Source organism: Vibrio sp. 1731 (genome assembly GCF_033339955.1).
Classification (GTDB): Bacteria; Pseudomonadota; Gammaproteobacteria; order Enterobacterales; family Vibrionaceae; genus Vibrio; species Vibrio alginolyticus.
In genome coordinates, this window is sequence record NZ_JAWOVO010000001.1 from 288,357 (window position 1) to 346,027 (window position 57,671).

At 44.7% G+C, this 57,671-nt stretch carries 56 protein-coding genes and 2 tRNA genes (2 of these 58 cut by a window edge); 29 read left to right on the forward strand and 29 right to left on the reverse strand.

Translation table 11 applies throughout. The features are described from left to right. The 3 genes in view from R7035_RS01165 to R7035_RS01175 are tightly spaced (at most 9 nt apart) and all read left to right on the forward strand, a layout consistent with a single transcriptional unit that may run on beyond the window. Positions 1-2,655: the 3' portion of a response regulator gene (locus R7035_RS01165; RefSeq protein WP_017633988.1), read on the forward strand. It extends 522 nt beyond the left edge of the window; only the last 2,655 of its 3,177 coding nucleotides appear in the window; the start codon falls outside the window, past its left edge; its stop codon occupies positions 2,653-2,655. 9 nt (positions 2,656-2,664) lie between these two features. Beyond that, positions 2,665-3,141: a hypothetical protein gene (locus R7035_RS01170; RefSeq protein WP_017633987.1), complete on the forward strand. Its 477-nt coding sequence runs from the start codon at positions 2,665-2,667 to the stop codon at positions 3,139-3,141. 1 nt (position 3,142) lies between these two features. Then, on the forward strand, positions 3,143-4,234 hold the full coding sequence (locus tag R7035_RS01175) for a sulfate ABC transporter permease (protein WP_318145932.1): 1,092 nt from the start codon (positions 3,143-3,145) through the stop codon (positions 4,232-4,234). Positions 4,235-4,380: 146 nt separating this feature from the next. Here R7035_RS01175 and R7035_RS01180 read toward each other — a convergent pair whose 3' ends face one another. The 4 genes from R7035_RS01180 to R7035_RS01195 form a co-directional block, all read right to left on the reverse strand. Next, positions 4,381-4,692, reverse strand: a complete 312-nt coding sequence (locus R7035_RS01180) for a hypothetical protein (protein WP_005377799.1) — start codon at positions 4,690-4,692, stop codon at positions 4,381-4,383. A 202-nt stretch (positions 4,693-4,894) separates the two neighbouring features. Further along, positions 4,895-5,329, reverse strand: coding sequence for a DUF962 domain-containing protein (locus R7035_RS01185; protein ID WP_005377800.1), 435 nt, complete (start codon positions 5,327-5,329; stop codon positions 4,895-4,897). Positions 5,330-5,448: 119 nt separating this feature from the next. Beyond that, complete coding sequence (locus R7035_RS01190) at positions 5,449-5,802, reverse strand: MmcQ/YjbR family DNA-binding protein (protein WP_017633985.1); 354 nt, start codon at positions 5,800-5,802, stop codon at positions 5,449-5,451. 23 nt (positions 5,803-5,825) lie between these two features. Beyond that, the gene (locus R7035_RS01195; RefSeq protein WP_017633984.1) at positions 5,826-6,308 is read right to left on the reverse strand and encodes a MarR family winged helix-turn-helix transcriptional regulator; all 483 of its coding nucleotides are present in this window, start codon (positions 6,306-6,308) and stop codon (positions 5,826-5,828) included. Positions 6,309-6,418: 110 nt separating this feature from the next. On the opposite strand from R7035_RS01195, the gene R7035_RS01200 reads away from it, so the two are divergent. Then, entirely contained in the window at positions 6,419-7,306 is an 888-nt protein-coding gene (locus R7035_RS01200; protein ID WP_017633983.1) for a DMT family transporter, read from the forward strand. A 132-nt stretch (positions 7,307-7,438) separates the two neighbouring features. Here R7035_RS01200 and R7035_RS01205 read toward each other — a convergent pair whose 3' ends face one another. The 9 genes from R7035_RS01205 to R7035_RS01245 all read right to left on the reverse strand — a co-directional run bounded on the left by R7035_RS01205 (position 7,439) and on the right by R7035_RS01245 (position 18,185). Then, the gene (locus R7035_RS01205; RefSeq protein WP_318145933.1) at positions 7,439-8,761 is read right to left on the reverse strand and encodes an EAL domain-containing protein; all 1,323 of its coding nucleotides are present in this window, start codon (positions 8,759-8,761) and stop codon (positions 7,439-7,441) included. Positions 8,762-9,280: 519 nt separating this feature from the next. Further along, positions 9,281-10,552, reverse strand: a complete 1,272-nt coding sequence (gabT, locus tag R7035_RS01210; RefSeq protein ID WP_213911020.1) for a 4-aminobutyrate--2-oxoglutarate transaminase — start codon at positions 10,550-10,552, stop codon at positions 9,281-9,283. 14 nt (positions 10,553-10,566) lie between these two features. Continuing rightward, positions 10,567-11,994, reverse strand: coding sequence for an NAD-dependent succinate-semialdehyde dehydrogenase (locus R7035_RS01215; protein ID WP_180773126.1), 1,428 nt, complete (start codon positions 11,992-11,994; stop codon positions 10,567-10,569). Positions 11,995-12,048: 54 nt separating this feature from the next. Then, a complete protein-coding gene (aguA, locus tag R7035_RS01220; RefSeq protein WP_017633979.1) occupies positions 12,049-13,131 on the reverse strand; it encodes an agmatine deiminase in 1,083 nt (360 codons plus the stop codon). Between the two features lie 12 nt (positions 13,132-13,143). After that, the gene (gene aguB / locus R7035_RS01225; protein WP_017820918.1) at positions 13,144-14,010 is read right to left on the reverse strand and encodes an N-carbamoylputrescine amidase; all 867 of its coding nucleotides are present in this window, start codon (positions 14,008-14,010) and stop codon (positions 13,144-13,146) included. A gap of 17 nt (positions 14,011-14,027) precedes the next feature. Next, positions 14,028-15,305, reverse strand: a complete 1,278-nt coding sequence (locus R7035_RS01230; protein WP_017633977.1) for an NAD(P)/FAD-dependent oxidoreductase — start codon at positions 15,303-15,305, stop codon at positions 14,028-14,030. Between the two features lie 37 nt (positions 15,306-15,342). Then, positions 15,343-16,827, reverse strand: a complete 1,485-nt coding sequence (locus R7035_RS01235; RefSeq protein WP_064368212.1) for an aldehyde dehydrogenase — start codon at positions 16,825-16,827, stop codon at positions 15,343-15,345. Between the two features lie 35 nt (positions 16,828-16,862). Further along, a complete protein-coding gene (gene puuR / locus R7035_RS01240; RefSeq protein WP_005377813.1) occupies positions 16,863-17,420 on the reverse strand; it encodes an HTH-type transcriptional regulator PuuR in 558 nt (185 codons plus the stop codon). An 18-nt stretch (positions 17,421-17,438) separates the two neighbouring features. Beyond that, positions 17,439-18,185, reverse strand: a complete 747-nt coding sequence (locus R7035_RS01245) for a gamma-glutamyl-gamma-aminobutyrate hydrolase family protein (protein ID WP_005377814.1) — start codon at positions 18,183-18,185, stop codon at positions 17,439-17,441. A 340-nt stretch (positions 18,186-18,525) separates the two neighbouring features. Here R7035_RS01245 and R7035_RS01250 point away from each other — a divergent pair, with 340 nt between their 5' ends. From R7035_RS01250 to R7035_RS01320, 15 genes are all read left to right on the forward strand, one after another. Further along, positions 18,526-19,869 carry a glutamine synthetase family protein gene (locus R7035_RS01250; protein ID WP_017820915.1) on the forward strand — a complete coding sequence of 448 codons (1,344 nt, stop codon included), beginning with the start codon at positions 18,526-18,528 and terminating at the stop codon, positions 19,867-19,869. Between the two features lie 18 nt (positions 19,870-19,887). Then, positions 19,888-21,363 (forward strand): Na+/H+ antiporter NhaC family protein, encoded by a 1,476-nt coding sequence (locus R7035_RS01255; protein WP_005377816.1) that lies wholly within the window; start codon positions 19,888-19,890, stop codon positions 21,361-21,363. A 249-nt stretch (positions 21,364-21,612) separates the two neighbouring features. Then, on the forward strand, positions 21,613-22,296 hold the full coding sequence (locus R7035_RS01260) for a DUF4336 domain-containing protein (RefSeq protein ID WP_054574095.1): 684 nt from the start codon (positions 21,613-21,615) through the stop codon (positions 22,294-22,296). A 416-nt stretch (positions 22,297-22,712) separates the two neighbouring features. Beyond that, a complete protein-coding gene (locus R7035_RS01265; RefSeq protein ID WP_005385757.1) occupies positions 22,713-23,180 on the forward strand; it encodes an Sbal_3080 family lipoprotein in 468 nt (155 codons plus the stop codon). Between the two features lie 64 nt (positions 23,181-23,244). Then, positions 23,245-23,577, forward strand: a complete 333-nt coding sequence (locus R7035_RS01270; protein ID WP_005377819.1) for a YnfA family protein — start codon at positions 23,245-23,247, stop codon at positions 23,575-23,577. A 141-nt stretch (positions 23,578-23,718) separates the two neighbouring features. After that, positions 23,719-24,123 carry a DUF1801 domain-containing protein gene (locus R7035_RS01275; RefSeq protein ID WP_005377820.1) on the forward strand — a complete coding sequence of 135 codons (405 nt, stop codon included), beginning with the start codon at positions 23,719-23,721 and terminating at the stop codon, positions 24,121-24,123. Between the two features lie 153 nt (positions 24,124-24,276). Continuing rightward, positions 24,277-24,657 (forward strand): hypothetical protein, encoded by a 381-nt coding sequence (locus R7035_RS01280; protein WP_170897121.1) that lies wholly within the window; start codon positions 24,277-24,279, stop codon positions 24,655-24,657. Positions 24,658-24,807: 150 nt separating this feature from the next. Then, on the forward strand, positions 24,808-25,308 hold the full coding sequence (locus R7035_RS01285) for a GNAT family N-acetyltransferase (RefSeq protein ID WP_170897122.1): 501 nt from the start codon (positions 24,808-24,810) through the stop codon (positions 25,306-25,308). A 98-nt stretch (positions 25,309-25,406) separates the two neighbouring features. Continuing rightward, positions 25,407-25,658 (forward strand): TIGR03643 family protein, encoded by a 252-nt coding sequence (locus R7035_RS01290; protein ID WP_005377824.1) that lies wholly within the window; start codon positions 25,407-25,409, stop codon positions 25,656-25,658. 404 nt (positions 25,659-26,062) lie between these two features. After that, positions 26,063-26,452 carry a lysozyme inhibitor LprI family protein gene (locus tag R7035_RS01295; RefSeq protein ID WP_017820912.1) on the forward strand — a complete coding sequence of 130 codons (390 nt, stop codon included), beginning with the start codon at positions 26,063-26,065 and terminating at the stop codon, positions 26,450-26,452. A gap of 128 nt (positions 26,453-26,580) precedes the next feature. After that, complete coding sequence (locus R7035_RS01300) at positions 26,581-27,030, forward strand: nuclear transport factor 2 family protein (protein ID WP_132936613.1); 450 nt, start codon at positions 26,581-26,583, stop codon at positions 27,028-27,030. A gap of 192 nt (positions 27,031-27,222) precedes the next feature. Continuing rightward, a complete protein-coding gene (locus R7035_RS01305) occupies positions 27,223-27,795 on the forward strand; it encodes a hypothetical protein (RefSeq protein WP_225466652.1) in 573 nt (190 codons plus the stop codon). 205 nt (positions 27,796-28,000) lie between these two features. Then, on the forward strand, positions 28,001-28,399 hold the full coding sequence (locus R7035_RS01310; protein ID WP_031780991.1) for a VOC family protein: 399 nt from the start codon (positions 28,001-28,003) through the stop codon (positions 28,397-28,399). A 165-nt stretch (positions 28,400-28,564) separates the two neighbouring features. Then, positions 28,565-29,203, forward strand: a complete 639-nt coding sequence (locus R7035_RS01315; RefSeq protein ID WP_054574092.1) for a DJ-1/PfpI family protein — start codon at positions 28,565-28,567, stop codon at positions 29,201-29,203. A 129-nt stretch (positions 29,204-29,332) separates the two neighbouring features. Beyond that, positions 29,333-29,563, forward strand: coding sequence for a hypothetical protein (locus tag R7035_RS01320; protein ID WP_017820907.1), 231 nt, complete (start codon positions 29,333-29,335; stop codon positions 29,561-29,563). A gap of 259 nt (positions 29,564-29,822) precedes the next feature. Here the strand turns inward: R7035_RS01320 and R7035_RS01325 are convergent. From R7035_RS01325 to hppD, 8 genes are all read right to left on the reverse strand, one after another. Beyond that, positions 29,823-29,899 (reverse strand) — tRNA-Val (locus tag R7035_RS01325). Positions 29,900-29,931: 32 nt separating this feature from the next. Next, a tRNA-Val gene (locus tag R7035_RS01330) sits at positions 29,932-30,008 on the reverse strand. 179 nt (positions 30,009-30,187) lie between these two features. Then, complete coding sequence (locus R7035_RS01335) at positions 30,188-30,526, reverse strand: hypothetical protein (protein WP_005377830.1); 339 nt, start codon at positions 30,524-30,526, stop codon at positions 30,188-30,190. Between the two features lie 119 nt (positions 30,527-30,645). After that, entirely contained in the window at positions 30,646-31,305 is a 660-nt protein-coding gene (locus tag R7035_RS01340) for a DUF2726 domain-containing protein (protein ID WP_047100684.1), read from the reverse strand. 195 nt (positions 31,306-31,500) lie between these two features. Further along, a complete protein-coding gene (gene maiA / locus R7035_RS01345; protein WP_213866575.1) occupies positions 31,501-32,169 on the reverse strand; it encodes a maleylacetoacetate isomerase in 669 nt (222 codons plus the stop codon). 21 nt (positions 32,170-32,190) lie between these two features. After that, positions 32,191-33,228: a fumarylacetoacetate hydrolase family protein gene (locus tag R7035_RS01350; protein ID WP_213866576.1), complete on the reverse strand. Its 1,038-nt coding sequence runs from the start codon at positions 33,226-33,228 to the stop codon at positions 32,191-32,193. Between the two features lie 9 nt (positions 33,229-33,237). Continuing rightward, positions 33,238-34,368 (reverse strand): homogentisate 1,2-dioxygenase, encoded by a 1,131-nt coding sequence (locus R7035_RS01355; RefSeq protein ID WP_042521907.1) that lies wholly within the window; start codon positions 34,366-34,368, stop codon positions 33,238-33,240. Then, entirely contained in the window at positions 34,361-35,434 is a 1,074-nt protein-coding gene (hppD, locus tag R7035_RS01360; protein WP_130546050.1) for a 4-hydroxyphenylpyruvate dioxygenase, read from the reverse strand. Before hppD ends, R7035_RS01355 begins: the two co-directional genes overlap by 8 nt. Before the next feature lie 539 nt (positions 35,435-35,973). On the opposite strand from hppD, the gene R7035_RS01365 reads away from it, so the two are divergent. The 7 genes from R7035_RS01365 (at position 35,974) to R7035_RS01395 (ending at position 44,754) form a co-directional block, all read left to right on the forward strand. After that, entirely contained in the window at positions 35,974-37,080 is a 1,107-nt protein-coding gene (locus R7035_RS01365; RefSeq protein WP_213969537.1) for a M20/M25/M40 family metallo-hydrolase, read from the forward strand. Positions 37,081-37,344: 264 nt separating this feature from the next. After that, the gene (locus R7035_RS01370) at positions 37,345-38,955 is read left to right on the forward strand and encodes a peptide ABC transporter substrate-binding protein (protein ID WP_318145934.1); all 1,611 of its coding nucleotides are present in this window, start codon (positions 37,345-37,347) and stop codon (positions 38,953-38,955) included. A 144-nt stretch (positions 38,956-39,099) separates the two neighbouring features. Then, positions 39,100-40,020, forward strand: a complete 921-nt coding sequence (gene oppB, locus R7035_RS01375) for an oligopeptide ABC transporter permease OppB (RefSeq protein ID WP_005377838.1) — start codon at positions 39,100-39,102, stop codon at positions 40,018-40,020. A 9-nt stretch (positions 40,021-40,029) separates the two neighbouring features. Further along, positions 40,030-40,962: an ABC transporter permease subunit gene (locus R7035_RS01380; protein WP_318145935.1), complete on the forward strand. Its 933-nt coding sequence runs from the start codon at positions 40,030-40,032 to the stop codon at positions 40,960-40,962. A gap of 10 nt (positions 40,963-40,972) precedes the next feature. After that, the gene (locus tag R7035_RS01385) at positions 40,973-41,956 is read left to right on the forward strand and encodes an ABC transporter ATP-binding protein (RefSeq protein WP_017820901.1); all 984 of its coding nucleotides are present in this window, start codon (positions 40,973-40,975) and stop codon (positions 41,954-41,956) included. A 9-nt stretch (positions 41,957-41,965) separates the two neighbouring features. Next, a complete protein-coding gene (locus R7035_RS01390; protein ID WP_017633963.1) occupies positions 41,966-42,958 on the forward strand; it encodes an ABC transporter ATP-binding protein in 993 nt (330 codons plus the stop codon). Next, the gene (locus tag R7035_RS01395; protein ID WP_053350405.1) at positions 42,958-44,754 is read left to right on the forward strand and encodes an aminopeptidase P family protein; all 1,797 of its coding nucleotides are present in this window, start codon (positions 42,958-42,960) and stop codon (positions 44,752-44,754) included. The genes R7035_RS01390 and R7035_RS01395 overlap by 1 nt, the downstream gene beginning before the upstream one ends. Before the next feature lie 160 nt (positions 44,755-44,914). On the opposite strand, the gene R7035_RS01400 is transcribed toward R7035_RS01395, so the two are convergent. Next, positions 44,915-47,359 carry a collagenase gene (locus tag R7035_RS01400; protein ID WP_318145936.1) on the reverse strand — a complete coding sequence of 815 codons (2,445 nt, stop codon included), beginning with the start codon at positions 47,357-47,359 and terminating at the stop codon, positions 44,915-44,917. A 302-nt stretch (positions 47,360-47,661) separates the two neighbouring features. Here R7035_RS01400 and R7035_RS01405 point away from each other — a divergent pair, with 302 nt between their 5' ends. Next, positions 47,662-48,096 carry a hypothetical protein gene (locus R7035_RS01405; RefSeq protein ID WP_042521922.1) on the forward strand — a complete coding sequence of 145 codons (435 nt, stop codon included), beginning with the start codon at positions 47,662-47,664 and terminating at the stop codon, positions 48,094-48,096. Between the two features lie 120 nt (positions 48,097-48,216). On the opposite strand, the gene R7035_RS01410 is transcribed toward R7035_RS01405, so the two are convergent. The 7 genes from R7035_RS01410 to R7035_RS01440 form a co-directional block, all read right to left on the reverse strand. Then, on the reverse strand, positions 48,217-49,065 hold the full coding sequence (locus R7035_RS01410) for an ABC transporter permease (protein ID WP_006741629.1): 849 nt from the start codon (positions 49,063-49,065) through the stop codon (positions 48,217-48,219). Positions 49,066-49,067: 2 nt separating this feature from the next. Beyond that, the gene (locus R7035_RS01415; protein WP_054577900.1) at positions 49,068-50,348 is read right to left on the reverse strand and encodes an ABC transporter permease; all 1,281 of its coding nucleotides are present in this window, start codon (positions 50,346-50,348) and stop codon (positions 49,068-49,070) included. Next, positions 50,345-51,466 carry an ABC transporter ATP-binding protein gene (locus R7035_RS01420; RefSeq protein WP_054574076.1) on the reverse strand — a complete coding sequence of 374 codons (1,122 nt, stop codon included), beginning with the start codon at positions 51,464-51,466 and terminating at the stop codon, positions 50,345-50,347. Before R7035_RS01420 ends, R7035_RS01415 begins: the two co-directional genes overlap by 4 nt. 73 nt (positions 51,467-51,539) lie before the next feature. Beyond that, positions 51,540-52,454 carry a dihydrodipicolinate synthase family protein gene (locus R7035_RS01425; protein WP_033905160.1) on the reverse strand — a complete coding sequence of 305 codons (915 nt, stop codon included), beginning with the start codon at positions 52,452-52,454 and terminating at the stop codon, positions 51,540-51,542. A gap of 56 nt (positions 52,455-52,510) precedes the next feature. Next, on the reverse strand, positions 52,511-53,485 hold the full coding sequence (locus tag R7035_RS01430) for an ornithine cyclodeaminase family protein (RefSeq protein ID WP_193837471.1): 975 nt from the start codon (positions 53,483-53,485) through the stop codon (positions 52,511-52,513). 87 nt (positions 53,486-53,572) lie between these two features. Then, positions 53,573-54,646 carry a polyamine ABC transporter substrate-binding protein gene (locus R7035_RS01435; RefSeq protein ID WP_017633955.1) on the reverse strand — a complete coding sequence of 358 codons (1,074 nt, stop codon included), beginning with the start codon at positions 54,644-54,646 and terminating at the stop codon, positions 53,573-53,575. Positions 54,647-54,770: 124 nt separating this feature from the next. Further along, on the reverse strand, positions 54,771-56,027 hold the full coding sequence (locus R7035_RS01440; protein WP_262652058.1) for an NAD(P)/FAD-dependent oxidoreductase: 1,257 nt from the start codon (positions 56,025-56,027) through the stop codon (positions 54,771-54,773). A 109-nt stretch (positions 56,028-56,136) separates the two neighbouring features. Here R7035_RS01440 and R7035_RS01445 point away from each other — a divergent pair, with 109 nt between their 5' ends. Next, entirely contained in the window at positions 56,137-57,138 is a 1,002-nt protein-coding gene (locus R7035_RS01445) for a 4-hydroxyproline epimerase (RefSeq protein ID WP_047008677.1), read from the forward strand. A gap of 21 nt (positions 57,139-57,159) precedes the next feature. Further along, positions 57,160-57,671 carry the 5' end (the start) of an aldehyde dehydrogenase (NADP(+)) gene (locus R7035_RS01450; protein WP_262652066.1) on the forward strand. It continues 1,021 nt past the right edge of the window, so only the first 512 of its 1,533 coding nucleotides appear in the window; its start codon is at positions 57,160-57,162; the stop codon falls past the right edge of the window.

Below are 57,671 nucleotides of genomic sequence, written 5' to 3' on the forward strand. Positions count from 1 at the left end.
AGATTAAGCGAATATTTGATTCGATCTTCAGAGGAAAATAACGAGTATGACCTCACAACACAGGCTTCTATCCAATCTTTAATCCAGAACCAACAACTATTTCTAGAGCGTTTTGTGACGCTAAATGCCAATCAACAACAAGTAGATCTGCTCATTGAGACGTTTACGGGTGAAGTCTTTATCAAAAGCCAAGAGTTTCGTGCTTATTTATTGCAACCAGCTCAACTCAAATCATTAACCCCGGATGAGATTGATGCGGGGTTATCTGCACTCAACAAACGCTTATCGTTATTACAAAGTGTTGACGACAAAATGGAACAGCAGCTGAGTGATGATATATCAAAGACAATCAACACGACGACACAGCACCGCTTTACCTTTATCGCAATGATGAGCCTTTTAACGCTGTTGGTCGTAAGTTTAACGCTAAGATTGGTGCGAAAAGTTACTGGAAACTTGAATCTAGTCCTCAAATTTCTCAGTAACGAAAGCAATGAACAAAGTAACACTGAAAATTCACCTCTTGCTCAACTAATAAAGGGTAAAGACGAGCTGAGTAAGTTTGCTCGAGAGGTAAAAAAGCTTAGTGATGAGCGGATGTTGTCCAGACTAAAGCTCACACAAGCTAAAGAAGATGCAGAACAAGCAAAAGATGATGCAATTAAGGCGAGTAAAGCCAAAAGTAGCTTTTTGGCCAACATGTCCCACGAGATCCGCACGCCGCTAAATGGCGTTATTGGTATCTCTGAAGTCTTATCCGATACTTCCCTGACTGCCACACAACGCGATTACGTCGATACGATTGAAACCTCCTCCCAACTGCTTTTGAGTTTAATTAATGACGTTCTAGACTTCTCAAAAATTGAATCTGGGATGTTGCTCATTAGCCCACATTCAACTTGTGTTCGAGAGTCTATCTATGACATTGCTTCTATCATTTCACCGAAAGCAAAGGAAAAAGGCATCGATGTGCAAGTCAACATTAGCCGTAACACGCCTTACCACGTAATGTTGGATGACCATCGTATACGCCAAGTTGTCATGAACTTCATGTCTAACGCGGTAAAATTTACCGAACAAGGCAGTGTAGAGCTATCGGTCATCACCCGCGAAATAAAAAATGGTGAAGCGGTCATCGAGTTTTCCGTTAAAGATTCTGGGATTGGTATTGATGCCCAGCAGCAAAAGAAAATATTTGCTCCATTTGCCCAAGAGGATAACTCTACTACCCGACAATTTGGGGGAACTGGACTTGGGCTTGCCATTAGCACGCAATTAGTTGAGCTAATGGGTGGAGAAATTCAACTTGAATCCGAGAAAGGTAAAGGCAGTCGCTTCTTCTTTGAACTAACTGCTCCTGTTGTGACGCAAGAGTTTAACGCTTATCACGCTCTGAATCACAACGACATATGGATTGTATGCAGCAGTACTCAACTAGAACAAAAACTGCGTAACGAGTTAAGTTTTTTCAACATCAATATAACGCAGTCAGTAGATACCTTAAGTGCGTTGCCAACGTGGATTGATAACGAGCGCGTTATCGTTATTCATGTAGAAGCATCACCAAATGCAGCGGCGATGCATATCGATGAGATAGAAAGCCTTTGTAAACGAAACATTCGTGTCTGCCTCATCAAGCACCTTCATAGCCCACAATTCGACTTTAGAAACAGTATCAGCGCCTTGGTCACTCAGCCACTACTAGGGCAGCGCTTAATTAAAGCACTTGAAAGTTGTGCGGCAAATTTCTCGCACGCACAACAAGAGAGCACTTCAGCGCAACATGTTAAATCTCTGCCGAAAATTTTGGTCGTTGATGACAATACGGTCAATCAAAAAATCGCGGGGCTACACGTCACAAAAGCTGGCTTCGACTTTGATGTCGCTGTAAACGGACAAGAAGCGGTTGAGAAATTTCAACAGAATCAGTACAGCCTAATTTTAATGGACTGCATGATGCCCGTAATGGATGGATTTGAAGCCACCCAAATAATTCGTCAAATAGAAGTAAAAGAAAAACGCGCTTTCAGAATTCCAATTATTGCTCTAACGGCAAGTGTGGTCGATGATGATATACAAAAATGCTTTGATGTTGGAATGGATGACTATGTGCCCAAACCGTTTAAAGCAGGGTTGCTCAAAGAGAAGTTAGATAAGGCAATAGGGTTACGCGTTTCCAACACGACGCCTGCTGAACCACACCAAGAGAACACCACCCCCGATAAAACTCATGAACTACCTGCAAGTTCTGAGCAATCAGAAGCAACGGTAACGCCTATTCGCTCCGAACGCATCTTGCTTGTCGAAGATAATAGAGTGAACCAGAAAGTGGCTTCTCTATTGCTATCTAAAGCAGGCTATCAATTCGAAGTCGCAGAAAACGGACAAATTGCAGTCGAAATGTTCCAAAAAGATGGAAAGTTTGATGTTATTTTGATGGATTGCATGATGCCCATAATGGATGGGTTTGAAGCTTCTAGGCAAATTAGAGCTTATGAAGCGAGTAAAGGATTAGCTAAGACGCCCATTATCGCATTAACCGCAAGCGTCGTAGATGATGACATTCAGCGCTGCTTTGATTCAGGAATGGATGCCTACGTACCAAAGCCTGTGCGCAAAGAAAAACTGTTGTATCAAATTGAACAAGCAATGTAGGTGGATTCTATGAGTAGAAATCATTCTCGCGTTGCTTTTCCTTTGCGTTACATAAAACGCTATCTGTTTATTCTGATTGCCCTTCTTTCATTAAATTGCCAAGCTCTCGCTGCAGAGAGCTACGCCGTTTTCTCATTTAATGACGAATTCTCTCCGCTCACTGTCAATAAAGCGCGAAAGTTGTACAGAGGGAAGACGCAACTTTTACAAGGCCAGCGAATTGAACTCTCTGACTGGCCTGCGACATCAACAGAAAGAGCTGAGTTCTATCGTTATCTTCTCAACAAAAATTTAGCGCAAATGAACGCGCATTGGGCAAGCTTGTCTTTTTCAGGTAAAGCTAGACCGCCAAAAGTGATTGCACGCTCCAGCATTGATGACCTCATAGCATGGATGCAAGAGAAGCCGAATAGAATTGGTTATGCCCCAACATCGAGCGTCCCTAGTAATGCTCATGTTTTATGTGTGGTTAGCTCGGAGAATTGATATGAAAAAATATTTAACCATGTTATCGCTGAGTATCGCGACCTTTCCGAGCTCAGCCACGATTGAGCTAACAGAACAACTTTCTTTAAGTGGTTTTGGCTCTACGTCGTGGGCAAAATCCGATAACCCAACTACGGTACTAGTTAACCGCTTTATTGGCGATGAATCTTGTTTCGATTGCGATACCACTTTCGGCATGCAGCTCGATTATTTTCACAAGGCATTTCGGGCATCCGCACAAGTCGTAAAGCGCCCGCAAGACCATTGGAGCTCGCCTCAGCTCGAGTGGGCGTATTTGGCTTATACCTATAAAAACATAGAAATACGAGGAGGACGCTTAAGACTGCCACTGTTTTTGATGTCTGAGTACAACTATGTCGGCCACGCTTTTACCCAAGCCCGCCCACCGAATGAGGTATATGACAGCATTCTAGGTATCATGGCTTATAACGGCCTATCTGCACGCTGGATTCATGACCTCAATGAGCAAGTCGTACTTACCGCCATGCCGTTTGTCGGGTTTAAAGACAATAGTGACGTAACCATCAATGAACGTACTGAATTGGAAATTGAGTCAAACAACACTGCAGGGATGAACTTAACGCTAAGCGGAGAGAGCTATCGTTGGAATTTTTCCTACCTCCACGGCGATTATGATCAAACAACGACGCTCTCTAACATTGAGCAGTCCACTCCCGGTGGCGGAACCACAATCATTGACCGTCTAGTTGAAACAGAAAAAAACAACACGATCGATCTGTTTTCTCTAGGGTTAAGATACGAGCTCGATAACATTGTGATTATGGCAGAAGGACAGACCAGTAATCTTTCCTCATCTTGGTACGCGACAACAAGTTATAATGTAAACAAGCTGACTCCTTATATTGTTTACGGTCAGCAGTTTAATAGTCGGGATAAAAAAAGTGGAGACAGTTTCTTACTCGGGTTGAGATACGACCTAGATTACAACGTTTCCCTGAACGCAGAATGGCAAAGGTTCAACGCCTACAATAATAGCTCTGGCGCGTTTTCATCAGCCCCAAAGGATGACAGTGCGAGCCTTTATACGCTAATGCTCAACTTCGTTTTTTAATGTTTCTTACAGTACCAATTTCCACAACGCTAGGGGCTGTTGCATTAAGAAGGCTTTTTGCAACACGTAACTAAACGCTAAACGACTGGAAGGGATAGAATCGATCAGATAGGTACGTGGCAATCCAAACAGAGACAAAGGTTACTCTATTTCGGTTTGTTTTGATTGCCTTTTAACCGCTTTTCTTTGCGTCGCAGTGCCCGGAAAAACTTTGACTCTTCGTGGTACCAACCAAGGACACTAATTGGGAAGCCCACGAGCATCATAATAAAAACATCCGCAGGGAGTTGTTCCCAAATGTCGCTTAAAGAATGCAGCTCTCCAAAAATGAACAAACCGATGACTTTACCAAGCAGTAATGCACAACAAATCATAAAGAAGGACTTTAATATATAGTGCCATTTGCCTTTTTTACGCTCTTCTCTCCAATAGGCATATTTATATTGTCGGTCGTACATTCATCCCCCTAAAGTAAACTTGCCGTAAGTTTAAGTATCTCGATAGCGTAAAGTGCGTTGGCACCTCTTTAATCATAGTGCGTATCTAAAGTGAATGCTTGTCGTGGCAATAAGAAGGAGAGGTATTATGTAGTAAGAGCTACATAATCTCTGAACGTTATATGTCTTGTGTAATTCGGATGATGCCTGATTTTGCTTATCGCTAGTGTTTTCTGAACACCCAAATCGGGCCGATGAGTAGAAACTGTAAATCCTCAAAAAACGACGGTTTTTTACCTTCAATCTTGTGACCGATAAATTGCAATATCCACAATACGCCAAACAAAAGCATAGAAATATGCAGAACGGGCAACATCAATACCTCTAGAGACCAAATAAGTCCAATGCACGCTAATGTGTAGCCGATCATCATCATGAATACGCTCAGAGACAAACGAAAATAGAAAACCCAAGTGGGGATCACCGCTACCCAAACCCAATTAAGTTCGAAGCCTAATAGTGAAATCTGGGGAATCGACCAAATAAGTCCAACCACAGAAAGGTAAATACCTGGAACTGCGATTGTGTGAATCTTTTGGTTGATAGGGTTTTGGTGACTCTCCCCGTATTCTTTTAGCCATTCAGATAATGCTCGCATATCATTCCCCTTTTCCACCTTCTTATTCTTATATAGCCCGAGGATGAAAAAGGTGCGAATTTTTCCGTAAAGGCTACGAGCAACGAGCGACAAAACAACAGAGGCCAGTGCGTTGCCGATTACTCACCAAGCAACGCTCGTTGTGCTTTCGGCAGCTTGGCAACGACAAGAGCATAAGAGCGTTCACACAAATCTTGAATCAACCCATCCTCGACATCACCGTTAAAATAAACCGTTATCCAATGACGCTTATTTAAGTGATAACCCGGGATAATGTCCGTAAACTGCGACGTTAAGACTTCTCCATCTTCTGGTTTTACTTTTACGCTGACATACTCCCGACCGTTTCTCTCTGCAATGATGGCAAACATCTTGCCTTTGATTTTGTAAACAAGCGCTTCAGGCCCAAATGGGAAATCGCTTTCTGCACACATGAAGGTACTTAAGTATTGTTCTAGTTCTTTGCTTTTCATATCCCCTGCCTCCTTCTGCGTTCTCATTCAAATTGTGGCAATAGCAATTTTAACGCCTGGTTAACCTGCTCTTTTTCATTGCCTTCTAAACCATGCAATAACGATTGCTGAACGTCTACATGCTCCAAAATTAGCTTGTCAATTAAGGTTAAGCCTTGCTCTGTTAGTTCAACGGTGACGCTACGTCGGTCTTCTTTGCTATGGGTTCTGGTAATAAACCCTTTCTTCTCTAGTTTATCTAAGCGATTAGTCATCGCACCCGAAGTGAGCATCATCGACTCTATTAACGCTGAGGGAGTAAGACAATATGGTGAACCAGCTCGACGCAGTGTCGCTAACACATCAAATTCACCCATTTTCAGATCGTACTTCTTATGTAGCTCGGCGACCCTAGATTCCATGTGTTTTGCAATTCGCATTAGTCGACCCATTATTGCCATCGGTTCAGTGTCGAGGTCTGGCTTCTCCCTAGCCCACTGCTCTACCACTCTATCAATTGCATCCATTATTTCTCTCCAAACATCATATATTTTTTATTTTAACATAAAGATACTTTACAAAAAGCCACCTTGCCGATATCGTTACATTTAATTATCTCTACATAAAGATATTTAACATGAACATTTTACTTGCGATGATTCCTGCCTTTTTTTGGGGGACGACTTACGCTGTTACTCAGTTTACTCTACCGGACTGGCCTCCCGTTTTACTTGGTGCTCTAAGGGCACTGCCTGCGGGTCTTTTGTTGCTGGCAATAAAGCCCTCGTTTCCAAAAAGAAGTGAGTGGAAAGTGCTGCTTGTTTTAGGAACCATCAACATCGCTTGCTTCTTTGGTCTCATTTTTGTCATGGCGTTGACGCTTCCTTCTGCCATCTCTGGTGTTGGTATGGTTTCGGTCCCCGTTTTTGCGATGCTGTTTGGTTGGGCGGTCTACAAACGTCAGCCTAGTGGCATTCAAGCGATAAGCGGCGCAACTTTGATTACTTTAGCTTGGTTCTTATTTGATCCTAGCTCTATTTCTCTCGAACCCGTGGGCTTACTTGCGATGATCTCCGCCATTATGTGCATCGTGATAGGAAGTAGCGTAACAAAGTCACTAGGTACAAAAATGCACTGGTGGACAGTGCTAACATGGCAGCTCATTTTGGGTGGCGTGATTATGTCTATCGCAACAAGTGTGCTGGCGATAAACAATCCAGAGCCATATGTTACGGTCGTTCAGGACGTATCCATGACGAATATTCTAGGGTTACTGTGGGTAATTATTCTGAACACCGCATTAGGGTATGGCATGTATGTATGGTTATTACAGCGGATGTCGGTCGTAGATTTTACCTTTGGTGGTATTGCAAACCCAGTCGCAGGCATTGTTTCGGGCCTACTGCTATTGGGGGAAACGTTCACTCCTCTGCAATATAGCTTAATGCTAGGAATGATCGTAATGTCATTACTACCTCAGCTCATTACGTCGATCAAAGCGAAAAGAGCCGCACTCTCCTCCTAAGTAACGTTAATTCCTAACACTCTAGAAGTAATGAGAGTGTTAGGAATCCTCAAGTGTGACCCCATAAGCAGAAATCAGCGCTAACCTAGGCAACTGACACCTTTAAAACGGTACGTTTTGACGTTTTGGCTGTTAAGCGCTTGCAAGGTTAGTCAGGGGCTCTGGTTTAGCGTAAACATAACCTTGAATAAGGTAAATCGCATGCTGAGCCAGGTATTCGACTTGAGCCTGGCTCTCTACACCTTCTGCAATCATCTCACATTCCGCTTTGTTCGCTGCAGACACAATTGAGTCTAGCACTTTCAACTTTTGGTCGTCAGATCCTATTGGATCAATGAACATCTTATCCACTTTTACACACCGGATGCCCAAATCTTGTAGGTAAGAAAAGCCACCATATCCGGTACCAAAATCGTCAATTTTGAACTTGTAGCCTTTATTCGTTAAATACAAAATCTCTTTTTTCGCGGCCTCAGTGTCTTTTACTGGTATTCTCTCGGTCAATTCAAAATGAATTCTATTAGAGATTGGCCAATTTAACTCCGACAGCAACTTCGTTAATACACCTGACTCTAAATGGGAGGAAACAATATTGATGCTGACCCACGTATGCTCGGGTAAGTCACTTAAGTCTTGTATGATTTTACGAATAAGCTGATTCGTCATCGGGATAATCAGGCCACTTTCTTCTGCAGCACCAATAAACATATTTGGTGGCACCATTCCATCACGTCGCGACCATCGAATCAGAGCTTCATATCCTACTGTCTTACCATCGCGACTATCGACAATCGCCTGGTAGTAAGGAATAAATTCTGCATTACTAATCCCATTTTCAATTAGACCTGTAATGGATTTTCTCAAGCTTTTACCAGATATGTATGCAAAGGCAGTCACAAGACCAGCAAGCACACTTACAAGACCGCCCCACAAAAGTACTCTTTCCTGAGCATAATTTTTAAGTTTTTCACCGCTGTATATCTTGATGAGCATGTTGGCTTGAGACTCTCCTGAAAAGAAAAACTCTTTTGATAGTGCGTTTTCTTCTCCTGCAATGTTCGCTTTGCCACGGCTTATCGTTAAATCACCAAATATTGGTTCATCATACTTAAACTCTACAAATAGGCAGTCTTTGCAAGGCGTTTTTATTACCTCGTTAACCCAACTGTTATCAAGCACCCAGAAGACTTCAACGTGTTCATTATCATAAATGACCATCCACTCTATTTGGTCATTCTGTTGCGGCAAAATAAGTGATGCGAAAAAGTTCTCATCCATCTGAAATCGTTCACTACTAAATGGGCGAGACACTTCACTACCAACCGTGGAAAACGTTTTTCCGCCTTCTGTGGTCATCGCAATAAAACGAATGTAACGGTTATAAAAACGTGAGTCGCGTAAAGTTCTTACATCACTATCACTACAAGTAAAATCTAACTGAGCAATCTGCTTCACTATTGCTCCGTCCAAATAGGCAGACCTTTGATTTAAATAATCTACGTAAGCATCTATTTTCGACGCTTTTACCGAGTTGACGTAAAAGTTGGTTATCGAATGAAAGGCCACTACAAATATGGCGATGGGAACTAAGCCGAGTAAAATGGCATACCTTGTATTCTTTGTTATCAAAGTTCGTCCTGCTAATCTGTCAAGCAACCTAAGTGGGATATGAATACTATCTCATTTTTATAGTCCAAAAAGTGAGGAATGACGCTCAATAAAATTATAGACTCAAGTGGCTTTCAGATGTCGGGATTTAGAATGTGAGCACCAAACCACATTCGAGGAGAACAAAGTAGCGACTAAGTGAAAAGTAAGAACGAGCCCAACTGTTAAGTCATCCGTAATAAAAGTGACAACTTGGATCTTGAGCAATACTTTTTAGATAGGCAGCAGATACGCTAAAAAACAAAAAGGAAACGATTGATGCCAACCGCTTCCTTTATTTGTTATTGCTATTTAAAAGTGCGTGAATTACGCCACTTCAAGAATCACTTTTTCCAACTTATCTAGGCCTTCACTAAGCACTTCAGGCTCAATGGTTAGCGGCGGCAACAAGCGAATCACGTTCGCTTTTACTCCACAAGAAAGCAGGATAAGGCCGTTTTCTTGCGCTTTAGAAATCACCGCTTTGGTCATCTCTTGCAGTGGTTTGCCTGATTCTGGGTCAGTAAACTCAATCGCCATCATTGCACCAGTAGTGCGGATTTCACCGATAGCAGGTACTGACTGTTGCAGCTTAGTCATTCGTGCATTGACCACTTCACCAATGCCCATCGCTTTAGTGCACAAGTTTTCTTCTTCGATGATTTTCAGCACTTCAAGACCAGCAACACAACCAAGTGGCGAGCCCGCATAAGTGCCACCTAAACCACCGGGTAGTGCAGAGTCCATCACATCCGCTTTCCCAACTACCGCTGAGATTGGGAAACCACCAGCAATGCCTTTCGCCATTGTCATTAGGTCTGGTTCAATGCCTAGGTACTCTGTTGCAAACATTTTACCGGTACGAGCAAAACCCGTTTGGATTTCATCGGCAATCAGCATGATACCGTGCTTATCACACAGCTGACGTAAGCCTTGTGCAAACGCTTCAGGTGCTTTGTAGAAGCCGCCCTCACCTTGTACTGGCTCGAAGATGATCGCCGCAACGCGTGAAGGTTCGATATCGCAAGCAAATAGATCGTCGATTGCTTGTAAGCTTTGCTCAACGCTGATGCCGTGGAACGCATTTGGGTACGGCGCGTGATAGATTTCATTCGGGAAAGGACCAAAGCCTGCTTTATATGGCGCAACTTTACCAGTTAACCCCATCGTCATATTTGTGCGACCGTGAAAGCCGCCTTTAAACGCTATCACGCCGCTACGGCCTGTATGAGCGCGTGCCACTTTTACGGCATTTTCGACCGCCTCGGCGCCAGTGGTTAGAAAGATCGCTTTCTTCTTAGTCTCACCTGGTGCAAGTTCTGTCAGCTTTTCAGCGAGCTCAACAAATGACGCGTACGGCGTAACCATCGCACACGTGTGCGAGAAGTTATCCAACTGAGCTTTTACCGCTTCACTGATACGTTTGTGAGAATGCCCGGTGTTAGTTACCGCGATGCCCGCTGCAAAGTCGATGTATTTGTTGCCTTCGATATCCCATACGTAAGCGTTTTCTGCTTTCTCGACGTAAAGTGGGTACAGTGCGCCCATGCCTTGAGCGATAACTTGGCTTCTTCTTTCGTGTAGTTGTTGGTTTGTCATTGTCTTGTCCTTAATTAGTTGCCGCCAAAGCAGAGATATTTCACGTCCATATATTCATCGATACCTTGTTTTGCGCCTTCGCGTCCGATGCCGGACTGCTTAACACCACCGAAAGGAGCGACTTCAGTAGAAATCATGCCTTCGTTAATGCCGACCATGCCGTATTCGAGCGCTTCTGCGATTTTCCAAACACGGTGAATGTTTTGGCTGTAGAAGTACGACGCGAGGCCATAGATGGTGTCGTTCGCCATTTCGATCAGCTGTGCGTCACTGTCAAAACGAATCACTGGTGCGACAGGGCCAAAGATTTCCTCAGAGACAATCTTCATGTCGTGAGTAACGTCTTTGAGCACCACTGGCTGCATAAATAGACCATCGAGCTTTTTAAGTTCTGTAACTGGCTTAGCGCCTTGTTCAATAGCACCGTCGATAAGCGCTTGAATGCCTTGCTTTGCCGATTCGCTGATCACTGGACCAATATTCACGCCCTCTTCTAAGCCGTTACCGACGTTGAGCTGCTGAACCGCAGCGTCGAACTTAGCAACAAACTCGTCATACACTTTGCTGTGTACGTAGAAACGGTTCGCACACACACACGTTTGACCTGCGTTACGGAATTTCGACGCCATCGCGCCCGCCACAGCAGCATCAATATCCGCATCATCGAATACGATAAATGGCGCGTTGCCACCGAGCTCCATTGAGGTACGTTTGATGTCAGCCGCGCTTTGCTGCATCAGCACGCTACCGACTTGAGTAGAGCCAGTGAAAGACAACTTACGAATCAACGGATGCGAAGTGAAGATAGCACCTACCTGACGGGAATTTTCACCTAGAACCACTTGCAGCACATCGCGTGGGACGCCTGCTTGGTAGGCAAGTTCTGCGACCGCAAACGCTGACAGCGGCGTAGATTCAGATGGTTTTACGACAAAGCTACAACCTGCAGCTAAAGCTGGGCCTGCTTTGCGCGTGATCATCGCAATTGGGAAGTTCCAAGGTGTAATCGCACAGGCAACACCAATTGGCTGTTTGATGGTCACCAAACGCTTGTCTGCACTCGGCGCAGGAATCGTCTCACCGTAGGTACGTTTCGCTTCTTCAGCAAACCATTCGATAAAACTCGCGCCGTAAAGCACTTCACCTTGAGCTTCCGCTAGCGGCTTACCTTGTTCTAACGTCATCAAACGGCCAAGGTCGCCTTTGTTTTCTAACAGGAGTTGGAACCAACGATTGAGCATACCAGCGCGCGTTTTTGCTGGCAGTGCCGCCCATTCTTTCTGCGCGACATGGGCACGTTCAATACTATTTAAAATGTCGTTTTCGGTTGAAACTGGTGCGTACCCGAGGAGTTCTCCGGTCGCCGGATTAGTCACTGCAATGCCCTGTTGTGGATTCGCTACCATAAACGAAACAAGGCTTTGGTTTTGTATCTGTTGCATGGTCATTCCTTTTGACAACTCATCATCGCCGCTAAGCCAGCGGCGAGTTCATGTTTAAGCAGGGATCTGCTGCGTAATACAGTGAATGTTCCCTCCGCCGAGTAGAACCTCTCTCGACGGTATCGCGATGATTTGGTATTCCGGCATCGCGTTTTGCAAAATATCGATCGCCATAGCGTCGGTCTCTTCGTCCAGCATCGGCAAGAACACATGCTCGTTGACGATAAGAAAGTTCGCATAAGAGGCACTTAGGCGTTCGCCAGCTTGTCGACTCATTCCCGAACTGGCGTCAATGCCATTGGCTTCGCGCTCGCTGTAATGCAACGGACCCGGTAATGGCAAACGGACAATTTCAATATTGCGCCCTTTCGCATCGTGCTGAGATTTCAGTACTTGTTCCGCTTGACGAGATAACGCGTATTGCGGATCACTTGGGTCATCGGTCCAACTCAGTACCACCTTACCCGGAGCGATAACGTGCATCAGGTTGTCAACATGGCCGTCTGTTTCGTCATTGAATAAACCATTTGGCAACCAAATGACTTTTTCGATACCGAGATACGCCTTTAACTGCTCTTCAATTTGCGCTTTGCTCAACTGTGGATTTCGCCCCGGACTAAGTAAGCACTCTTCTGTGGTGTAAAGGGTGCCTTCACCATCGGTGTGAATCGCCCCACCTTCAAGTACAAACGGTGCGCGGTAATGATCAATACCGATGATGTCGCACACCGAACCAGCGACAAGATCGTCCTGCTGCCAGTTGTCGTAAAGGCCGTTGTATTCGCCGCCCCACGCGTTGAATTGCCAACTAATCCCACGGCGCTCGCCCGCTTGGTTAACAAGCACGGTCGGCCCGATGTCTCGCATCCACGCATCGTTAAATGGGATTTCCACCAAACGTACATCTGAGTGAAGCATTTGACGCGCTCGGTCAAAGTTGTGCGAGCACACCGCCACACACACTTTGGTCACTTCCGCGATTAAGTTCGCGATTCTGGCGAAGGTTTCTTGCGCGGGTAATGCGTCATCACGCCAATTGTCTTTCCTTTCTGGCCACGCTAGCCAAACTTCACTAACCGGCTGAAACTCAGCCGGAAAATAGAAGCCATCTTGCGCTGGTGTTGTCGATAACTTCATTTTAACGCCTCTTTAAACGGCTAGTTTGCCAACGCTGGTGTAAAGGTCTGGACGACGGTCGCGGAACAAGCCCCACGCGTGACGCGCTTTCGCTGTCGTAGCTAGGTCGATTTCTGCGTAAATGATGGTTTCACCTTGACGCGGTGCTTCGGCAATTTTTGCACCAGTGTGGTCAGTGATAAAAGAAGAGCCGTAGAACGTCGTCTCGATACCATCATCGACTTCAGTGCCCACTCGGTTTGACGCAATCACTGGAACGAGGTTTGCTGCCGAGTGACCTTGCATTGTACGTTGCCAGTGGTCACGTGAATCCAGTGTCGGATCTTGAGGCTCAGAACCGATTGCAGTTGGGTAAAAAATCGCTTCCGCGCCGTGCAGAGCCAAGCTGCGTGCAAGCTCTGGAAACCATTGGTCCCAGCAAATGCCAGCACCGAACTTACCGAACTTGGTTTGCCACACTTTGAAACCGGTATCGCCAGGGCTAAAGTAGTACTTCTCGCTGTAGCCCGGGCCGTCAGGAATGTGTGACTTGCGGTAGTTATCTAGTACCGTGCCATCGGCATCTATCATTACTAGCGAGTTAAAAAACGTATTGCCCGCTTTTTCAAAGTAGCTGACAGGAATCACCACGCCGAGCTCTTTAGCCAACGCACTCATCTCTTTAATAAGACGACAATTCTCCGTTTCTTCTGCAAGCTCGAAATACTTCGCTTCTTGTTTTTTGCAGAAGTAAGGTGCGGCGAACAGCTCTTGAGGAAGAATCACGTTCGCACCGTTTTGTGCTGCTTCACGAATCGCATTTTTTGCTTTGGCTAAGTTATCTTCCAGATCCCAGCTTTTCGTCAGTTGAAGGGCTGCAAATTTCACTACTTTGCTCATTGGATATTCCTTATCTCTTAAATCGCCAGTTTGTCACGTAGGTTGTAGTAAGCCGCGCCCATTGCCGTAAACGGAATTTGGAAGTGGCGGCCACCCGGGAAGGAGTAATGTTTCAGAGCGGCAAACGCGTCAAAGCGTTCTGCGTGTCCAGTCAAGGTTTCAGCCAGCAACTTGCCTGCTAGGTGAGTACACGTTACACCGTGACCGCTGTAGCCTTGTAGGTAGTAAATGTTGTCTGCAAACGAGCCAAATTGCGGCATGCGTGAGTAAGTCAGCAAGAAGTTACCCGTCCAGGTGTAATCAATCTTGATGCCTTTCAATTGTGGGAAGACTTTCTCCATCTTCGGACGAATCAATGCTTCAATGTTTTCTGGGTCACGTGCGCCGTAAACCACGCCACCTCCGAACAACAAACGCTTGTCGGCGGTTAAGCGGAAGTAGTCAAGCAAGTAGTTACAGTCCTCAACGCAGTAGTCACTGGTCAGCACTTGTTTTAGCTGCTCATCACTCAAAGGCTGAGTCGCCACCACTTGTGTGCCACACGGAATCGCTTTGTTGCTGATGTTTGGTGCCAAACCACCAAGGTAGGCGTTACCTGCCAGTACCACGTACTTGCTCTTCACGCTGCCTTGCGCTGTTTTCACTACTGGGTTAATCCCTTTGTCAATCGATACGACCGCCGACTGTTCGAAGATTTGGCCACCCAGAGAAATAAACGCAGCGGCTTCACCTAACGCGAGTTTAAGCGGGTGAATGTGACCACCGCGCATATCCAACAAGCCGCCAGTGTATACTTTAGTGCCTACCGCTTGTTCTACCTCTCCTGCGTCAAGCAGAGTCAGTTGGTCGTTGCCGTAACGCTCCCAGTTCTTCTTATGTTCTTCTAGCCCTTTGAGTTGTTTACTGTTCAGTGCCGTGAACAAGCCGCCTTGCTTGTAATCACAGTTGATGTCGTATTTGTCGATCAGGCCACGGATGATATCGCCGCCTTCAAAAATCATATCGCACAGAGCTTTAGCTTGGTTTTGGTCGTAACGGCTTTCAATCACGTCAACATCTCGGCTGTAGCTGTTAACGATTTGGCCACCGTTACGACCAGTTGCTCCAAAGCCCACTTTTGCGCTTTCTAGCACAACGACTTTAAAACCTTTTTCTGCAAGGTGTAGTGCAGAAGAAAGACCAGAAAATCCCGCACCGACTACACACACATCGCACTCGATGTCGTTTTGCAACTGTGGGTATTCCGGCATGTTTGGCACAGAGTGCGCGTAGAACGAATCCGTATGCTTGTTCATAGAACTATTCCTTTATTTATCGTAATCGTCAGCAGGCTTAAGGATGGAGGCGAATCCAAGTGGTTTTGGTTTCGGTGAATTTTTCAATCGCGTGGAGAGACTTGTCTCGACCATTTCCGCTCATTTTGAATCCTCCAAATGGGACCGTCATATCACCTTCGTTGTAGTTGTTGACCCAAACCGAGCCGGCTTGCAGTCGTTTTGCTACGCGATGAACGCGGTTGATATTGCTGCTCCAAAGTGCAGCACCTAAGCCGTACTTCGAATCGTTAGCGATCTCAATTGCTTGCGCTTCGTCTTTGAATGGAATGACACACAGCACCGGACCAAAAATTTCCTCCTGAGCGACACGCATTTTGTTGTCGACGTTGTCTAAAATGGTTGGGGAAACAAATGCACCTTGCCCATCGACATCGCCGCCACAACGTACGTTTGCACCTTCTGATTCACCTAACGAGATGTATTCCAACACTTTTGATTTATGATCTTGATCGATAAGCGCTCCCATGGATGAACTTGGGTCCATTGGGTCTTTTGGCGTGAACGCTTTCGACGCTTGAATAACTTTTTCTAAGAACTGATCTTTGATGCTTTCGTGAACAAGCAGGCGGGTTGCCGCGACGCACACCTCACCTTGGTTGTAGAAACACCCTGCGGCGGTTTCTGCTGCTGCGCGGTCTAAATCATCACAATCTTCAAACACGATGTTCGCGTTCTTGCCGCCCGCTTCTGCAAACACGCGCTTTAGGTTGCTCTCACCCGATCTGACCATCAGTTGGCCTGCAATGCGCGTCGAGCCTGTGAAGGCGATGCAGTCTACGTCTTGGTGTTTCGCCAGCGCGTCGCCAGCTTCATGACCAAAACCCGTAATGACTTGGAAAACGCCTGTTGGTAAGCCCGCTTGAGAAGCAAGTTGACCTAGAAATATCGCGGTGAGAGAAGATTTTTCTGACGGTTTTAGAATCACGCTGTTACCAGCGGCTAAAGCAGGACCAAGCTTCCAGCACGCAAGCCAAAGGGGGAAGTTCCACGGTACAACCGCAGCAACCACACCAATTGGTTGATGAGAAATAAAAGCGTGTACATCTTTTTCGGTTGGGGCAACTTCGCCGTATACTTTGTCGATTGCTTCTGCGTACCAGCGTAATGCACTCGCCGCGCCAGGAATATCGGTAGAGAAGCTGTGAGAGATAGGCTTACCGGTATCAAGCGTTTCTAGCAGAGCCAATTCTTCTTGGTTTTGATCAATCAAGTCAGCAAACTGTTTAAGCACTGCTTTGCGATGAGCTGGGCTGCTCTCGCTCCACTGACCGGATTGAAATGCTTGGCGAGCGTATGAAACCGCGAGATCAACATCTTCATTTTGGCAACGGGCGATTTCGGTGAATATCTCATCTGTTGCTGGGTTAACTACCGGGATGGTTTGCCCTGTTAAAGCGGCACTGTATTCACCGTTAATGTACGCCCTGTTTTCGATGTTTAGATTGTTTTTTAGTTCAATCCATTGCTCTTGGGTTTTCATACGCTCTCCTTGTGATCACACAAGGCAAGCCCCCACTAAAATGTGGTTGGCGTATGCGCACTTATCATTCGACAAGCCTTGTCTGTGTGATTTGTAAATCGATGGGGCTTCGTCGTATCAATAATGTACGACTCGCCCGCTGTTATGACATGAGATTGCCCTTTATATTCCAGAGTGATTTCACCCTCTAATACGGTGCCAATCTCTTCGCCTTCGTGTTTGATTTCTGCCGCACCAGTGGTTCCATAAGGTGCGTATTCCTCGATCAAGAATCCGATGACTTGATCTTTGTCGCCATTCGTTACCAGTTTCATGGACACCGTCTCGCTTCCGATTTCCACAAGATCTGACGGCTTGATGACTACTTTCACTTCATCGTTCGAAGGTTGTTCAAAAGTGAAAAACTCTGATAACGATAAAGAAAATACATTAACGATTTTTTGTAGTGAGCTGACCGACGGGCTCACTTTGCCATTTTCAATGGATGAGATTGCACTGTGGGTAATACCAGCGCGCTCGGCTAGTTCCCTTTGTGACAATCCATGTTTTTTTCGTAACTGAACAATATTTTTACCAATCTCTTGATTGTCCATTCATACAGCTCCAAACGTTTAACGAGAGGTAGCCATCATAAATTCATTGAACAAAATTTGAGAGAAATGATTGGTTTTTGCTTCCCATTCTGGGTGCCACTGCACGCCAACGAAAAATTTTTGATTAGGAAGACTAAATGCTTCTACCAAGCCATCCGGGGCTTTAGCTTCTACTTGTAATAGAGGAGCAAGCTGATCGACGCCTTGGTTGTGTAGTGTGTTCACTTCAAAGAAGGTGGTGTTTTCCCAATGATTTTGCACCAGCCATTGTTCAAATAAGCTCTGCTTTTGAACTAGCACAGCGTGTGCTGGCGCGTATTTTTGTTCGAAATCTTCAACAGGCGCTTCACGATGGTCATTGAAGCCGGAGTCATGAACGGCTGGGTTTAACGAGCCACCGAGTGCGACATTCATCTCTTGAAAGCCGCGGCAAATACCAAGGCACGGAATGTTTTGGTCAACCGCATGACGAATTAACGTGAATGAGAGCTCATCACGAGCTTCATCTTTGTAGCTCTCTTCGTGCGTTGCATTGTATCGATGTGGCGCAACGTTAGAGTGGCTGCCAGGAAAAAGAAAACCATCACATATGTCTAGGATGGTGGTTACGTCATCGCCCGACATGTCGGGAGCCAACATAATCGGTAGTCCTCCAAAATCCTTTATGGCGCGAAGGTAAAAGTCGTTGACCGCTTGTATCTGATAGCCACCCAACTCTTTAGCGCAGCTAACCACACCAATGATGGGTTTGTGTGTATCTGCCATGATATGTCCGTGTTCAATTTATTTAACACAAACCCTACAAACCATGTACAAAATTATCAACACAGATGACCATTATTATCGTCACAACGTGATCTGAAGCACTTTTTAGGCTTCAAAACTGAATATTTATGCTCATTATATTGAACAAAACAAAACCAACTGTTACAAAATAGTTAACAGAAAGACATAAAAACCAGCCGTTAAACATCAAAAACACAGTGTAAGTACATGTTTAAATTAAAAATAACCTAAAAAACAAACAGCTCGCTCAGAGTGCTGTAATTTATTTGTTAATTTGGTTATTTCTAATTTCTACTCGTCAGGCTATTTGGAGAAGAAAATGGAATCGTATCTACAGGAAGTACAAAATTTTAAACAAAAATGGCCCGATATTGAATTTATCGATCTCATCTTTACCGATATAAATGCCACCCCAAGAGGAAAACGCATCCCGATAGATGCTCTAGAAAAACTGAATAAAGGTGTTGCCCTCCCCCTTTCGACCATCACCCTAGATACCAAAGGTAACGTCGTTGAAACAGCCGGGTTGGGAGAAGATCTCGGAGAACCAGATAATCTCTGCTATCCAATCAGCGGCACCTTAATGCCGACGGCAAAAGAACAAGTTGGTCAGCTACTGCTTAGTATGATGGATGAAACCGGGCAGCACCCTAACCCACTGTTCATCCGAAACATTCTCGCTTCTATATTGCAAACACTGCATGCTAAAGACCAATATCCTTGCGTCGCGCTCGAGCTGGAGTTCTATTTAATAGACAAAACCCGCGGCGAAAATGGCGAACCATTAACGGCAATTAACCCCACGAAAAAAACTCGAGAAAAAGATACCGAGGTTTACGACCTTGATGGACTAGATGACTACGCTGATTTCTTGGCCGACCTTAATCGAATTGCATTAGAACAAGGTTTAAACACTTCCGGAGCCCTATCTGAATCGGCACCAGGGCAGTTCGAAATCAACTTCAACCATTCTAAAGATGTGCTTCGAGCATGTGATGAAATCATCATCGCAAAACGCTTGATTCGCCAGGTCGCTCATCAGCACGGATTTGACGCCACATTTATGGCGAAACCTTTTAGTGAGCAAGCGGGTAATGGCATGCACATTCACCTCAGCTTGGTTGATACAGATGGTAACAACCACTTTAGCCAACCAGACGGTCAAGCGAGCGCCTTCTTCTATCAAACCATGGCAGCGATGCTGTCACAAACATCCGATGCCATGGCCCTAATCTGTCCTAACGTTAACTCTTACCGTCGCTTTGTTCCTGGCGCTTACGTCCCAACCAAAGCCGATTGGGGAGAAAACCACCGCGGTGTTGCGTTGCGTGTGCCTATCAGCGATAGCAAAAATCGCCGTATAGAGCATCGTATAGCAGGCGCTGACGTTAACCCATACATTCTCGCTGCAGTAGTACTTTCCGCAGTATTAGCGAGTGAAAGCTACACCAAAGATCAATGTCCACCGACTCTCAGTGATGATGCAATTGAGTTACCTCTGCGTATGTCAGAAGCTCTAGAGCGACTGGAGCACAGTGAGCTGGCTCAATACATCTCAAGAGATTTTATCGATTTGTATCTAGCTTGCAAACAGAGTGAACTCGCAGAATTTGAGCGCGCGATTACTCCATTGGAAATCGACTGGATGTTGCACTCGGCATAAACAAAGGAAATGAACTTTATGACTACGCAGACCAAGGCGCTGGATGCGCCTCTTAAAATCAACTCTCAACACATTATTGTTTCTTTAATCTCGGTTGCGACGTTTGTCTTTTTTACCACAATCGGTTTGAACCATGAGGAAGGCGAAGCCTACGGATGGATGAGTCTTTTACCAACGGCGTTGGTATTGGTCTTTGCGCTGACAACACACCGAACTGTGGAAGCCCTCTTTAGCGGCGCTATTGCCGGTGTTCTTCTGCTTAACCCAACTGAAGCGGTGGAACAGATTGTTGATATTTCCATGAGTGTAATGATGGATGAAACTATTGCTTGGATCATCCTCGTTTGTGGTTTGATGGGCGGCCTAATTGCTATTTTGGAGAAAGGCGGCAGTATCTTAAGCTTCTCCGACATGCTGGTCACGAAAGTAAAAAGCCGTAAGCAATCGATGCTGATGACCTTTGCTTTAGGTATTCTGATCTTTATCGACGATTATTTGAATGCGATTGCAATTTCTTCCTCAATGAAAAAAGTTACGGACGGCTACCAAATCTCGCGTGAAAAGCTCTCATATCTTGTGGATTCAACCGCCGCGCCTATCTGTATCCTCGTACCGATTTCCACTTGGGCAATTTTCTTCAGTTCGTTGCTAGAAGCAAACGGAGTAGCAGAAGCGGGAGATGGTATCAAAGCATACATTGAAGCTATTCCATACATGGCTTACGGCTGGGTAACGCTGGTGATTGTTTTGCTGGTTGCAATGGAAAAGATCCCAGATCTAGGTGCGATGAAAAAGGCAGAAAAGCGTGCGAAGAATGGTCAAGTTCGTCCAGACGGTGCAACAGATGTCGACTTTGGTCCCGATGTATCTGCACATACCAACCCAACCATGGGCCTTGTCAACTTCTTGTTACCAATGATCGTACTTGTTGCCGCAAGTTGGTATTTTGGTATCGATCTACTTGCTGGTGTTTTCGTCGCGTTAATCTTTACTATTAGCTTTTACGGCGCACAAAAACTGATCTCGATGAACGACATGTTCGAAGCTGTTTATGATGGCATTAAGGTTATGCTACTGCCGCTTGCGACCGTTATTGGTGGTTTCATGTTGAAATCGGTCAACGACTCATTGGGCGTCACGCAGTATGTCATTGAGACCGTCAGCCCTTACCTGTCAGCGTCTTACTTCCCGGCGATTATCTTTATGATTACGGGCGCGTTGGTATTTGCAACGGCATCGTCTTGGGGAACGTTTGCAGTAGCGATGCCAATTGTTCTACCTTTGGGCGAACAGCTTGGTGTGCCTCTACACTTAACCGTTGCAGCGCTGCTTTCAGCATCAGCGGCAGGGAGCCACTCTTGTTTCTTTAGTGACTCAACCGTGTTATCTGCACAAGGTTCGGGCTGTACAGCAATGCAACACGCAACCACACAGTTTCCTTATGCGTTGATTGGTATTGTTGCAACCGCGATTTTCTTCTTCATCATCGGTTAGCCCCTTTATCTAATTGCAAAACCCTGCTCAAAAATAGCGGGGTTTTGTTCTATCAAGTCAAATGATCCTCTTAAAACTACTTTACGTTCGTTCAGTATAAAAATACTCAAAGATGTACAGCTGCACTCAATAAGGGCTTGGCAAACCTAATATTTTTGGTTTACGCTTAGCGAAGCGTTTATTGTGCAACAAGGCAGCTTTTGAGTAACTTAAATGCCGCCTTAATACAGTGTTAACGGTTGGAGAGACATGAAAAAGTTAGCCCAAGAGATATGGATATTTGACGGAGATCCCGTCCAATTCTTAGGACTCCCATACACCACTCGTATGACTATTGTTAGGCTTTCTGATGGTGGCCTTTGGGTTCATAGTCCAATTAAGTTATCAAATTCGATTAGAGAGCAAATCAACAATCTAGGCCAAGTGAAATACTTAATCGCTCCTAATCATTTACACCACTTGTTCTTATCTGAATGGGTATTTGCCTATCCTAGCGCAGAAGTTTATGGCACAGATGAAGTCATCAAGAAGTGCCGTGATATACACTTTCACGCTTCACTTAACCAAGGCGGTAATGCTTGGAACTCTGAGGTTGAACAAGAACTATTTTCTGGCTCTCCATTAATGGAAGAGTGTGTGTTTTATCATCGACTTTCAAAGACCTTAATTGTTACTGACCTCGTCGAGAATTTTTCTGGCCAGGACTTTAACTACTGGCAGCGGTTTGTGGCTAAAGGGGCCGGTATTCTTGCTCCGAATGGAAAAATGCCTTTGGATTGGCGCCTAAGTTTTATGTTTAGCAAACAAGAGGCTCGAAAACACTTAAATAAACTGCTGTCTTGGAAACCTAATATATTGGTTATGGCTCACGGTGAAATCGTCCTTGATAATGCAGACAAGTTCTTACAGCGCTCTTTTAAGTGGCTAGTATGAGACAACATTGAAAACTCACACAACAGAATAGACAAGAAGCTATTTTAAAACATTAGGCCCTTTTAGCTTAGTCTTAGGGGGCAATTTACAGAACTACACGTTATGTTTAACGATAAGCTCCCCTATTCCTCTTAATTGAGCATTATGCAGCAATTTAAAATTCCGTTAGAATTGCACTTCAAAAACTTCAATGCGAAGAATTCTGAACATTGATACGGACATAAGTTCAAGAGTTAACATAACGCTATAGCAATCTCTTACTAATTATTTTGCTTCGAGACATTGGCATACTCCCGAAACAAACCCTTCGACTCTAAAGGTTTTGTTAATAACTGTTGCCATGCTTGTTAGTTATTCTCGTTGAACTCAGTATCTTGAAGTTGTTTGAATATATAAATTTAAAAAAGAGACATAAGATGCACAAAAAACTCATCATTCTAAGCTTGCCTATTCTATTAGCCGCATGTGCGGCACCAAAGTATACGGTAGAAACAATCTCGAAAGAAAATCAGAGCAAGGAAATCACCATCGTAAAAGACAACGCCACGCGAGATGTTTTCTTAGATTCGATGCAAGACTGGTGTTTGGATACCGCCCATAAATGCACAGTCGTAAGCGACGGCACTCCTCCTGTTAGCTCTGAGCTGACACTTACTTACGTATCACGCTGGAGCTGGGATTTTAGAACATTTATCGCTGATGCTCAGATCAAAGCCTACAAAAATAACGAAAAAGTAGGACAAGTTGAATTTAAAGCACCAAACAGCGCGAATCCAGATAAATGGGGTAAAGACAACAAACGAATCATTTCGATGATGGATTTGTTATTCGGTAAACAAACCGTGAGTGAGGCTCAATCCAAGATTAAGCTGGGCGAAATGTAATGAGCCGAGCAATTGCCCATTTAACCAGCATCATATATTTGTAGATAAAGATAGGAATGTTTAAGTGACTGAAGTCAAAACCATTGGGCTTTTCTTTATAACCGCCATTGCAGAAATATTAGGCTGCTACTTACCTTATCTCTGGTTAAAGGAAGATAAGTCAGTTTGGCTTTTGGTACCGGCAGCGCTATGCCTTGCTATGTTTGCTTGGCTTCTATCTTTACATCCTACCGCAACTGGCAGAGTTTATGCCGCTTACGGTGGTGTCTATATTTTTGTCGCAATTCTATGGTTGTGGTGTATCGACGGCGTTCGACCAACGCTCTGGGACATAGTGGGGGTTTCTGTCGCTATGCTTGGCATGTCAATCATCATGTTTTCACCCAGAGCATCCTAAACGTAACCGAGGGAAACCCTTACGCTTAGTATTTTGGCTATGTGCTAGATTTATTGATTAATAACATTATGACGTAATTGCTACATAGCCAAAGTATGCTTGGGCTTCACCCCAAAACAGCGCTATTTATAGGAGATACCAATGAACCATGCAGTGAAGGCAAGATTTGATGAGTATCCAAAACATGTGCGTATTCGGATAGAAGAGCTACGAAATATCGTCTTAACTATCGCTTCTGAATTAAAACTGGGGGAAGTTGAAGAATCTCTAAAATGGGGAGAGCCAAGCTACAGTGTGAAAACAGGTAGCCCGGTAAGGATGGATTGGAAACAGAAAACGCCTAGTCGTTATTATCTGTTCTTTAATTGCCAAACTAAGCTCGTCGACACATTCCACGAACTGTATAGTGACTCACTTGAGTTTCAGGGTAATCGAGCAATAATTCTATCTTTATCAGCACCTTTGCCAGAAGCTTCAATCAAGACCTGTTTAGAATTAGCATTAACCTATCAAAAGCGAAAGAACTTACCTCTTTTAGGTATGTAAAATCGCTTAATAAAACTATTTACGGCCGATTAACCATATTCAACTACTCTACCTTTGTATCCTTTTTAATGCTTCCGCAGTAAAGTTTTAGATTAAGTGGTCACGTTAATAGCTCCGTAACCAAACTAGTAATATCGAAATAAAGAAGAGTTTATGAAATCAAAAATCTTGTTCTTACTTATGCTTGGAGCTCATTTCAATGCTTTTTCAGTGACGAACTATCAAGTCAATGTGGTAGTAACAGAGCCTCAATCAACATTCATTTTTCCGACTTTTGAAATATCCTCTAAAGGAAAAAGCAAAACCAGTTTTTTCGACGGCTGCACGTACTTAGGAACCCTTTCAGAACCGAGCAAAAATAGCATACAGCTTGAAGCTACCATGTCATGCAACCGAGATGGCGCTACGTCAAGGATGGAAATGCCGGTATTTGTACTCAACTCCGAGGGTCAAAGCGCGAGTTATGATCTTGTAGAAAACGGGATCGTGATGTGGAAATATTCTGTAGAAGTTAAGCCGTCACTTAAAAAGTGATATATCAGAAATACTAAAGTAACAATCAGCACTATTAACCGCCGTTTAAGTGTAATAGGTATATTCTTTACGACTTAATGACGTTACTTGTTGCCGCAAGTCTCCAACTCATGTACAAAACAGCCCTAATTTTAATAGGAGCTAAGTGGCATGAATTTAATTGTACGTCAGGTAACTTTAGGTGATGCTGAAGGCATTACAAACGTCCTCAATCCCATCATTATTGAAGGTTTATACACTGTATTAGATACGCCTTTCACACCTGAAGAAGAAAAAGAGTTCATTACTCATTTCCCAGAACGGGGCGTGTTTACAGTCGCTTTATCCGAAAATAGCTCACAAGTCATTGGTTTCCAAAATATCGAGCCCTTTGCACAATATACAAAAGCTTTTGACCATGTTGGCATAATTGGTACGTTTGTTAGTGACGGTGCTCGTGGCCAAGGTGTGTCTAAACAGCTTTTCAAATCGACATTCGAAGTAGCCAAACAAAAGGGTTACGAAAAACTATTTGCGTACGTTCGCAGCGAGAATGAGCGAGCGTTATCAGCCTATCTCAAACAAGGCTTCGAAATCGTAGGGACCGCGAAGAAGCATGCAAAAGTTCGTGGGAAATACGTAGACGAAGTCCTCATTGAGAAGTTTTTGTAGGTGTTAAGTCGCTAAACACTAAGCACGCATATAAGAACATTTGAACCAAGACTCAATTTCCGTCGTAACAATGTCTTTTCTAAAATAGGTTATTTGAAATGAAACTGACCTCGGAAACTGAGTCAAGAATAATAGAAATGGCATGGGAAGACCGCACCCCATTTGAGGCTATCGAATTTCAATTTGGTTTGAATGAATCCGACGTGATTCAGTTTATGCGTAGCCGGCTCAAATCAAGTAGCTTTAAATTGTGGCGTAAAAGGGTTTCGGGGCGCAATACAAAACACAACAAGCTACGAAACTCAGACATCATTAGAGGTTATTGCCCAACTCAATATAAGCCGCGATAGCGAACTGCACTTGGCATAAATTTTTATTACGAATCGCAACATTTATCGCCCTACCTTTGAATCAACTTCATGATTGGAGGGGAATAGTCACCACTTAAATCAACCTAGGTGTTTCAGGGCGATAATAAATTCCATGGGAGTCATATTAACATCCTCAGACGCCATCAAACTAATGATTCCACAGAAAAGATTAACACCAAACGCCCACTAAAAATAACTCAGATTACGGCGTCATTTAACCTGTGTATCAATCTCTTTTACCTTCTATTTAGGCACTAGAATCACTAACCTTCTATTTTATCTTTGAAGGCACAGATAAAAAGCTGCATGATTGAAAAGGAAAAATAGCGGATAACGGTTTAACAAGCACTCGAAGCTTGGAGGCAATTTTGAACAAATTACTTATGATATTTGCGTTGGTTTCTTTACCTTGCTTGGCCTCTGATGATGTTGAAGATCCCTGCAAAGTAAAAGGCGGTGGCGTTATGGCTGGTTATCAGTGTGTAGAAAAGAAAATGGAATCTGCAGATAAAGAGCTTAACGAAAGTTACAAGGAAGCAATCGCTAGAATAGGTGAGGAAGAAAAAGCACTAAGGGAAACATGGTCTCAGACCGAACTGGTAGAGCCATTTCGAAAGGCCCAAAGAGCTTGGCTAAAATACAGAGACGCCGAATGTGAATTTACGGGCCTGTCTTCCACACCCTCACCCTGGCAAGGTGTCCAGATTGAAGAATGTAAGTTAAGAATGACGTTAGAACGCGTCGAATACTTCAATGGTGTATACGTAGGCTAAACGGATTACATCTAACAAGGCACTTCAATAAGATTCGCAACTCTTGGCAATTTCAGTTTAAATGTACTCTGTGTTTAAGATGCAAGCGTTCAGGTTGTGCGTAAAGCTTATATGGGTGTGAAATAATTATGGAAAAAGACGATTTAGTTGGGCTAGTAGTTAAGTATTTCGAGAAAATAGATGCCGGTGATCCTAGCTATCTGGATCTATTCTCAGAGGATGTTGACTTTTTCTTTCCTAAATTTGGGCAAGTGAAAGGAAAGAGTGCCTTAGTGGAGTTTGGCAATAGGATTGGTAGCTCGTTGATTAGTATCTGGCACGACATAGACGGCTTTCAAATAACGACTGCTGGAAACAAGGTCATTGTTGAAGGACAGGAAGGCGGCGTAATGAGTGATGGTACCTCTTGGCCGGACAACAAAGTTTCCACAGGGCGTTTTTGTAGTGTATTTGAGTTTGAAGGAAAAATGATAAGTCGTATGTTTGTGTACGTAGATCCTGACTTTCCGAGTCGAGATTTTGAGAGAATTTCCGTGCTGTCAGGCGAGAGCAACGTGCGACAAACTGTTCAAGCCTGAATACTACCGTTACCGCATAGCATCTTTGTTATGCGGTAGTATTCGTAGTTAAGGTGTGTTGAGGGCTTTGATATCGCTTTACTCACACCTTATCAGTGCGTTAGCCACATTCCCTTACTGATAGAAATGCTACTTTCTTCAATCGTCCTGTATTATGATAATGAAAAAGATTGCATTAATTTTAAGATTAAAATGAACCAAAAATTTTTTCTAAAACTACTCCCTGTCCCTTTTCTTCTAGCCGGTTGCCAGTCTACGCAAAGCCAGCTACAGCCTATACCTGAAAACGTATTATCAAACCTATCGACTCAATGGGCAGTGGTAGAGGCCTGTTTTCATTCCGATGCTTATAGCTTAGAGCAATCGGTAAACTATCGAGAGGCCATTAACTATTCTTTTTCTACTTGGCTAGTCGATCAGTCCGATATCGATCAGTCGGTAAATGAAGCTCGTGTAGCGTTATCAGAATATCAGTCTCAGAATGATGGTTTAGGAACAACATGTAAGGATTGGCACCTACCCCTAGAATCTGGATTGCGAGAAGTTAACAATCATAAGAATCAAGTGGCGATAGACCAACAGCGAGCACATGAAATACATAAAGCAAACGCTTCTAAACCTGTGACGTATTCAACACCAGCATCTACTTCGACTAGTAATGTTGTTCACTGTTACAAATTGGAAGACGTTAGCTTGAATAAGAACATTCAAACCTTTAATGGAATGATATGCCCTATAGGCTGGCTTAAATATTATGGCTATTAATGTATTTGATTAATACAGGACTTAAGAATGAACTCTAAGTTTAATTTTTAGTTCAAGATTGGGTTTCTTGTTTACAATGTTATGTTTCCAGTTGGATTACCGTATTCGAATAGATTGACGAAGTTAATCAATATATGTGTATTGATGCTTACTTTTTATCGAGTTATCTTTGTTTGATAGCCATTAAAACGAGTAAGGAAACAAAGTGACTGTGTTAACAAAAGGCATACACCACGTAGGTTTAACCGTATCTAACCTAGAAGCAAGCGCGAAGTTTTTCACTGAACAATTAGGTTGGAGTGAAGTAAAAAGAAATCCAGACTACCCGGCAATATTTGTGAGTGATGGGCATATCATGCTTACACTATGGGCGGCTAAGGCTGATGCCGCCACTCCATTTGACAGAAAAACGAATATTGGTTTGCATCACTTAGCTTTACTCGTAGAGACTGAGAAGCAACTCTATGAGTTGCGTGATCAATTTATGGCGTCGGGAATCGAAATTGAGTTTGGTCCCGAGCTTGTTAAAACAGGACCCGCAAAACATTTAATGTGTTACGACCCAAGTGGTATTAGGGTTGAGTTTTTCTGGGCGGGCTCATAAAACAAACATAACAAAGTTTTATAATAGGGATTTGGTACACATGGCATTGTTAGTTTGCACCGCCTTTGGTATTCAAGGTGCTTAGCAGAAGCTTGTGTATCGAATGCCCCTCCCCTCCTACTACAGATTTTGCGACTTACGAGTAAGTCCAAAAGGATAAATGTTATGTATAAAATCGGCGTTGTTTTATTTGATGATTTCACGGATGTCGATTTCTTTCTTATGTATGACTTGCTGGGGCGCACAACCGACAGTTGGACAGTAAGTATACTTGGAACTAAATCTGAACATCATTCCCACCTCGGTATGAAAGTTAAAACAGACGGACACCTTTCTGAGGTGACGAATCAAGATGTCGTTCTTATTACAAGCGGCAAACGGGGTATTCCAGCCGCTTTAAAAGATGCTGAATTTATGTCGGCGTTGAATCTTGATCCAAATAGGCAGCTAATAGGTTCGATTTGTGCGGGATCATTCATCCTCCATGAACTCGGTTTACTAAAAGGCAAGCGATTAACAACAAACCCAGATGCAAAGGCTGTTCTACAAAGTATGGGAGGAGATGTTCAGGATCTGCCTCTCGTGATAGACGGTAATGTAGCGACGGCCGGTGGCTGTCTTTCACTGATGTATCTAATTGGTTGGTTAACAGAACGGCTATTTGACTCAAACAAACGAAAAGCTATACAAAATCAATTGATACCTGCTGGGCAATTAGAGCTATTTGAAGAGCTTATTGCCACAACTATTCAATCAGCAGAGTTAGCAAGCTCGGATAACAAGGCGTTAAATAATCATTCATAACATGTGGTGTTTTACATTACGTTAGTTTTAGTGTTTAGGGTAAGTCACACATCAGTCTTGTGTGACTTACCCTTGAACATAACGCCACTTGGGGAAATTAACTTACAGGGAGTAAATCAATTGGTAAAAATGTACGGTTCTGAAGAGACAAGAGCGTTTTGCTGTAATTGTAAAGAAGTAACGCTACATCGGTACGAAAGCTTCTCTAAAGCGCAGGAAAAGACCGAGAAAAAAGCTAAAGGTTTCTTCTCAGGTCTATTTGCAGCAATAATTAGCTCATTAATGGAAGGCGAAGCGACTGGTGACTACAAATGTACAATATGCGGCACCAATCTTCACACGCCAGATAATTTAGATTAATAGTCAGTGTCTCTAATGCCACGGCTAGTGGCACGCAACATAATTTATAGACGGCTCTAGTGGGTTTGAAGCGTATACACCTTATGCATTGCATTTAGGGTTTTGAGGTAGTGTTGCGGATCAAGTAGTGCGCTTTTATCTCTAACAAGGGGCTAAAGCAGAGCAAAAACAAGGGACAAGAAAAGAAGTAGTTTTACTTGAGTATCAATGAATTACAGACACAAAAAAGCCCACCAAAAGGTGGGCTTTTTCTAAAATTTGGTGGGTCCGGGCGAACTCGAATCGCCGACCCCTACCATGTCAAGGTAGTACTCTAACCAACTGAGCTACGGACCCAAATTTTTTGTTCCTAACCATTCAATTCAGAATGGTGCGTCCGAGTGGACTCGAACCACCGACCCCCGCCATGTCAAGGCGATACTCTAACCAGCTGAGCTACGGACGCATTTCTCTGGAACGACGAGGATATTAGCTATAAGCGAACGACGGTGCAAGCACAAATTTGCCAACTTTGAACCGTTTGGCGAAAATGTAAACTCAACACGCGTTTTCAGATGATTTTATCGACAAGAACTGGGCCTGTAGGGTTTAAAAGTGTGATCTATATAACTTTTATTATCTCACTTAATTGTCGTAAGGCACTTCACTGAGCATCCAAATCTGTAAGGTTTGCGATACCTTAGGGCAAGTACCAAACAAAATCTGATATTTAGGTTTAAATGGTTCGCCGATATAGGTTGTACGGATCAACTCTCCTGTTTTAACATCCACTTGAGTGCTCACCCTGCCTTTGAAGTTTTGAAATATGACAAACTGCTCACTGTGGTAAACCATTTGCTCTCGGTAAAACAAGAAATGATCTTGGGGTGTCTCTGTCAATTCACACTCTAGTGGTTTCAAATTAGGTATCGCACTAACATTAGATGCGATGAACAATGCTGACAAAATCCATCCGTATCGCATATGGCTGCCCTATTCTGCACTCTTTTTCAAAGTATAGGTCTTGCCTTGAGGACAGATACAAAAAAGGCTTTGATCATCTCTAATCAAAGCCCCTTATTTCTGCAGGTTAATTGTCGTGTTTAGTCGTCCGCCTCAAACACAACGTTATAATTTTCGGTGTATGTACAATTCGGCTGACGGCTACAAGTAAAGAAACGTCTCCCTTTGAACTCACCTTGGCTTGCGGTTTTAATGATCATCGGACTGCCGCATTTTTTGCAAAAGCGCACTTCTTTATCAGGCTCAATCAAATCAATGTGTGCCGCAAGCAAACGACGTAATCGCCCAACTTGATAACTGTGCTTTACCGAGGCGCCAATTAAAGGCAGGTTGGCCGTCTTACAAACATGAATCAATAACTTTTGTCTTTCTATCTTACCCTTGTTTAGCTCCTGCCCATTATCCAATTCAACGATAACGCGCGGCTCTAGTGTCCTTGGGTCACAAATAACGTAATCAAAATAGCTTCGAGATATACGATTGTTCGCGACAAAAAACTGCTTCTTATTTTTGATTTCTTTTGGCGTAACCAAACTGGACATGTTTACTTTCGCGAATACTACGGCATGCTCCCCGACCGCAGCTCTTAACGCATTATAGAACGCACCCTCTTGACCTCTGAGCAGAGGGCCTTTCGAGCGATAAGGATAATCACGCGTGTCATCGTGCTTAATCACGTACTTTTGAATAACAAAGAAGAATAAAACCAGAAGAACAACAATGATAAAAATGTTGGTCATAAATAAAGTGCATCCAAAACAACTCGTTGCTCAAAGCGTAAATGGAAATGTTATGCAGAGCAACAAAACCTCGCAATTTTGAGGCGCCACGACGATAGCGAGAAACAGAAAATTTTGCTCACCAATAAAAACAAGCCAATCACACACTTGGATTGGCTCGTTTAAATTTTGTTAATACATTATGTATGCTAAGAATCAACTATTAGCGTCTGGCTGATTCTCTGGCATCGCATCAATAAAAGCGGGCAGTTGATTGCATGACTGCACAACAGCGTTAATGGTTGGATAAAGAGAGGTATCTACACCAAAGCGTTGTGCGTTATAAAATTGTGGTACCAGACAAATATCGACAATAGATGGCGAACTTGTCAGGCTAAACTTGCAATCACCATTTAGTTTACGATGCTTCTGAAGTTTCTCTTCTAATGCTGTAAAACCTTTGTGGATCCAGTGATGAATCCAAGCGACTTTGCGCTCTGGCTCGCAAGCTAACTCCCCCTCTAAATACTGTAGAACTCTCAAGTTATTCAGGGGATGAATCTCCATTGCAATATCCTGAGCCAAAGCTAGCGCTTGGTATCGAAGCGGCGTTTGCTTGGGGATCACAGTGACATCCGGGTAGTGTTCTTCTAAGTATTGAATGATCGCCAGTGACTGGGTTAACTGAACCTCCCCATCCACCAGCAAAGGAACCAGTTCAGAAGCGTTTAACTCATGGTACTCGTTACTGTGTTGTTCGCCACCATTGCGCACCAAGTGTACCGATTTTGAATCATACGGTAACTCTTTAAGATTCAAGCAAATACGCACACGATATGCCGCCGATGATCGCCAGTATCCGTATAAAATCATGCTATCGCTCATATCGTCTCCCAACCAGCACTGTTAGTGCCTGAGATATTGGCTAACTTGTTGGTCAATCGAACCGAATATGTTGTTGCCATCCGCATCGAACATTTCCAATCTGATTGAATCTCCAAACGACATGAAGTTAGTCGACGGCTTACCATCACGAATGGTTTCAATCATGCGAACTTCCGCGATACATGAATAACCAACACCACCCTCCTCAATCGAAGTGCCATGTTCCGTTCCCTGCTTGTTGGATACCGTACCTGAGCCTATAATCGCCCCAGCAGATAGCGGGCGCGTTTTAGTCGCGTGAACAATTAAGTCTGCGAAATCAAACGTCATATCGATACCTGCATTCGGGCGACCAAACGGCTTGTGGTTGTAGGTCGAGAGCAATGGTAAATGCACTTTGTTTTCGTACCACGCTTCGCCGAGTTCGTCAGGTGTTACTGCCACAGGAGAAAACGCAGAAGAAGGTTTAGATTGGAAAAAACCAAACCCTTTAGCTAACTCTGCCGGAATTAGGCCACGTAGTGAGACATCATTCACCAGCATGATCAAACGAATCGACTCCTGAGCCTCTGCAACACTTGCGCCCATTGGTACGTCACCAGTTACCACAGCAACTTCACCTTCGAAATCAATACCCCATTCATCACTGGCAAACTCGATATTGTCACAAGGTCCAATAAAGGCATCAGAGCCTCCTTGGTACATCAACGGGTCCGTCCAAAAACTCTCTGGCATTTCAGCGCCGCGAGCTTTTCGAACCAACTCAACGTGGTTTACGTAAGCACTGCCATCAGCCCACTGATAAGCGCGAGGAAGCGGCGACTCACAGTAGTGCGCTTCAAACTCTTCATACCCTGCAATCGTGCCATTGTTCAGTGCAACGTATAGCTCTTCCAGTTGTGGTGCTAGCGTATCCCAGTTATCAAGCGCCACCTGCATCGTCGGTGCTAAGTTCATGGGGTGGAAAATTTCTGTCGCTGGTACGCAGCGCGTTAAGTCTTTGCTCACGACCATCAACAAACCGTCACGAGTGCCATTTTTCTTGGTTGCTAATTTCATCCTTGCCTCTTACTTCTCTTGCCAGCTATAGACGTATTCTTTGTTTTCTACTTTTTCCAGCTCATCCGAAAACTGAAGTGCGTGACGCGTATCAATCATGACCGCGACTTCGTCGGCAAAAGTCTTCTTATGCTCTCGCCCTGCCTTGAAAGCTTTCGGGTGAGGGCCATGTGTAAAACCTGCTGGATGGAATGTCACCATACCCGCTTCAATGTTGTCACGACTAAAGAAGTCACCTGCATGGTAGAACAAGACTTCGTCATAATCGTCATTGTTGTGGTAGAACGGTACTTTGAGCGCTCCAGGATCACTTTCAATTGGACGAGGAACGAAGGTGCACACCACAAATCCTGCTCCTACAAATGTAGTATGTGCAGAAGGCGGTAAATGGTAACGATGTGACATAAGTGGACGAATATCACGCCAGTTCACTTTTACTACCGCCAAATCACCATGCCACCCAATCGCATCCAGCGGGTTGAATGGGTAAGTGATAACACTGACTTTATCGTGGCGTTTCACCTGAACCTGTGTTTGATTCTCAGAATATTGAGCACGGAACTGATCGTTGATCGACGGCGTTTCTAAAACCGCCGGATCAAACACCGCGTGGTTTCCAACCATGCCTTTTTCGGGCAATGTATAAGCCGCATCGGTGTTTTCAATCATCAGAATGAACATCGGCTCGCTTGGTTCTAAACGCCAGCTCGTTGAGCGCGGGATCATGACATAATCCCCTTCGCTCACTTTCAAATGACCATAATCACAGTAGAGATCTGCCGTACCTTGGTGGATGAATAGCAGTTCGTCGCCATCTGCATTTCTCACCAAGAAGTCCATTTTTTCATCCATACGCCAAACACGAACTTTACAATTCGCGTTGTGTAATAGATGCGGGACTGCCCAAGGGGTAATATGGCTGGCTTTCTCGACTAGATTAAAATCGAACGCTCGTGGACGTAGCTCTCCCTCCCACTCAGACCACCCCGTTGGGGCATGTTGATGATGAAAATGTGTTGCGGGGCCGAAGAAGCCACTTCGACCTGCCTCACGTTCATAAATTGCCTCTTCCGGGAAGTCAGCATGCGCTTGTTTAGAGCACACTCCCTCCCGGTGAGGGAATGTGATCCATTTATGCATCACTCAATACTCCTCGACGAATTTGGTCTTCTTCTATCGATTCAAACAACGCTTTGAAGTTACCCTCGCCAAAGCCTTCATTGCCTTTACGTTGGATGATTTCGAAGAACACAGGGCCGATAACGGTTTGAGTAAAGATTTGTAGCAAGATGCCATCTTTCGTTGGTGCACCATCAATAAGAATCTGCAAATCACGAAGCTTGCTTACATCTTCACCGTGACCTTCAACACGCTGATCGACTTTCTCGTAATAAGTATCTGGCGTTGGCATAAAGTCCATGCCTCGCTCACGCAAGGTTTTGACCGTTTCGTAGATGTCGTCAGTGGTCAATGCGATGTGTTGAATACCTTCGCCATTGTATTCACGGATAAACTCTTCAATCTGTGATTTATCATCTGACGACTCATTGATAGGAATTCGGATTTTGCCGCAAGGTGCGGTCATCGCACGGCTGACAAGACCAGTCAGCTTACCTTCGATATCGAAATAACGAATTTCGCGGAAGTTACCAATGCGCTCATAGAAACCAGACCAGACATCCATGTTGCCTTGCTTAACGTTGTGCGTTAAGTGGTCGATTTCGTAAAGACCAACATTCGCTTTTGATAAACGCTCATCAGCATCATTATAAAAACGAAAATCGACATCATAGATGCTCTGCTTTCCATAACGGTCGACAAAATAAAGCAAGCTTTCACCGATGCCATAAATAGCAGGAATGCTTAGCTCCATCGGCCCAATTTCCGTTTTATATTCTTTACCGCCATTCTCTAACGCATGCGCCAGAGCAACGGTGGCGTCTTTCACACGAAATGCCATGCCACAAACCGACGGACCGTGAACTTTGGCGAATCCCTCAGCTTGGCTATGCGGCTGCGCATTCACAATAAAGCTAATGTCACCTTGTCGATATAACCACGCTTCTTTTGAGCGATGCTTTGCAATCTCCGCAAAACCTAACGATATAAACAGATCTTTAAGCTGTTGAATGCCTTTGTTGTCAGCAGCGGTATATTCAACAAACTCAAATCCGTCTGTTCCTAATGGGTTATATGCATCAACCATGACTTTCTCCTTGTCTCAGTAGCTTTTGTTTGGACTTATTTTTCTAACTTGGCGCAGGTCTTGAGAAATTGGAATACGTGGGGAGAAATCTTTATCTTGGCGATTTTTACGCATAATTGTAAAATATATGTTACACACAGAGAGCGCATCGAACCCACTTTCGTAAACATCAAACAAACTGCTTATTTTCAATATATTAGATTGATATTTTCGGCTTTACGCCAACATGAAAAATGTAAACAAGTTGTTACTTTGGCATTTTATCTTGGCAACGTAGCTTAAAAAGTAAAAGAGGGATAGAAAGCCTATTGCCCCCTATTTCTATCTGCTTCATTCATTTGGTCCTACAAAACATCGAAAGTAATGTTTCGTGACGTTTCATACAGTTCGAAAGGCTCATCGGTCAGAATCGTGTCATGGATACCCCTTTATTGATTCACCTCAGTTTTATTCAAAAGTAACTATGCCATAAGTGGTGCTCTGTTCCCTATCGAGCCGAGCCACAAGGCTTCACGCTCGATCAGAAAAAGAGACATCTAATGACACACATTAATCAAGAACGCTTAGTTGAACATTTTTGCCAACTGGTACGTATCGATAGCGAATCAACAAACGAAAAACAAATTGCAGAAACACTGGCAGAGCAGCTAGGCGACCTAGGCTTCACCGTGCACAAGCTTCCAGTGCCTAAGCACATTTCTAACGGCTTTAACCTATACGCCCGTTTAGACGGCAAAAAAGACGGCTCTATCCTAATGAGCTGTCATATGGATACGGTCACTCCAGGCATTGGCATTGAGCCAATCATCGAAGACGGTGTTATCCGTTCAAAAGGCAATACGATTCTTGGTGGCGATGATAAATCTGGTATTGCTGCTATCATGGAAGCCGTTCGTTGTATTCAAGCGGAAAACCGTGAGCACAAAACGTTAGAACTTGCTTTCACCGTGTATGAAGAAGGCGGCTTATTCGGTTCACAATACTTCGATATGTCACATGTCAATTCAACGGAAGCAATCGTGTTAGACACAGGTGGCCCTATTGGCACCATTGTGACCGCAGCCCCAGGCCAGCAAAAAATCATGGCAAAAATCAAAGGTCGACCAGCACACGCAGGGCTTGCGCCAGAAGAAGGCATCAGTGCGATCATGGTGGCGGCAGATGCCATCAACCAAATGAAGCTGCTTCGCATCGACGAAGAAACGACAGCCAACATCGGTATGGTTAACGGCGGTCAGGCCACAAACATTGTTATGCCTGAATTAAAAATCGTGGCAGAAGCACGCTCCCTGAATGGCGATAAACTAGATGCTCAGGTCAATCATATGATCTCAACATTAGAGTCTGTCTGTAAAAAACACGGTGCAGAAGTCGAAATTGAATCTAGCCGAGCCTATGACGCTTTTGTTATTGAAGAAAACCACCCACACGTAAACGCTATAAAAGCAGCATTTTCAGAGTTGGGAATTGACGCCTTCACAAAAGGCACTGGCGGCGGTAGCGATGCCAACAACTTTAACAAGAAAGGTCTCACAACTGTCAACCTTTCAACTGGCATGGCAAAAGTACACACGACAGAAGAGTTTATCGCGGTAAGTGATATGGTCAAAATCACTGAGTTCGTGAAACATTTCCTAGTCAGTTAACGTCGTGCCTTTTGAAGAGCAGACTGACTATCTTCCCCTTCTAGCCTGTGCTTGAAGGGGATTTTAATTTGTATCGAAGCAAAATTACTTCCCGTCATGCCAACTTGATATCAGATCTTCAAAGAAATTCCCCTAGCTCACTTTTTGAGACCAGACAGCTCAACACCTGACCCCCTGTTACAGTAATGTTAAAACTCGATTGTGTAGACAATTTATACAATATACATTTTTGACATCTTTCAGGATGAAAAGAGTGAGACAAGGATGAAATTACCTAAGTTGCTTTTATTAGCGTCGATGATGAGTCCAATACTGGCAACATCAAGCTATGCCGCACCGCATCCCGCAGGTGTGACCCTCGATGAGATACAAGAAATTACGCTAAACAATGGAGCTAAAGTTACTTCTATTGACCCAGCCAAGCAAGCCGCAGAGCCCGCTTTTAATCTCGGTCGAGACCTGTTTGAAGGTCTGGTCATTCAAGATAAGCAAGGTAAAACCATTCCTGGTGTTGCTGAGTCTTGGTCAGTCAATGACAACAATACGGTTTATACCTTCCACTTACGTGATGCAAAATGGTCAAATGGCGAAACGGTCACTGCACAAGATTTTGTCTACAGCTGGCAACGCTTACTGAATCCAAGCACTGCTTCACCATACGCTTGGTTTGCGGCCATTCCAAATATCGAAAACTCGCAAGCGATTATGAAGGGCGACGCCGCACCCGAGTCTTTGGGCGTGAAGGCGCTGGATGAAAAAACGTTCCAGGTAACACTAGAAGAGCCTATTCCCTTCTTTACGAAACTATTAAGTCATCCAGTGCTTGCCCCCGTTCATAAAGCGACCATTGAAAAACATGGCAACCGTTGGACCCAGCCAGAACATATAGTTACAAATGGTGCGTTTACTGTCTCTGAATGGAAAGTTAACGAAAAACTGGTGATGGTTAAAAATCCACATTATTGGGACGCAAGCAATGTAGTGCTGGAAAAAGTCACCTGGCTACCAATTGGTGATGCAAACGTAGTGCTAAACCGCTACCTAGCTGGTGAGATAGACCAAGCGGTTTCCATTCCTGCCGCTCAGAAGAAAAAGTTAATTCAACAACGCCCACAAGAAGTGGCAAGCACCAGTGCGTCTCTTGGCTCCACATTCTATTACCTCAACACTCAACAAGGGCCAACAAAAGACGTGCGGGTTCGTAAAGCCCTCTCATATGCCATTGACCGTCAACTGTTAACGAGTGCTATTTTGAGAAACGGTGGGGTTCCAATGTATACCCTTGTGCCACCTCAAACAGATGGTTTTAAATCTCACACTCCTGAGTTCGCAACTTGGAACCGCCATAAACGTATCGAAAAAGCGCAGCAATTACTGTCAGAAGCTGGATACGATAAAAGCAATCCGCTTAAGTTAACGTTTACCGTACCAACTTTCTCGATGGACGTAAAAATGGCAACCACCATGGCAGGCATGTGGAAAAGCCGATTGGGTGCGCAAGTCACGATAAAACAGCTAGAACCGAAAGTGTTCTACGCACTTAAAGAGCCGACCGACATTACTCGCGGCGGCTGGACAGCCGACTACAATGAAGCCTCTACGTGGTTAGATATCTTTGTTTCTAATGGCGAGTACAACGATTCTCGTTATAACAACCCGCAATACGACGAGTTAATGGCTCGCTCAAAGACCATGAGCAACCCATCAGAACTGTATCTACAAGCAGAAAGCATGCTGATTGAAGACATGGCCATTATTCCTATTTATCGTCCGGGTAACGATCAATACCTCATCAAGCCTTACGTGGGCGGCTACGAACTGACAAACCCTGAGTCGTCGTACTACCGCAAGAATGTCTATGTAAAAGCCCACTAAAAGCATGTTTTCGGTCTGAGTCGGCAAGTTCAATGTTTACTTGCCGTTCCTCATATCTCTCGGTGGAGAAGGCAACCTGAGCTCAGACCATTTTTTATTCATAACCGTTCGAAGTGATTTCGGATGACCAAAGGATGATGGATCATGATTTGGTACATTGTTAAGCGATTAGCTATCGCTATCCCCACGCTTCTATTCATCGCACTCGTATCATTTTGGCTGATGCACATTGCACCAGGTGGGCCATTTGATATGGAACGGCCTATGCCAGAGGTGGTACGTGCGAATATCGAAGCAAAATTCCATTTGGACCAGCCCTTCCTTACTCAGTTTTGGATTTACATTGGTAATTTCATACAAGGAGATCTCGGTCCGAGCTTCGTTTATCAAGACTTCAGTGTTACACAGCTCGTCGCACAATCATGGCCAGTTTCAGCAGTATTAGGCGTACTCTCCTTTTGCATTTCCGTTCCACTTGGCATGTTGCTTGGCACCATTGCGGCATTGAACCGAAATAGCCGCCTAGATTACGGCCTGATGACACTTTCGATGACTGGAGTTGTGGTTCCGGCTTTCGTGCTTGCTCCAGTTTTAGTCATGATCTTCGCCATTCAGCTCGGCTGGTTCCCTGCTGGTGGTTGGGAAGGAGGAAAGCTGGCTTTTCTTGTTCTTCCCGTGCTCAGCCTGGCGATTGGCTCCATTGCGAGTATTGCACGCGTCATGCGTGGCGCAATGATTGAAACACTCAACCAACCATACATTCGAACGGCAAAGGCCAAAGGTTTGTCCACAACCTACATTTTATTCCATCATGCTTTGCGACCATCCCTTATTCCCGTCGTTGCGATGCTCGGCCCTGCGTTTGTGTCTGTTGTGACAGGCTCGGTGATTATCGACATTTTCTTTGGTACAGGTGGCATGGGACAACACTTTGTGTCTGGTGCTCTCAACCGCGACTACGGCCTAGTAATGGGCATTACTCTGATTGTCGCTTCACTCACTATCTTCTTTAACCTTGTGGTCGACTTGCTATATACGATTATCGACCCTCGTATACGCGTTTAGGAGTACGGCATGTTAACGATCAAAAAACTGGATACACAAGCTCTTCAAGATCAAGTCGTCGACAATATTGAAGCCGTCGAAGGTCGCAGTCTTTGGCAGGATGCATGGACTCGATTTCGTAAAAACAGAGCCGCGATGACATCAGTGTATGTTTTGGCGTTCATTACCTTATGCATCACCTTCGGCCCCTCTCTTGCCGCTTTTGGCCATGATGAAATTGACTGGGAAGTGCTCATCGATCCATACGAGCTAGGAAAACCTTCACTGAGCAGTGGTCATTACTTTGGTACCGATGATCTCGGGCAAGATGTTTTCGCTCGCACGATGCAAGGTGGCAGGCTCTCTATTTTGGTAGGTTTTGTTGGCGCCTTAGTCGCCGTTGTTATTGGTACGATTTGGGGAAGTATTTCCGGCTATCTTGGCGGCGTTGTCGATAGCGTAATGATGCGCATTATTGAGGTGCTCGATTCGGTGCCATTTATGTTTATGGTTATCCTGTTTGTTACCCTTTTTGGCAACAACATCTACCTGATTTTTATCGTGATCGGAATGGTATCTTGGCTGGGCATTGCCCGTGTTGTACGTGGCGTCACCTTCGGTCTAAAAAAGCGAGAGTTCATCGAAGCCGCACACTCTATTGGGGTTTCTAAATTGACAATTGTCCGACGCCATGTTCTGCCTAATGTTCTTGGGATCGTGATGGTTTATTCCTCCTTAATGGTACCAGGATTCATTATGTTCGAATCGTTTTTGAGCTTCTTAGGGCTTGGTGTTCAACCACCAGACACGAGCTGGGGAATCCTAATTTCCGAAGGCGCAAAAACGATTGACGTTGCATTGTGGATGCTGCTTTTTCCCTCTCTGTTTTTAGTTGCCACCCTCTTTTGTTTTAACTTCATCGGCGATGGCTTGTGTGATGCTCTTGACCCGAAAGACCGATAAGGACAAACCCATGCTATCTATTGAAAACATGAACGTGCGCTTCGATACGCCAGATGGGCAAGTGCAAGCGGTCAGTAATCTCTCCTACTCGATTAAAGCGGGCGAAACTCTTGGGATTGTTGGGGAATCAGGTTCGGGAAAAAGCCAGTCTGTTTTCGCATTAATGGGGTTAACCGCGGATAACGGCGCCGTGTCTGGAAGCGCAATGTTCCACGGTGATGATTTACTCGCGATGTCTAAAAAGCAGCTCAACCGCATCCGTGCAGAGAAAATCGGAATGATCTTTCAAGATCCGATGACGTCACTCAACCCATTTATGAAAATTGGCAAACAGCTTTGTGAAGTTCTCATGATTCATAAAGGAATGACCCGAAAACAAGCAAAAATTGAATCGATTCACATGTTGGATGCGGTGCGTATTCCCTCTCCCGAAACTAGGATGAATCAATACCCTCACGAATTATCTGGCGGAATGCGTCAGCGAATCATGATAGCGATGGCCTTGTTGTGTAAGCCCGAGTTGTTAATTGCAGACGAACCAACCACCGCGTTAGATGTAACCGTTCAAGCTCAAATTTTGACGCTATTACGAGACTTACAACAAGAGTTCAATACGGCTATTTTACTGATCACTCACGATATGGGCGTCGTCGCCGAGATGTGTGATCGCGTATTGGTCATGTATGGTGGTCAAAAAATGGAGCAATCAGATACCGAGACATTGTTCGCTCAACCTGCGCACCCCTACACTCAAGGCCTGCTAAAGGCGATTCCTTCCATCACTGAAGATATGCCGCGTTTACCAACCATCCCAGGTAACCCACCAAGTGCGTTGATTAACCATCAAGGGTGTCCGTTTAAAGAGCGGTGCGAGCATCGAGAGACGCGTTGCCAATACGAAACCCCACGGTTTTCTCCATTAAACACGAGCCAGTCCATTGCCTGTCACGTTAAAGCACCCAGTGTTATCACTCCCATTCAAATAAAAGCTTAAGGAGGCGTTATGAATAAAAAAGAAGTCCTCATGTCTGCTCGTGATTTAAACGTCCACTTTCCTGTTTCACGTCATCTTATTCCAAGTCGACGTAAAATCGTGAAAGCGGTCAATGGTATCGACTTAGATGTTTACCGAGGTGAGACACTTGGCATTGTGGGGGAATCAGGCTGCGGAAAATCAACACTTGCTCGCGCCTTACTTCGCTTAATTGAACCTACACATGGCGAGTTGACTTGGAAAGGTCAAGACATGCTCGGGTTTAGTAAAAAAGAGCTTTCCTCTCGACGCAGAGAATTTCAGATGGTGTTTCAAGACCCATCCGCTTGTTTGAATCCGAGGTTAACCATCTCAGAATGCATCGCCGAACCACTGCTCACCCACGAGCCAAAGCTTAAACGGGCAGAGGTAGAAAAGCGTGTCATCGCTATGATGGATAAAGTGGGTCTCTTGGCGAGCCAGCGAAACCGCTATCCACATGAATTTTCCGGAGGTCAATGCCAGCGTGTGGGCATTGCCAGAGCATTAATTCTCAATCCAGATTTGGTCGTGTGTGATGAACCCGTTAGTGCACTAGATGTCTCCATACAAGCTCAGGTCATCAATCTTCTAGATGATCTTAAACAAGAAATGGGGTTAACACTGGTGATGATTGCGCATGACTTAAGCGTGGTGCGCCATATCAGCGACCGCGTTATGGTGATGTATCTTGGTAAACCTATGGAAGTAGGACGTTACGATCAAGTATTTGATGATGCTCAACACCCCTACACCAAAGCACTGTTATCTGCTGTCCCGATAGCTAATCCGCAATTAGCACGTGACCGTGAAATACAACTATTGCCCGGCGATCTTCCTTCTCCACTTAACCCACCGAGCGGTTGCGTTTTTCGTACTCGATGCCCAGAAGCAACAGAAGTATGCGGGCAACAGAACCCAATAAAAACAGGCTCGGAGCAGCATCATATCTATTGCTCAAATATGACTTTAGGAACCATTTAATGAACAATACTAACTCAGTAAACCAACGCCTTACGTTATTGCGTGAGGCAATGTCCTTTCACAACGTGTCTGCATATATCGTGACCAACAATGACCCACATAACAGTGAATACTCAGCGGATCATTGGTTAGCGCGAAGCTGGATTTCAGGTTTTACCGGCTCAGCAGGCGATGTCGTCATTACCCAACAAGGTGGTGGCCTGTGGACTGATGGTCGTTACTATATTCAAGCTGAAGAACAGTTACACGGCACAGGACTTGAACTGTTTAAAGCCAAACAACCAGAAACGCCGACAGTTGCCAAATGGCTGGCTACCACGCTACCAGAAAACAGTATTATCGCGGTTGACGGGCGCGCCATCAGTTACGCTTTTTATCAAGGCCTCAAACAAACCTTTGAAGCGAAAAACATTAAGATCATTCTCGACCTGGATTTACTCACACCGATTTGGCTTGAAAGACCACCTCGCCCAAGTGCACCCGTATTCGAGCACCCCACCGCTTTTGCTGGCGTTGACACTGAAAATAAGTTAGCGAGAATCCGTTCTTGGTTAACCGAGAACCAAGTAGATAGCTTATTAGTGTCAACGCTAGATGATGTCATGTGGACAATGAATATTCGAGGTGGTGATACGAATTACTGCCCAGTTTCTGAAGCCTATCTAGTCGTAGAGCAATCACTTGCGACACTGTTTATTGATAAAGCCAAACTGCCTCAAGACGTTGAAAGAGCGCTGACCGATCAGAGTGTACACATTCGCCATTACAACTACGTAAGTCAGTATTTGAATCAGCAATGTGAGGGATTATCGCTCGCTTTTAACCCGACCCACACAGACAGCTTATTGGTGAGTTCGATTGAAGGGAATGTGAATCTAAAGCCAATGGCTTGCCCTGTAACGGCAATGAAGGCCATAAAAAATGCGACCGAGCTAACTAGCCTAGAACAGGCATTAACAGATGATGGTGTGGCAATCGTAAGGTTTATGAACTGGCTCGAAGAGCAAGTTCCAAGCGGACTCGTTACAGAATTGTCTGCTGAGGCACAACTGAATCACTATCGCCGTCAAACCCGACATTATGTGAGTGACAGTTTCCGCACTATCGCAGGCTTCGCAGCTCACGGGGCAAAAATGCATTATGCCGCCGATGAAGAAAGCAATGCGGCAGTCAATGAAAGCAACTTCTTTCTCGTCGATTCTGGTGGCCAATACCTTGGCGGGACAACAGACATCACCCGTACTTTCCACTTCGGGTCACCGACCATTAAGCAGCGCAAAGATTATACCTTGGTGCTCAAAGCGGTCATCCGACTGACTCAGACTCGATTCATGAAAGGCTCTACGGGTGCCAATCTTGATATCATGGCGCGTGGCGTCTTATGGCAACATGGTATTGATTACAAGTGCGGCACTGGACACGGCGTGGGCGTTTGCTTGAATGTTCACGAAGGCCCACAAAATTTCTCGCAAAGCCACCACGAGGTTGAACTAAAACCGGGTATGGTCATTACTAATGAGCCAGGCGTTTATCGCGAAGGTGAGTACGGGGTAAGAATAGAGAACATTCTTAAAGTTGTAGAAGTAGAACAAAATGAGTTCGGCACGTTTTACGGTTTTGAGACCATCACTCTTGCTCCAATTGCGACCAACGCCCTTGATTTATCAATGCTAGATCAAGCAGAGCTAGACTGGCTCAATCATTACCATTCACGAGTCTATCAAGCACTTAGCCCTTTTCTTGATACGCAAGATAAAAACTGGCTTCAACGCACAACCCAACTTATTGAGAAATAGGATATCAGCAAGCTTTATAACGTTTTCATTTTCATCTCAAACTCCTTGTTTGCCAGCCTTCGGGCTGGTTTTTTTATAGAGATAACGGCGTGAAAAACAAAAACGCCCCGCAATGTTAGCGAGGCGATCAATTAAATTAAAATGATGCAGTTAAAATGCCCTACTGACGACACTTCTGAGCATCAAAATCAACGACGATGGCGGCATTCTCAAAGTCACCAGAGACTTTAACGTAGCCCCAGTAGTTACTCTGATTTGACAACGTAATACACTCTCCATTACCAATATTATCTGACCACCCGTGAAGATTAGCACCATCCGGCCAACCAGAGTTACTGTATTCAAGCTTTAGGTTGCCCATACCGTTCCCCGTCGTTATCGCCAGATTTGAGCTCTCATTCACCGCTGGCACGCTTAGCCAAATGGTTTGTTGATTTGCCAAGCAAACGGGCTCTCCTGCTGTTAGGCGCCCACCGCTTACTTTACTTTGCACCGCGCAGTCTTGTGGCAATGTGTCATTACCGCCCAACGTTGAGATAACAACACTATGAGTGGCGGTTGCCGTCAAGCCTTCACTGTCTGTCACACTTAGACTGACCGAATACTCCCCTTCACTCCCATATTGGTGCGTCGGCTTGGTTTGTGTACTTGTCGAGCCATCACCGAAGTCCCATAAGACGCTGACGATCTTCCCGTTTGGGTCTGTACTGTTTTCACTGCTAAATGTAATGCTTTCACCGACTTTCCCCTTGTTGTTTGCGGTTATGACTGCATTAGGTGCACCATTTGAGACAAGGGCTTGCTGCCACTGCTCAAACTCACTTTGATATAAATTCGCCCATTGGGTGATCGTTGCTTTGTAATTGCTCCAATTCCCTTGGCGTGTTTCCACCAGCATTTGGTTTACGTCATCTTTATGATTTTCAAACATAAAACGTACAGCTAAGTACCCCCAACGATAAATTCGATCGACATCAAACCCATCATAAGTAGTCTCGAAAATCTCACTTAAGGTATATGTCGAGCCGTCTAAAATCGTCTCAAGTGCTGCTTGGTTGTCATTTTCTTGAGCGACATACTCTGCAATGCCTTCACTCAACCACACTATTTTTTCAGTTGGATGACTAAACCCTCCATAGAGATCAAATCGACCATCTAAGTAATGCACGTATTCGTGCTCTAAGTTCCAGACAAAGTGATCCGCGTTCGCATAAGAGGCTTCATAAGCAATAAAGTTGGGAATATTCCCCGGCTGGGAAGGATCGCCTTCCAAGTACATACCGCCATTGTCAGTACTAATATCGAAAATTGGCCCTGCGTACTTACCATAATCGGTGCTTGAATCGAAGATATTGACTTGGAGCTGAGTATTGTGGTCATCTTTTACTGGCTGTTCACCAGTTTCTAATGACTGATGAAAGTAACCCTCTTCGTAACCCATTTTAGAACATGCGGCCGCGTGTTGCTCTTGCGTCATATTCTGGGACAATATTCGAATTGTTGGACTACAAGTATAAGTTTGCGATAGCACTAAGCCTTTTAGCTCAGTTTCGAAATTACAAATTCCGAACTCACTACAATCTGCGTAATATGAGGCAGTGTCCGCCGCCGCAAGCCAAACCGCGTCACCCCGACCATACATTTCATACTGTTCAAAGATTCGACTCAGCTGACTCTTCACAACAGAACTCGCGTTACCCGTATACTTGGTCAAACGCCCGAGCTCTCGCCCCGCATTCGCGGCCATGAACTCATCTTCAGCACCGATTGATGATGCCCTCAGAGCAAAATCGCCTAAAGCTTTGGCAAGGTCCGTTTGGTTGCCAATTATTTGCACAAATTGCTCGTTCCACTGCCCACCAAACAAAATAGTGAAAACACCGTTAACTGCATTGCGCATATACCAGTGCTGGGCGTATTGATCATTCCAACGTGTAAGCCACTGGGTCACTTGCGGTAAGTACGCGTGCTGCAAGCCCGCACTATCCATAGTGATGATGACTTCACTAAGCACTTTGCCGTGACGGTCGCTGTTCTCATAGAAGTTTGCGTTATTAACAAACGCATCCACGGATTCTTTCACCGCTGGGGTAACCCATTCAATAAATGAGATGTTGTCATTGTAAAACTCGGCGTAATAACCCGCGCGCAAGTATAAGAAAAACGTTTCGAGTTCATCGCTCCCGCCACCTGTATACCCCTTCGCCAATGTCGTAGTGCGCTTCGCAATGTTGTACATATGATCGGAGCTAAATACCGACTCCTGAATCCGACTTTCAGCAGAGAATAACTGGTTCACGCACGTCGCGCCCTGACTTAAAATTTCGCTGATCAATTGGTTACTGCTTTCGGTAACCAATGCTTCCAAATCACAAGCAGTGCTCGACTCATCAAGGCTTTCAAGTGACTGTACTCGAGTTGCCTTGGAGGGCTGAATAGGGAGAGTTGCGGTTGGTTGGTATTCAACTCGATTGGATTCAACACCGTGTGTATGAGCCGAATGTGCATGTTGCTCTGTAACTTGAGAAACTGGCTCGCTTAACGCAAATACGCCAGTGCTGGTTAATGTTGTCGCAATCGCGACACTCAAAGTCTTCAGTTCCATCTAATTTCTTCTATATTGAGTTTTCCTTAAATGCATTACGTCTTTTGCATCGCCACTGCCCTTATTACTGCAAGAGCATCTCCATATAATCTACTCGCAAGACAAGATGAAACATTTTGTTAACAACTGAACGTGACGGTGTCAGTTTTTGGTACTCGAGTTGCCGTTGCACGAGCTTGCCAGAAATCGATTTGCTTTAGTAATATTGATCAACTAGTTGTTTATCTTTCCATTCAAATATCTTTTATTGCTCCTCACAAAAGCGATAAAATGGTTTCTTTTCTTTTTGCTAAACAACTCCTATGACCGACGCTGATATTGAGCTACAACATCTTTGGTTAGAAGTCCAAGCCGAACGCTGGCAAAACCTGCCACGCTTTTTATTCAGTTACTACTGCTACAAGCACAACCTTGTCAGTAAAACCAACAAAGTTTGTTGGGAGACGGCACGTGCAAGACTGCCCGCTTCAACCTCAATAAAAGAGCGAAAAAAGGCGGTGGTTGAACCGTTAGTCTCTGAGGAAACCGTCGTTGGGTTATTGAAATCCATCAGCAAAGATGGGGAAATGACGTTTAACGTGATGGTAACCACACTTAATGCGTTTTTGCACTATGTTGTGATTAGCAAGGAAGAGAAAGCCCGACTTAAACCAAACATGCCAGCTAGTTGGTATCAGCGATCAAACAAGTCGCCTTTGGCACGTTTCGAGCAGGCTGGCATTAATCTACAGGAGTGACATGTCAGTCATCGCTGATGATAAACACAAAAGACAAGCGCCTACAATGAGGCGCATTTGGTCAAAAATTGAGGAGCACCTAAACAAAAGTGCGTAGCGAGCAACAAAGAAAAAGTTTGGTTATTCTTGAATGCCTCGAATGCGTACATTACGCCTACGTAGAACTTCTAAAGTCACGAGCAAACACACCGACATAAAAATCAGCAACGTAGCGACCGCCAATATAGTCGGACTGATTTGCTCTCGAATTCCTGACCACATCTGCCTAGGAACGGTTTTTTGTTCTGCCCCAGTCAGGAATAACGCCACCACAACCTCGTCGAACGAAGTGCCAAAAGCAAACAAGCCGCCAGAAATCATCCCCGGACGAATCAGAGGAAAGGTAATGTGTCTGAAAGTATAAACAGGGTTTGCTCCTAAGCTAGCCGCCGCTTTTACCAAGCTATGGTCAAAGCCGCTTAACGTCGCAGTAACGGTAATGACGACAAAAGGCGTACCTAACGCAGCGTGTGCCAAAATGACGCCTAAATAAGTTTGTGATAAGCCAAGGCGTGTGTAGAAAAAGTACATCGCAGCAGCAGAGATAATGACTGGTACGATCATGGGTGAGATCAACAGCGCCATAATCGTATTGCGAAAAGGCAAGTTACTACTTGCTAAACCCAACGCCGCCAGAGTTCCTAGCCCTGTTGCAACGAGTGTCGCCATAAAAGCAATAAACGTGCTGTTTTTCAGCGCCAACAGCCACTGATCACTAGTAAACATTTCTTGATACCAGCGAGTAGAATACGCTGCCGAGTCAAGGTTTAACATCCCCTCGGTAAAAGTAAAGTAAGGCGTTGCATTAAACGATAACGGGATGATGGTCAGAATTGGAGCGATTAAAAAGAACAGCACCACCCCACAAAAAGCTAAGTAACCTGCGTAAGCAACTCGCTCTACTTTTGATGCATAGTTTGGTAATGCCATGGTTATCCCCCTACCTTAAGGTTGTTAATGCCAACCACACGGTTGAACATATAAAACAGAACCAGTACAACGAACAAAAGCAGTCCACCCAATGCGCCAGCCATCCCCCAGTTCAGTGATGTCTGCATATGATAGGCAATCATATTGGAGATCATCTGTCCGCTTCTTCCACCAACCAAAGCGGGCGTAATGTAGAAGCCAATAGAAAGAATGAAAGTAAGCAAGGCCCCCGCACCTATCCCCGGTAACGTAAGCGGCATATAAACTTTGATGAACGCAATGAAAGGCGTCGCGCCTAGAGAACGAGCGGCACGGAAATAAGTTGGGCTAATTCCTTTCATTACGCTATACAGAGGCAGGATCATAAAAGGCAACAGAATGTGCACCATAGACACCACCGTTCCGAAGGTATTGTGAATCATCTGAATTCGCTCAGAAGTAAAACCCGACCAAATAAGGAGATCATTAATGACCCCTTGGTTTTGCAGCAGAACAATCCAAGACGTGGTTCTGACTAATAATGATGTCCAAAATGGCAGCAGCACAATGATTAAAAGTAAGTTCGCGCGCTTATCAGGTAAATTGGCAAGCAGGTAAGCAACGGGGTACGCCATCACCAAACAAATTAAGGTGATTGAAATAGACATCCAAAAAGTTTTAAAGAAAAGGTCGACGTATATTTGGCGTTTTTCTGGTTGGGGTTCAATGTCTCCAAACTCATTCACTTGCAAGTCTAGCGCTGCAAGATAGTGACTGAATGTTAATGCGCCACTAAGATTCTTAAACGCCGCCCAATATTTAGGATTAGCCCAACGCTTATCCAGCTTAGCTAGCTGTGTCACCGAGCTCGGCAGCGACGTCAAACGAGACAACTTTCTGCCGGTTTTCATGAGTAAACTGCGCATACCAGACTCTTCAATATTCATCCGGTTGGCTATTTTCGGCAGCTCTTTGCTTTGATAAAGCGCAAGTACTTCAACAGAGAATGCCTCAATGACTTCTTGATGAGGCTGACCTTGATAATCCCAACTTTCTAAGGCTTGAATAGTTTGTGGTAGTGACAGGGATATTTCTCGGTTATCCACGCTTCGATAAAGCATGTCGAGGATAGGAAAAGCAAACGTAAGCAGAATAAAACACACCAATGGCGTTGTGAGCATAATGGAGCGAAGCTTTTTTCGGCGCTCGGCCTTTTGCAACTGCGCTTTCAAATTGGTTTCTTGCTCATGAACTTGGCGTTCGATTTCCAATACAGAATCTAATGCGGTTAGCTCTCGACTCATGCTGCTACCTCGCTACTTTGAGTTTGTGTCCCATCAAGAGCATGGCAATCGTCACTTTGCCAACCAATACGACAAATTGAGCCAGGCGTTAACTGCAAGTGTTTACGATTATCGTTAGGTACTTTAACGATGAAGTGACCAACGCTCTCTACTTCGACGACCAGACGATAATGATCACCGTGATAAATCAATTCTCGTAGGACGCCCGAGACTTGGTTCTCACAAGACGCTTTCTCTGGTTGAATAACAATCTTTTCTGGTCGAATGGAAAGTGTTGTTCTCTGCCCTTGCTCAGAGACTCTGACAGGTTTCGCAGTAAATAACTCTTTCCCAACGAGCACTTGGCAATACTTTCCGTCCCACTCTTTGACTAAACCTGAGAGTTGGTTGTTTTCTCCGATAAACTGCGCAACAAACGTATTACTCGGAGATTCATAAAGCTCGGTTGGTGTCGCGAGTTGTTGCACTTCGCCGTGATTAAAAACCGCAATACGGTCGGACATAGTGAGAGCTTCGTCTTGATCGTGCGTCACATACAAAATGGTAATGCCAAGCTTTTCATGCAAATGTTTAATTTCCATCTGCATTTGCTCACGCAGCTGCTTATCTAACGCGCCTAGTGGTTCATCCATCAACACGAGTTTAGGCTCAAACACTAATGCTCGCGCTAACGCAACACGCTGTTGTTGACCACCTGATAACTGCTTCGGGTATCGAGTCGCAACATGCTCAAGCTCGACCATTTCTAATACACTCTGAACTTTGCTTTGAATCGTGTCACTGTCGAGTTTTCGCACCTTTAAAGGAAACGCAAGATTCTCAGCAATGGTCATATGTGGAAACAACGCATAGTTTTGAAACACCATACCAATATCGCGCTTGTGCGGCGCGAGATGATTGACAGGAACGCCATCGATATAAATGTCTCCACCGGTCGCAGTTTCAAAGCCTGCTAGCATCATCAAGCAAGTGGTCTTGCCCGATCCTGACGGCCCCAACATAGTAACGAACTCTCCAGGAGTAATATCTAAGTTGAAGTCTTTCACCACCAAATTAGTGCCATCGTAGGTTTTCTTAACGTGTTGAAAGCTGACATAGTCCTTGTTTTCCGTGCTCATGACTTCCCTCTTCTCATTTTTTGAATATTACGAATGAGTAGAGCGTCAGTTAACGCTCTACTAAACAGCACAATTACAGATTGTATTTGGATAGGTCTAAGCGGGTTTCTAACGCATGTTCAACCATTTGAATGACTTGTTGACGCTCTTCACCTTGTAAGAGTTGGCGTGGCGCACGAACTTGTTCAGAGCCACGTCCGCAGACTTGCTCGGCCAATTTTATGCACTGAACCAGCGTAGGAATGGTGTCTAAACGCAATAGGGGTAAGAACCAACGGTAGATCTCTAACGCTTCAGCATAACGACCTTGGCTTGCCAGTTTATAAATCGCGACGGATTCTTCTGGGAATGCGTTGGTTAAACCAGAAATCCAGCCGGTCGCACCTAGCATCAATGATTCAAGAGCGATGTCATCAACACCACTGAACACGGTAAAGCGGTCATCAAATTTATTGTAAAGCTCAGTGATACGACGAGTATCAGTGGTCGACTCTTTGATAGCTACAATACTTTCAAACTCAGCCAGTTTCGCCATAATATCGAGGTTTACATCGACACCATAAGCAACCGGGTTGTTGTAAATCATGATTGGCATTTCTGGCGTTGCTTCTGCTAGCGTGCGGTAATATTCGAACGTTTCGCTCTCAGACGTGCGGTAAACCATGGCAGGCATCACCATACAACCATCGATACCAATTTTGTGCGCATCCTGCATGTAATCAACAGCTGCTGTGGTAATAGACTCTGCTGTACCAGCAATCAAAGGCACACGGCCATTTACGACTTCTTTTGCCGCTTGCAAGACCTGGCGTTTCTCCTCCGGGTACAACGCACAGTTCTCACCGACAGTACCCAAGCAGATAATGCCATTCACACCATCTTTAATTTGGTTATCTATAACAGTTTGCGTTGCGTCTAAGTCGATTGACTGATCTTGACGGAATTGCGTACTGACCGCCGGATAAACACCTTTCCAATCAATTTTCATGAACTACCTTCCTTATATGTATATTGTATGCAATTTAAATGAACGAGCGAAAATGCTCAGACATGGCTATCTATGCCATTTTCTAACAACACCGCCTTTACAGCGGCCAAATCAGCCAAAGCACTGCCAACTGATTTGTATAAAGTAATGACCTCATCGTTTTGACGTCCTGAGATTTGTTGGGCGCAAAGCTGCGGTAATTCCCCTTTGATATCGTCTGAAGTGAACACGCCCTCTTGAATTGGAATGAGAAGATCGCCCGCTTCGGCTAATACATTAATACGGCTATCAACATACACCTGTGCTCGTTGCACTGCTTTAGAGTCGCATTCACGCTTGTCCAAATCATGATTACCGACCAAATCAATATGGGTGCCCTGCAGCACGTCTGCGCCATTAAACAAAGGCTCTGCTGATGCGGTAATACAGCTGATGATGTCAACGTGTTTGATAACGTGGTCCACTTTTTCTACGACTGAAACACGGAACCGACGCTCATCAGGAAGCGATTGATACTCTGAAGATGACACAATGGCATCTACCGTCGCCTCGGCTTTGTCTGAGTTACGCCCCCAAATATAAACCTGCTTAAGTGGGCGAACCGCAGCGTATGCCCACGCAAAATAAGGCGCAAGATTGCCCGTTCCGCAGATCAACAGACGATCAGCACCGGGACGCGCCAAATAGTCCGCTGCCAACGCAGAAGCTGCGGCGGTGCGCCAAAACGTTAAAACTTTACCGTCCACGAGTGCGAGCGGCTCACCATCGTTTCGTCTAAAAACAAGCAGCTTAGATGCAAGCGTATCTTTTCCTTGCTCGGGGTTATGCGGGAAATACGTAAAGGCTTTCACCGCAATTAACTCCTGGTTCCAAGCAGGAAGTAGCGCAAACGCCTCGTATTCTCCCTCTTCTAAGGGCATGACTCGGCGTTGAGGTATTGTTGCTGGCCGCGAGTACATTTCACGCATCGTTTCAATAAGAGACTTCATTGTTAAACATTGCGCGACTTGCTGTGCTTCGATGACTTTCATCATTTCTCCGAAAACATAAATACAGTTGAGGAAAAGTACGGAACCTCGCTTATGGATGAAAACTCGGCCCCATACAAAAATTAACGCCTAGTTAAGCAGCCAGGTGTTGAACTCTTCATTGAGTTCATCCGCGTAGTCTGACCACCATTCATCGTTAATCAGGAAGGCGGTTTGGAAGTTTTGAGGTGCGGTAGGAAGGTTCGCTAAAATGTCTGGGTTCACCTCCGCCGAAGACGACTTACGCGTAGGCCCATAGGCAACGTACTTAGCTTGATCAGCTAATGGTTTTGTTCCTGAAGAAAAAGCAATAAAGTCCAATGCAAGCTTTGTGTTCTCACTCCCTTTAGGTATCGCCCATCCATTCATGTAACCCATTTGACGGTCCCATATAATCCGAAATGGTTGACCTTCATCTTTACGGGCATTGTGGATTCGGCCGTTAAACGCCGAGGCGATCACCACTTCTTTGTCTGCAAGCATTTGAGGTGGCTGGGCACCTGTTGTCCACCACAGTACTTCTGATTTGATCGTATCCAACTTAGCAAAAGCACGCTCACGCCCCGCTTCGGTTTCGAGCAGGCTGTAGACCTCTTCTGGCTTTACACCATCAGCCAATAGTGCCCACTCAAGATTGCCCTGAGGTTGTTTTTGCAATGCACGTCGACCTGGAAAAGTTTTTAGGTCAAAAAGATCGGTCAACTTGCTTGGCAAAGCCTTACCTTTAAACGCGTCTTCGTTCACCGCTAATACAGTGGACACAACGATGGTATTGATTGCGCATTCGTGAATCGCACCATCAATAAAATCCTCTTGTGCTGGTGTTCCATCTGCGCCCGGAGGCAAAATACTTGGGCTCACTGGTTCTAATAGCCCTTCTGCACAACCACGAACAATGTCCGGCTTGTCGAGAGAAACCAAATCCCAGCGCACATTGTTCGCTTCCACCTGTGCTTTAATTTCGGCTAATCCGCCGCTGAAATCCTCGGATACGATCTCAACACCTGTTTTTTTAATGAAAGGCTTATGATATGCCTCCACTTGGCTCTTGGTGAATGCACCACCCCAAGATACGACCGTCAATTTGTCTTCAGCATAAGCAGAGGTCCCCAACAGCATTCCTGAGATCAACAGCGCCAATGGTGCTTTGGTCATTCGTGACATGTTTTACTCCTTTTGGTTGTTTTTCTGGAGGCATCCGAGTACGGCTGTTGGATACCAGTTTTTGTTAAAATTAAGTTAAAATTAGCATTTAATATATTTTATACAATATTTAATATTAAATTTTTCAGGCAAATCGTTGTAATGAAAAAGGTGAAAGATCAATCGATGTCGGCTTTCCTTCGATAAGCTCTAAAAGGAGATCTGCCGTAATCGCCGCTTGAGTTAATCCAAGGTGTTGGTGGCCAAATGCCAGTAATACATTTCCATCCCAAATGCTATCAATAACCGGTAACGAGTCGACTGTTGAAGGCCGATTACCCATCCACTTTTCTCCTTGCTTGAGTGAATGTAACCCCGATTCAAACATCTCATCACCTAACTGAAAAAGCATTTCTGAACGTTTCATATTGGGTGGTGATTCTACATCGGCATACTCCACAGTGCCTGCCAAGCGTAGCCCACCTGACATCGGAGTCATGATGAATTTTCTATCGGCAGAGCTAATAGGAAATGGCAGTACATCACGCTTGTCATCCACCATTAGGTGATAACCACGCTCGGCTTGAATAGGCACTTTGACTCCGGTTAGTTGCCGTATCAAAGGCTTAGAATGTACACCAGCGGCAACAATGATTCGGTCAAATGAATGTGTTTGAGACTCAACCAGCACATCGCCATTTTTCGCCAACGCAGATACACCTTTTTGTAAAACCTTACCGCCAAGAACTTCAAAAGCTTCACTTAGCTCAGCACAGAGCTGATAAGGGTCTAGCGTATGACCGGTTTCGGGAAAAAAGACTCCGATACGAACCTTATGGCTGAGATCAGGTATTCGCTCTCGAATCGCCTCTTGTGTCCAAACTTGATACGCCACACCGTTTTTAGCCAGTGAGTTAAGCGTGCTTTGATAATTCTGAAACAGTTTCTCGTTTTCAAAAGTGAGCAATGAACCATTCATTTTTATTAGATGCGCTTTTCCGATTGAATCAAGCACGCCACGCCAACTTGCCACTGACCGCTCGTTAAGACTCTTAATCGCGTTTTTTGCCCGCTCCGCGGCTGATGGCTTGGTTTGTAATAGAAAACGAATCATCCACCCGATTGTGTTTGGAATATCTTGCCAACGGATCGAAACCGGACTTTTGGGATCTAGCAGCATTTTAGGTAATTGTGGAAGCAGCGCTGGCGTTGCAAGAGGGAAGATTTGCTCAGTCGCGATATGGCCTGCATTTCCCTTAGAGCATCCATTCCCCACGCCATTGGGATCAAAAATCGTGACTTGATAACCTTGCTGCTGCAATTTCAAGCCAATTGATAAGCCAATAATCCCCGCACCTATCACAGCGATCCTTTCCTTTTTAGTTTCATCCTTGACCAACATAAATATGCTCCGAGTCACACTTGAAAACGTAGATTGTATACAATATATTTTACATTACGTTAACATCACTATTGTTTAATTCAACCATTTTTTCAGCAAGGAGCGAAAAATGAGACAAGGAACTTTTTTCTGTATTGATGCCCACACCTGCGGCAACCCAGTTAGGCTGGTAGCAGGCGGTGTGCCTCCACTCGAAGGCAATACCATGAGCGAAAAGCGCCAATACTTTCTTGAGCATTATGATTGGATTCGTCAGGCACTCATGTTTGAGCCTCGCGGACACTCGATGATGTCGGGGTCCGTTGTCTTGCCTCCTTGCAGCGATAACGCAGACGCTTCAATTCTGTTTATTGAAACCAGTGGCTGCTTACCAATGTGTGGCCACGGCACCATTGGAACCGTCACCACCGCTATCGAAAATCGCCTTATCACTCCCCAAAAAGAAGGTCGTTTGATACTTGATGTCCCAGCAGGACAAATCGAAGTGCACTACCAAACAAAAGGTGACAAGGTCACGTCGGTAAAGATATTTAACGTACCAGCTTACCTTGCCCACCAAGACGTAACCGTGGACATAGAGGGCTTAGGTGAGCTCACTGTCGATGTTGCTTATGGCGGAAACTATTACGTAATCGTCGACCCTCAAGAAAACTACGCCGGACTTGAACACTACTCTCCAGATGAAATTTTGATGCTTTCTCCAAAAGTTCGCGAAGCGGTATCTCGAGCGGTTGAGTGCGTACATCCAGAAGATCCGACAGTGTGCGGTGTTTCTCACGTGCTATGGACCGGAGAGCCCACTCAAGAAAACGCCACCGCTCGAAATGCTGTGTTTTACGGCGACAAAGCGTTGGATCGCTCGCCATGTGGTACGGGTACTAGTGCACGCATGGCGCAATGGCATGCAAGAGGCAAACTCAATCAAGGAGAAGACTTTGTTCACGAAAGTATCATCGGCAGCCTATTTCAAGGGCGTATAGAAGGCATTACCGAAGTGAATGGCAAAGCCGCTATTTTGCCAAGTATTGAAGGATGGGCACAAGTATACGGTCACAACACAATATGGGTAGACGATGAAGATCCATATGCGTACGGATTTGAAGTGAAGTAATAAGGATAGTAAGGAAGAATGATGAACCCACAAGAACCAACCACTTTTTACGCAGTCAACGCCTTTACTGGTGAGCCTCTACCTATTGCGTTTCCGGTACATGGAGAGCAAGAAGTTAATCAAGCCGCCTCAGCCGCCCAAAACGTTGCGCGTGAGTTTCGCCAACTAAGTAATGCAAAGCGATCGAGCTTACTTTGCTCTATCGCCTCTGAATTGGAAGTGAAGAGTGAAGAAATCGTTGCTCGTGCTCATTTAGAAACTGCCCTTCCCGAAGCACGTTTAAGCGGCGAAATAGGACGTACCGCGAACCAATTAAGACTATTTGCCGAGGTTGTGAGATCGGGTAATCACCATCAAGCAATTTTCGATACGCCAAACCCAAACCGTCAACCACTGCCAAAACCAGATATTCGCCGTCAACAAATCGCAATTGGCCCTGTCGCCGTGTTTGGTGCGTCTAATTTTCCGCTCGCATTTTCTACTGCAGGTGGCGATACGGCTTCGGCACTGGCTGCTGGCTGCCCTGTGATTGT

Bases quoted from the DNA above. Each gene is read 5' to 3' on its own strand.
- R7035_RS01170 (WP_017633987.1), top strand. From the start codon at position 2,665: ATGAGTAGAAATCATTCTCGCGTTGCTTTTCCTTTGCGTTACATAAAA.
- R7035_RS01175 (WP_318145932.1), top strand. From the start codon at position 3,143: ATGAAAAAATATTTAACCATGTTATCGCTGAGTATCGCGACCTTTCCG.
- R7035_RS01180 (WP_005377799.1), bottom strand. From the start codon at position 4,692: ATGTACGACCGACAATATAAATATGCCTATTGGAGAGAAGAGCGTAAA.
- R7035_RS01185 (WP_005377800.1), bottom strand. From the start codon at position 5,329: ATGCGAGCATTATCTGAATGGCTAAAAGAATACGGGGAGAGTCACCAA.
- R7035_RS01190 (WP_017633985.1), bottom strand. From the start codon at position 5,802: ATGAAAAGCAAAGAACTAGAACAATACTTAAGTACCTTCATGTGTGCA.
- R7035_RS01195 (WP_017633984.1), bottom strand. From the start codon at position 6,308: ATGGATGCAATTGATAGAGTGGTAGAGCAGTGGGCTAGGGAGAAGCCA.
- R7035_RS01200 (WP_017633983.1), top strand. From the start codon at position 6,419: ATGAACATTTTACTTGCGATGATTCCTGCCTTTTTTTGGGGGACGACT.
- gabT (WP_213911020.1), bottom strand. From the start codon at position 10,552: ATGACAAACCAACAACTACACGAAAGAAGAAGCCAAGTTATCGCTCAA.
- R7035_RS01215 (WP_180773126.1), bottom strand. From the start codon at position 11,994: ATGCAACAGATACAAAACCAAAGCCTTGTTTCGTTTATGGTAGCGAAT.
- aguA (WP_017633979.1), bottom strand. From the start codon at position 13,131: ATGAAGTTATCGACAACACCAGCGCAAGATGGCTTCTATTTTCCGGCT.
- aguB (WP_017820918.1), bottom strand. From the start codon at position 14,010: ATGAGCAAAGTAGTGAAATTTGCAGCCCTTCAACTGACGAAAAGCTGG.
- R7035_RS01230 (WP_017633977.1), bottom strand. From the start codon at position 15,305: ATGAACAAGCATACGGATTCGTTCTACGCGCACTCTGTGCCAAACATG.
- R7035_RS01235 (WP_064368212.1), bottom strand. From the start codon at position 16,827: ATGAAAACCCAAGAGCAATGGATTGAACTAAAAAACAATCTAAACATC.
- puuR (WP_005377813.1), bottom strand. From the start codon at position 17,420: ATGGACAATCAAGAGATTGGTAAAAATATTGTTCAGTTACGAAAAAAA.
- R7035_RS01245 (WP_005377814.1), bottom strand. From the start codon at position 18,185: ATGGCAGATACACACAAACCCATCATTGGTGTGGTTAGCTGCGCTAAA.
- R7035_RS01250 (WP_017820915.1), top strand. From the start codon at position 18,526: ATGGAATCGTATCTACAGGAAGTACAAAATTTTAAACAAAAATGGCCC.
- R7035_RS01255 (WP_005377816.1), top strand. From the start codon at position 19,888: ATGACTACGCAGACCAAGGCGCTGGATGCGCCTCTTAAAATCAACTCT.
- R7035_RS01260 (WP_054574095.1), top strand. From the start codon at position 21,613: ATGAAAAAGTTAGCCCAAGAGATATGGATATTTGACGGAGATCCCGTC.
- R7035_RS01265 (WP_005385757.1), top strand. From the start codon at position 22,713: ATGCACAAAAAACTCATCATTCTAAGCTTGCCTATTCTATTAGCCGCA.
- R7035_RS01275 (WP_005377820.1), top strand. From the start codon at position 23,719: ATGAACCATGCAGTGAAGGCAAGATTTGATGAGTATCCAAAACATGTG.
- R7035_RS01280 (WP_170897121.1), top strand. From the start codon at position 24,277: ATGAAATCAAAAATCTTGTTCTTACTTATGCTTGGAGCTCATTTCAAT.
- R7035_RS01285 (WP_170897122.1), top strand. From the start codon at position 24,808: ATGAATTTAATTGTACGTCAGGTAACTTTAGGTGATGCTGAAGGCATT.
- R7035_RS01290 (WP_005377824.1), top strand. From the start codon at position 25,407: ATGAAACTGACCTCGGAAACTGAGTCAAGAATAATAGAAATGGCATGG.
- R7035_RS01295 (WP_017820912.1), top strand. From the start codon at position 26,063: ATGATATTTGCGTTGGTTTCTTTACCTTGCTTGGCCTCTGATGATGTT.
- R7035_RS01300 (WP_132936613.1), top strand. From the start codon at position 26,581: ATGGAAAAAGACGATTTAGTTGGGCTAGTAGTTAAGTATTTCGAGAAA.
- R7035_RS01305 (WP_225466652.1), top strand. From the start codon at position 27,223: ATGAACCAAAAATTTTTTCTAAAACTACTCCCTGTCCCTTTTCTTCTA.
- R7035_RS01315 (WP_054574092.1), top strand. From the start codon at position 28,565: ATGTATAAAATCGGCGTTGTTTTATTTGATGATTTCACGGATGTCGAT.
- R7035_RS01320 (WP_017820907.1), top strand. From the start codon at position 29,333: ATGTACGGTTCTGAAGAGACAAGAGCGTTTTGCTGTAATTGTAAAGAA.
- R7035_RS01335 (WP_005377830.1), bottom strand. From the start codon at position 30,526: ATGCGATACGGATGGATTTTGTCAGCATTGTTCATCGCATCTAATGTT.
- R7035_RS01340 (WP_047100684.1), bottom strand. From the start codon at position 31,305: ATGACCAACATTTTTATCATTGTTGTTCTTCTGGTTTTATTCTTCTTT.
- maiA (WP_213866575.1), bottom strand. From the start codon at position 32,169: ATGAGCGATAGCATGATTTTATACGGATACTGGCGATCATCGGCGGCA.
- R7035_RS01350 (WP_213866576.1), bottom strand. From the start codon at position 33,228: ATGAAATTAGCAACCAAGAAAAATGGCACTCGTGACGGTTTGTTGATG.
- R7035_RS01355 (WP_042521907.1), bottom strand. From the start codon at position 34,368: ATGCATAAATGGATCACATTCCCTCACCGGGAGGGAGTGTGCTCTAAA.
- hppD (WP_130546050.1), bottom strand. From the start codon at position 35,434: ATGGTTGATGCATATAACCCATTAGGAACAGACGGATTTGAGTTTGTT.
- R7035_RS01365 (WP_213969537.1), top strand. From the start codon at position 35,974: ATGACACACATTAATCAAGAACGCTTAGTTGAACATTTTTGCCAACTG.
- R7035_RS01370 (WP_318145934.1), top strand. From the start codon at position 37,345: ATGAAATTACCTAAGTTGCTTTTATTAGCGTCGATGATGAGTCCAATA.
- oppB (WP_005377838.1), top strand. From the start codon at position 39,100: ATGATTTGGTACATTGTTAAGCGATTAGCTATCGCTATCCCCACGCTT.
- R7035_RS01380 (WP_318145935.1), top strand. From the start codon at position 40,030: ATGTTAACGATCAAAAAACTGGATACACAAGCTCTTCAAGATCAAGTC.
- R7035_RS01385 (WP_017820901.1), top strand. From the start codon at position 40,973: ATGCTATCTATTGAAAACATGAACGTGCGCTTCGATACGCCAGATGGG.
- R7035_RS01390 (WP_017633963.1), top strand. From the start codon at position 41,966: ATGAATAAAAAAGAAGTCCTCATGTCTGCTCGTGATTTAAACGTCCAC.
- R7035_RS01395 (WP_053350405.1), top strand. From the start codon at position 42,958: ATGAACAATACTAACTCAGTAAACCAACGCCTTACGTTATTGCGTGAG.
- R7035_RS01400 (WP_318145936.1), bottom strand. From the start codon at position 47,359: ATGGAACTGAAGACTTTGAGTGTCGCGATTGCGACAACATTAACCAGC.
- R7035_RS01405 (WP_042521922.1), top strand. From the start codon at position 47,662: ATGACCGACGCTGATATTGAGCTACAACATCTTTGGTTAGAAGTCCAA.
- R7035_RS01410 (WP_006741629.1), bottom strand. From the start codon at position 49,065: ATGGCATTACCAAACTATGCATCAAAAGTAGAGCGAGTTGCTTACGCA.
- R7035_RS01415 (WP_054577900.1), bottom strand. From the start codon at position 50,348: ATGAGTCGAGAGCTAACCGCATTAGATTCTGTATTGGAAATCGAACGC.
- R7035_RS01420 (WP_054574076.1), bottom strand. From the start codon at position 51,466: ATGAGCACGGAAAACAAGGACTATGTCAGCTTTCAACACGTTAAGAAA.
- R7035_RS01425 (WP_033905160.1), bottom strand. From the start codon at position 52,454: ATGAAAATTGATTGGAAAGGTGTTTATCCGGCGGTCAGTACGCAATTC.
- R7035_RS01430 (WP_193837471.1), bottom strand. From the start codon at position 53,485: ATGAAAGTCATCGAAGCACAGCAAGTCGCGCAATGTTTAACAATGAAG.
- R7035_RS01435 (WP_017633955.1), bottom strand. From the start codon at position 54,646: ATGTCACGAATGACCAAAGCACCATTGGCGCTGTTGATCTCAGGAATG.
- R7035_RS01440 (WP_262652058.1), bottom strand. From the start codon at position 56,027: ATGTTGGTCAAGGATGAAACTAAAAAGGAAAGGATCGCTGTGATAGGT.
- R7035_RS01445 (WP_047008677.1), top strand. From the start codon at position 56,137: ATGAGACAAGGAACTTTTTTCTGTATTGATGCCCACACCTGCGGCAAC.